The organism is Rhodococcus sp. 27YEA6 (genome assembly GCF_044908235.1).
In the GTDB taxonomy this organism is placed as follows: Bacteria; Actinomycetota; Actinomycetes; order Mycobacteriales; family Mycobacteriaceae; genus Rhodococcus_F; species Rhodococcus_F qingshengii.
Genome location: NZ_JBIYCY010000005.1, coordinates 403,701 through 460,959, shown reverse-complemented (window position 1 = coordinate 460,959; position 57,259 = coordinate 403,701). Strand labels below are relative to the sequence as shown.

Here is a 57,259-nt window from a genome sequence, read left to right as displayed (position 1 = left end):
GATCTTCAACCCTTACTACGAACTGCGCGGCGAATAGGCGCGTTTCCCGCATTTACCGTGCAACTCGGTGACTGTGGCACCCTCGACAGGTGACTGAAACACAACAGCGATCGGTAATCGACCAACTCGGCGGGCTGAGTGGTCTGATCTATTCGTCTTTGCCGATTCTGATTTTTGTCCCGGTCAACAGCATCTGGAATCTCACCGCGGCAATCTGGGCCGCATTGGGCGTCGCTGTCGCTATCGCGGCCTGGCGCCTCTTCCGCAAGGATTCCCTCCAACCCGCTATTTCCGGTTTTCTCGGAGTCGGAGTTTCCGCATTCATCGCCTACCGCACCGGCGACGCCAAAGGATATTTCCTCTTCGGTATCTACACGAGCCTCGCCTACGGTGCGGTCTTCCTGATTTCGATCCTCGTACGCTGGCCCCTCGTCGGAATCATCTGGGGCTATCTCAACGGGCACGGCAATCTCTGGCGCAAGCACAGCTCCGCCGTCCGGCTCTACGACGTCGCGACGGCAGCGTGGGCGTTGGTCTTCGGTGCGCGGTATCTCGTTCAGTCACAGCTCTACGACACCGACCACACCGGATGGCTCGCAGTCGCGCGTATCGGCATGGGTTGGCCGTTGACCGGTTTGGTGCTGCTCGTGACGGTCTGGGCTGTGCGTAAGGCCGATCGCATCGTCGAGCCTGAACCGGTTGTGGAGCCCGAAAGCAGCGAGCCCACCGCCACGGACGCAGGGTCCGAAGAGGTGGGCTCGGTGAATCTGACGAAGCCGCGCGAAGACCGAGATCTCAGCTGATCAGGTCCTGGTACTCGGGGTGCTTGTCGAGGAACTTCACGACGTACGGGCACACCGGGTGAACCTTGAGGCCGCGTGCTCGTAGGTCGTCCAGAGCCTGGCGGACGAGAACCCCGGCCAATCCGAAACCTTCGAAGGCGGGGTAGATCTCGGTGTGGTTGAACGAGACGACGTCACCGGAGGTGGTGTAGTCCTCGATCCCAGCGAGGTCGCCGTCGGCATGGATCTCGTACCGGCTCTGGGCCGGATTGTCGGTGACTACGGTGTTTTCGGGCGCTTGTGCCATGTGATTCCCTTTCGTCGTCAGTGTGTTCGTCGGTCAATTCTCCAGGCGGAGTGCAACGCGCAACTGATCCTCGGCGTCGACGGCCGCAACGAAGAGCAGTTCGTCCCCGCCTTCGATGGGATCGTCCATCTGCGGGACGATCACGCGTCCGCCACGCAGGATGGTGACCAGTGCGCAGTCTCGCGGAAGTTCGAGTTTCTTGACGGCTTTTCCGGCAAGAGGTGTGTTGTCGGGCAACGTGATCTCGACGAGGTTGGCCTGTCCCTGCCGCAGTGTCATCAGTTTGACCAGGTCACCGACCGAGACGGCCTCTTCGACGAGCGAAGCGAGCATCCGCGGTGTCGAGACGGCGACGTCCACGCCCCAGGACTCGTCGAAGAGCCACTCGTTGCGGGGATCGTTGACGCGGGCGACAACTCGGCGAACACCGAACTCGGTTTTCGCGAGCAGACTGAGGACCAGGTTTGCCTTGTCGTCTCCGGTCGCGGCAATCACGACCTCGTACGACTCCATCGACGCGTCCTCGAGTCTGCTGAGTTCGCAGGCGTCCGCGTGCACCCACTTCGCCTCGGGCACCGACTCCGGTTCGATGTGATCGAGTTTGCGTTCGATCAGCATGACGTCATGTGAGCTTCGAATCAGCTCTCGCGCAATGGAACGGCCTACGGCGCCGGCTCCGGCGATGGCGACCTTCATCGAGAACTTCCAATCACGTTGTAGTGCAACACAGTCGCAGTCTTGTTGTGGGGGGCGGCGTACGGATCAGTCATCTGCGGCCTCCCTCAGTCGTCGCTCGGCGGCGGGTTGCCGGCCAGTGCGACAGCTTCGGCGACGGTTCCCGACACGGCGGCGATGTAGACCTGATCGTCGGCCTGGATGACAGTCTTGCGGTCGGGGAGAATGCCGGTCCCGAAGCGGATGATGAAGGCGACTCTCGAACTGGTCGCGCCTTCGAGGAGCGCGATCGGCTTGCCCGCCCAATCCTCGTGCAGGGCAAGTTCGGTGATGGCGACAGTGCCCGAAGGATCGCGCCACTTCGCAGTCTGACTTTCCTTGGTCAACGTGTGCAGGAAACGATCCGTCGACCACGGCACGGTGGCGACCGTGGGAATGCCGAGTCGCTCGTAAACGGCGGCACGCTTGGCGTCGTAAATACGTGCGACGACGCGTTCGACGCCGAAAGTCTCGCGTGCGACTCGCGCTGCGATGATGTTGGAATTGTCTCCCGAGGACACCGCGGCAAAGGCGTCGGCCCGCTCGATTCCCGCCCGGACCAGCACGTCACGGTCGAACCCCATTCCCAGAACCTTGGTTCCCGGGAAGTCGAGATCGAGACGCAGAAACGCACTCTGATCGCGGTCGATGACGGCGACCTCATGTCCGATCCTGGTCAGAGACGCGGCGAGGGAAGAACCCACTCGACCGCACCCCATGATGACGACATACACGCCCTACTCCGTTCATGGACCCTCATGGCGCGATTGCACGCCGAATCGAACGGTACAGCCCCTCACGGGAAGAGCAAGTACAACGGTCGCTCGCGTGCCGGTTGTCACGACAAAAGGTGAAGTTGGGGCTCTGATGACTCCGAATCGGGCGAGACGGCTTACGCTTTGCACGTGTCTAAGCTCTCGACCGCTACCAAGCGGCTCCTGCTCGGTCGGCCGTTCCGAAGCGACAAACTCGGGCACACGCTGCTACCCAAGCGAATTGCACTACCGGTCTTCGCGTCCGACGCGATGTCGTCCGTCGCGTATGCCCCCGAAGAAATCTTCCTGGTTCTCTCCGTCGCGGGTATTTCCGCGTATGCGTACACACCCTGGATCGGATTGTCCGTCGCCATCGTCATGGCTGTGGTGGTGGCGAGCTACCGCCAGAACGTCCACGCATACCCCTCCGGTGGCGGCGACTACGAGGTCGCGACGGTCAACCTCGGCCCGACCGCCGGTCTGACCGTCGGTAGTGCGCTGATGGTCGACTACGTGCTGACGGTCGCCGTGTCGATCTCGTCGGCGGCGTCGAACATCGGCTCGGCTCTGCCGTTCGTCGCGCAGCACAAGGTGTTGTTCGCGGTTGCGGCGATCGTGTTGCTGACCGCGGTCAACCTTCGCGGTATCCGTGAATCGGGGACCGCGTTCGCAATTCCGACCTACGCATTCATCGTCGGCATGTTCCTGATGCTCGGGTGGGGATTCTTCCGGATCTACGTCCTCGGTGAGGATGTGCACGCGGAATCGTCGTCGTTCACGCTCAACGCCGAGGATTCGCATCTGTACGGAATTGCCTTCGCGTTCCTGATCGCCCGCGCATTCTCCTCGGGCTGTGCCGCACTGACCGGCGTCGAGGCCATCAGCAACGGCGTACCGGCGTTCCAGAAGCCGAAGTCGCGCAACGCTGCCACGACCTTGCTGCTGCTCGGGTCGATCGCCATCGTCCTGCTGATGGGCATCATCATCCTGGCTCAGAAGATCGGCATCGTCTACGCACACAATCCGCAGGAACAGCTGGTCGGAGCGCCGGAGGGCTACCATCAGAAGACCTTGATCGCGCAGATCGCCGAAGCCGTGTTCAGTGGTTTCCCGATCGGTTTCTTCTTCATGGCGATCGTCACGGCACTGATCCTGGTTCTGGCCGCGAACACCGCGTTCAACGGATTTCCGGTACTCGGATCGATCCTGGCGCAGGATCGGTACCTACCGCGTCAGCTGCACACGCGCGGCGACCGACTGGCATTCAGCAACGGAATCCTCTTCCTCTCCGGTGCTGCCATCGCATTCGTCGTGGTGTTCGGCGCCGAGGTCACCAAGCTCATCCAGTTGTACATCGTCGGCGTCTTCGTCTCGTTCGTGCTCAGCCAGACGGGCATGATCAAGCACTGGACTCGGCATCTGAAGTCCGAGACCGACAAGGCGCAACGGGCCCGTATGCAGCGCTCGCGAGTGATCAATTCGATCGGTCTGGCAATGACCGCCACCGTCTTGATCATCGTTCTGATCACCAAGTTCGCTGCCGGCGCATGGATCGCCATCGTCGCGATGGTCGCGATCTTCATCGTGATGAAGATGATCCGCAAGCACTACGACAGCGTCGCAGCCGAGCTCGAGGAGCAGGAGTGGGACGGCGTACTGCCCAGCCGCACGCACTCGATCGTGCTCGTCTCGAAGTTGCACATGCCGACGATGCGAGCTCTCGCCTACGCGCGAGCCACGCGACCGGACACCCTCGAAGCCATCACGGTCAACGTCGACGAGCCGGACACCCGTGCACTCGTGCGTGAGTGGGAGAAGAGCGACGTGACGGTTCCGCTCAAGGTGATCGAGTCGCCGTACCGCGAAATCACCAAGCCGGTTCTCGATTACGTCAAGCGTGTACGACGCGATGCTCCGCGTGACGTCGTCACCGTCTTCATTCCCGAGTACGTCGTCGGACACTGGTGGGAGCAGATCCTGCACAATCAGAGCGCGCTTCGTCTGAAGAGTCGTCTGCTTTTCCAGCCCGGCGTGATGGTGACCAGCGTTCCGTGGCAGCTGAGTTCGTCGGCAAAGGCGAAGCCGCTCGACATCGAGAAGACCGCAGGTGCCACGCGTCGCGGTTACGACACCGGCGAGAAATGATCACCGGCGAAAAATGATCGGCAACATCGAAATGGCAGGCGTAGTTCGTTGAGTGAGAATTGGACCGGACAGACCTTCGAGGTCGATCTGGGCAACCCCGGTCACGGCGGGTTCGTCGTCGCCCGGCACGAGGGGCGGGTCGTGTTCGTCCGTCACGGTTTGCCGGGGGAGCGTGCGCTGGTCCGGGTGACCGAGGACAAGGGCGGATCGTTTTGCCGCGCCGACGCGATCACCGTTCTCGACGCTTCTCCGCATCGGATCGATCCGACATGCCCGATCTCCGGCCCGGGCGGGGCGGGCTGCTGCGACTACTCGCATGCGGATCTGAGCGTCCAACGTGAGATGAAGACCTCGGTCGTGCGGGAGCAGCTTCTGCGACTGGCTCGTGTCGAATCGGACGTCGAGGTAGAGGAACTGCCCGGAACCGGAGGCGGAACGGGTTGGCGCACGCGAGTCCGGTTGGCGGTGGACGGGCACGGTGTCGCCGGATACCACGCGTACCGCAGCAACCGGATCGTCACAGACCTGCGGTGCACCCAGATCGATCAGAGCGCGTACGACGGTCTCGGCGGTGCGCAGTGGGCGCCAGGTAGCGAGCTGCAGGTCGTTCTCGACGCTGCGGGCGAGCGGCACGTCGTGGAAATCGCGGCACCCGCGGTGTCCAAGACGGGACGGCGGACGCCCGGGCGACGCGGCGCGATGGCACGCCGAGCGGCAAGCGGCGGCCCGCGAAAGACCCGAGTTGCCATCGGATCGGACACAGTGACCGAGCGCGTCGGCAGTCGAGAATGGGCGCTGGCCGCGACCGGTTTCTGGCAGGCCCATCGCGGCGCTGCGGCCGCGTACTCACAGGTGGTCGGGGAGTGGGCCGGAGCCGCTACCGCGGACACGGCCTGGGATCTCTACGGCGGTGTCGGCGTGTTCGCAGCTGTGCTCGCCGAGCTTGTCGGGCCGTCCGGCGTGGTGGAGTCCGTCGAATCTTCGGCGCGTGCAGTCGCGGACGGGCAGGCAGCGCTGTCCGATCTCGGTCAGGTGCGCTTCCACAGCGCCCGCGTCGAGAACATCATCGCGGATCTGGAGCGTTCGCCTGCTGTCGTCGTGCTCGACCCGCCACGTGCGGGGGCCGGCCGTCCGGTCGTGGAAGCTCTCGCCTCAACGGGCGCTGAGCGGATAGTCCACATCGGGTGCGACCCGGCGTCGTTCGGTCGCGATATCGGCCTCTACCTGGAGCAGGGCTTCAGAATCGGTGGCCTCCGGGCGTTCGACGCGTTCCCCCAGACTCACCACATGGAGTGCATCGCGCTCCTCGAACGCTGAGACGTCCCGAAATCTTTCCCTGAAACGGTGTGACGCTTCTCGCGTTCACAACAGTTGCTTGCATTACGCAACTAATCGTATAGTTTCGTTCTGCAAGTAGTTTTCCGTTTTCAAGTCACGGCTCGTTCGGGCCACTCGAATTCAGGGGTAGGCAATGTCGGTACAGCCGGAGACGGCCCAAGCGCTCGTCGACACGATCTTCATGTTCGGCAGATCGCTGCGAGCCGCGGTCACCACCGGTGCAGACAGCCTGCTGCCGCCTGCGCTGGTCAGTGTGTTGTTCATGCTGGCGGCGCGTGGGGAGTGCCGACAGAACGAATTGGCCGTCGATCTGTGTGTCAGTCAGTCGTCGCTCAGCCGACAAATGTCGGATCTGGTCGACGCTGGGTATGTCGAGAGAAATCCCGATCCGGCTGACAAGCGGGCGTTCCGCATCCGAGTATCGGAAGAGGGACACGACGTTTTACGGAGAACCACGCAGCGGCGTGCGGCGCGTTTGCGCAACATGCTCGAAGACTGGAGCCAGGAAGAGGCCATGGCCGCAGTGACATCGCTGCAACGTCTCAACGAGACGTTCGGCGCATCGAATCGGCAGGCCTCACCGGCAGTTCCGCACACGGGCGTAGAAAGTATTGGGAGATAAGGCACATGGCAGCAACAGTAGGAGAAACCCGGGCAAGTACCGGAGGTGACGGATCGGCTCGCGAAGCGGGCGCGATGACTCACCGCGAAATTCTCGAAGCACTCACCGGACTCATCGCAGCGCTGTTCACCGCGCTGCTCAGTAGCACCATCGTTTCCACAGCGCTTCCCACGATCATCGGTGAACTGCACGGAACTCAGACGCAGTACGCCTGGATCATCACGACAGCGTTGCTCGCCACCGCGGCGTCGACGCCGATCTGGGGCAAGCTTGCCGACCTCTACAACAAGAAGGTCCTGGTCCAGACCGCGATCGTCATCTTCGTGATCGGCTCGGTCATCGCCGGCGCGGCGCACAACGTTCCGTTGCTGCTCGGTGCGCGTGTCATCCAGGGCATCGGTATGGGCGGTCTGACCGCTCTCGTCGTAGCCATCATCGGCACGATCATCCCGCCGCGAGATCGCGGTCGCTACTCCGGATACATGGGTGCGGCCATGGCCGTCTCGATGTCCGGTGGACCGATCCTCGGCGGCGTCCTCGTGGACACTGCCGGCTGGCGCTGGTGCTTCTACGTATGTGTTCCGCTGGCAGTCATCGCATTGTTCCTGCTTCAGCGCACACTGCACGTCGAGACCGTGAAGAAGGACAACGTCTCCATCGACTGGATGGGCGCCACCTTGCTCACCGCCGGTGTCAGCGTCCTGCTGATCTGGGTTTCGTTTGCCGGTCAGGACGACTACTACGCCTGGTTCTCGAAGGAGTCGGCCTTCTTCGTCATCGGTGGTCTGGCCCTGCTCGGCCTGACGATGTTCGTCGAATCCAAGGTCAAGGATCCGATCCTGCCGATCAAGATCATCACCGAGCGCACAACGGCTCTCGCGATCATCGCCTCGATCGCAGTTGGTGTCGGCCTCTTCGGCGCGACGACGTTCCTGACGCAGTACTTCCAGACCGCACGCGGATTCGATCCCACCGAAGCCGGATTGCTCACCATTCCGATGGTCGCAGGCATGCTCGTCGCCTCGGTCGGCTCGGGCCAGCTGATCACCAAGTTCGGTCAGTGGAAGCCCTTCATCGTCGCCGGCGCAGTTCTGCTGCTGGTCGGTTTCGGGCTGCTGTCGACGATCGACCACGCAACCAGCCTGTGGACAATCGGAATCTTCATCGCCATCGTGGGTCTCGGTACCGGCATGCTGATGCAGAACATCGTTCTCGCCGTGCAGAACACGGTCAGCGTCGAGAACATCGGCGCGGCCAGCAGTATCGTGGCGTTCTTCCGCACCTTCGGCGGCGCGATCGGCGTGTCGGTGCTCGGTTCGATTCTTGCGACCCGCGTCAAGACACTGACAGTCGATTCGGTCTCCACCTTGCGGCCCGAGCAGCAGGCAGTAGCTGGAAAGAGCCTCCAGGACGGCCTCGACCTGAGCAATATGCCTGACTTCGTCTCGCAGATCGTTCGGTTCGCCTACGGCGACGCAACAGGACGGATCTTCCTGGTCGCAGCCGTCGTCGCCGTGGTCACGCTCGTGTCGGTCATCTTCATCCCGAACCGTCCGTTGCGCACCACCATCGACATGGCAACCCCCGACGCCGAGCAGAAGTTCGAAGAAGAACGCGAAGAGAAGAACGAGGAGAAGAACCTCACTCGCTGATCCGCAAGCCCGGCTGGTCTACTGCCGGCCGCGTCTTCTGAATTACTGTTGTCACGCCATAGCCCATCGAACGCGGACCGAGATCGATTCTTCGATCTCTCCGCGTTCGACGGCTATCGGGGCCGAATCCGCTTTCATCGCCGCGACACGTCCGCGCATCGGCACGATCTGGTCGAAGTCCTCGAGCACCTCGAGGACTTCGACCAGATCTTTGTCTGCCAGGTCTGCGAACTGTCTGGCCTTCGATTCGGCTGCCGTCCAGGCCAATTCGCGTGCTCTTGTCGCCAGATCGCTGCGGTCGTCGAGATCGAACTCCAGTCCGTCGAGCCGAATCGCGTCGCCACCCACCGATACACATGCCGCGATGACGGCAGCGGGGGAGTTCGCCGCTTCCGGCTCCAGCTCTCGCAGTACGACTCGGAAAGTTGTCGATGCCGTGAATCCTGTTGTCTCCTGGCGGCCTCCGTCGCTCCAGTGAGTCTGCGGATGGACGCTCAGCCCGGCGGTGGTGAGGTCCGCTCCGCGCACACCGCGCGCGTGCAGGGTCTCGGTCAGGGCACTGGACAGACGCGCGACGGCGTCGAACGCGTCGGAAACGGCCGTCTGTGTCACCGATACTCCGATCGTCAATCGCACGATGTCGGGAACAGCTGTTGCAGTGGCGGTTCCGGTCACCGTGACAGTGGACGGCTCCGAGGTGAAGGCGGTGGTGGGCACGTGTGGTTCCTATCCGATTCGTCCGGCGGATATGACACTCCGCAACATCAGGTCCAATTGCTCGTAGGCGCCCGCCGCCAGTCGTTCGAGAAGCGCAAGTTTCAACTCGGGTGCCTGCGCGGTCAGTTCTGCATATCGCTCCGGAGTCAGGACGGCCACGGTGACCGTGGAATCGGCGCGGATGTCGTTGAGGAACGGAGTGTCGAGGAACATCGTCATCTCGCCGAACGTCATTCCGGCGGAGAGCGTCGTGATGCGGTGCTCGACCCCGTGCGCGTCGGTGAACATGGTGCTGACCTGGCCGCTGAGAATCAGATAGAACCCCGAGGCCGCTTCGCCTCGGCGGGCGATCTTCTCGCCGCGGGCATAGGTTCGCGTCTCCAGTTCTGCGGAGAATCCCTCGATCTGCGCCGCGGACAGAGCATCGAGAACTGGGTGGTCCTCGATCGAGATCGTCGACGCCTGCCGATCGGCCTCACAATGCACCGCAAGCAGCGTGTCTTCGCACCACTGCATGGCGGAATCGAGATCGGCAAAAACCCGACCACTTCGTCTGGCGGGGTCGATGCTCGAACTTCGTTGTCCCAGCAGTCCTTGCGGATCGACGACGGCCACAGCACAAGCCTGCTCGGCCAGTTGAACCTGCAGCGCGGTGATCATGCGTACTGCGACGTCGCTGGCGTCGTCGACGCGGCGGACGTCGATGACGACAACTTCGAGGCCCTCGTCCACCGAGCCGATTTCGCGGACCGCCGATTCGGCACCGGTGAAGAGGAGATCGCCGTGCAGTTCGTAGACCCGGCTGCGCTTGCCGACGTCGTCGAGCACGGCTTGTTCGGTCGGGGTGCGTCGTACTCGCGACGGTGCTTCGATGACGCTGTATCTGGCCCGGATCGACGAGCGTGACGCCCGCGTCACGTGGAGGAAGTGCAGTTCGAGTTCCTTCGACAGCGCGCGGGCAGACGCAACTCCGCGAACACTGTTGCCGTGAACGTCGAGCCTGGGGGAGTACACGGCGATGCCGATCTGGCCCGGCAGAACCGCCAGCACTCCGCCGCCGACGCCGCTCTTGGCCGGCAATCCGACCTCCACCAGCCACTTGCCGGCGCCGTCGTACATCCCGCAGGTTGCCATGACACTGAGGACCTGTTCGACGCCTGCGGGTGCCAGCGCACGCTCGTGGGTGAGCGGATTGACGCCGTTGTTCGCCATCGTCGCAGCCATCAGACTCAGATCACGGCAGGTCACGTCGATCGAACACTGACGGAAGTACAGGTCGACGGCCTCGTCGGGATTGCCGGTGATGACGTCGAAGGATCGCAGCATGTGGCCGATCGCACGGTTGCGGTGACCGGTGCGGGCCTCGGAGGTGTAGACGGCTTCGTTGAAGGTCAGCTCGCGGCCTGCGTATCGCGAGTACGCCGAGCGGATGCGCTCGAAGCGGGCCTCGGGATTCGGTCCGGCAACCAGTGATGCAGCGGTGATCGCCCCGGCATTGATCATGGGGTTTCGTGGCCGTTCGGTGAGCGGGTCGAGGCTGATTTCGTTGAACGGCTCGCCGGATGGTTCGACGTCGATTTTCGCGGCAACCGCCTCGCTTCCTCGATCGGCGAGAGCCAAGGCGTAGGTGAAGGGCTTCGAGATCGACTGAATGGTGAACGGGATTCGCGAGTCACCGATCTCGTAGACGTAACCGTCTACGGTGGCGATGCAGATTCCGAACGAATCGGGGGCGACCGCCGCGAGTTCGGGAATGTAGTCGGCCAACTCGCCTTCGTCGAGTGATCGGACTTCGTCGAACACTCGCGTTATCAGGTCGTCGACCACAGTTCCCATACGTCGACCTTAAGCTGACATGGCGGTCGTTTTGTGGAACAAGAGTTGCCGAGTCGATCGCAACGGATCCCATTTGTCTGTGATTGCGATCACGAGCGATCCGCGGGATTTCGCTGTTACGCGAAGTCACACCGGAATCGGGCCGAGTCCGCGTGTCGGTTCGCCGGAACGCTCCGTAGACTGGCAGCACTGTCGCGAAGACAGCCGCGGCGCGCACCGGTGCAGCTGTGAAGCACGGAGGGAGCGATCTCGTTGGGTGTTCTTGCCCGCATTCAGGGTCCTGACGATCTACGTCAGTTGAGCCACGCCGAGATGACGGAGTTGGCCGACGAGATTCGTGAGTTCCTCGTGCTGAAGGTCGCTGCGACCGGTGGTCACCTCGGGCCCAACTTGGGCGTCGTGGAGTTGACCCTCGCACTGCACCGAATTTTCGACTCGCCGCAGGACGCGATCATCTTCGACACGGGCCATCAGGCCTATGTACACAAGATCCTCACCGGTCGTCAGGATCAGTTCGACACTCTGCGTAAGCAGGGCGGACTGTCCGGGTATCCGTGCCGCGCCGAGAGCGAACACGACTGGGTCGAGTCCTCTCACGCTTCCGCCGCGCTGTCCTATGCCGACGGCCTCGCGAAGGCCTTCGCGTTGACGGGTCAGAATCGCCATGTAGTTGCCGTCGTCGGTGACGGCGCGCTGACCGGCGGAATGTGTTGGGAAGCTCTCAACAACATCGCGGCAGGCAAAGACCGTTCGGTGGTGATCGTCGTCAACGACAACGGTCGCTCGTACGCACCGACCATCGGCGGACTCGCCGACCATCTCTCGGCACTGCGCACTGCGCCGAGTTACGAGCGCGCCCTCGACAGCGGCCGACGCATGGTCAAGAGACTGCCCTGGGTCGGGCGCACTGCCTACTCCGTCCTGCATGGGATGAAGGCCGGTCTCAAGGACGCGGTCAGCCCTCAGGTCATGTTCACCGATCTGGGTATCAAGTATCTCGGACCGGTGGACGGACACGACGAAGCCGCCATGGAATCGGCATTGCGCCGGGCAAAGGCCTACGGCGGACCGGTCATCGTGCATGCCGTCACGCGTAAGGGCAACGGTTACGCACACGCCGAGAACGACGTGGCCGATCAGATGCATGCCACCGGCGTCATCGATCCCGTCACCGGTCGCGGCACCAAGTCGTCCGCGCCGGACTGGACGTCGGTCTTCTCGGCCGCATTGATCGAGCAGGCTTCGCGTCGTGAGGACATCGTCGCCATCACCGCGGCCATGGCCGGGCCCACCGGCCTCGCGGCATTCGGTGAGAAGTTCCCCGACCGCATGTTCGACGTCGGTATCGCCGAGCAGCACGCGATGACCTCGGCCGCCGGTCTTGCACTGGGCGGACTTCACCCCGTCGTTGCTATCTACTCGACCTTCCTCAATCGGGCTTTCGACCAGTTGTTGATGGACGTCGCTCTGCTCAAACAACCGGTGACAGTCGTGCTCGACCGCGCCGGGGTCACCGGAGTCGATGGTGCCAGCCATAACGGGGTCTGGGATCTTTCGCTGCTCGGAATCATCCCCGGGATCCGTGTCGCGGCACCGCGCGACGCCGACACACTGCGCGAAGAACTGGACGAGGCACTTCTCGTCGACGACGGCCCAACCGTCGTTCGTTTCCCGAAGGGCGCTGTACCCGAAGCGATTCCGGCCGTGAAGCGACTCGACGGAATGGTCGACGTTCTCAAGTCCAGCGAGGGTGAGCGCGGCGACGTGCTCCTCGTCGCGGTGGGCCCGTTTGCATCCCTGGCACTCGAGATTGCCGAGCGGCTGGACAAGCAGGGCATCTCGGTTGCCGTCGTCGATCCGCGGTGGGTTCTGCCGGTCGCGGATTCGCTGGTGAAGATGGCGGACAAGTACGCCCTCGTGGTCACCATCGAAGACGGTGGTCTGCACGGCGGCATCGGTTCGACGGTCTCGGCCGCGATGCGGGCAGCCGGAGTGCACACGTCGTGCCGCGACATGGGCGTTCCCCAGCAGTTCCTCGATCACGCCAGCCGCGAAGCCATCCACAAGGAACTCGGACTCACGGCTCAGGACCTCTCCCGCAAGATCACCGGCTGGGTGGCGGGGATGGGTAGCGTCGGCGTCCACGTCCAGGAAGACGCGTCCTCGGCTTCGGCTCAGGGCGAAGTCGCGCAAGGCTGACAGCTCGTCTCACGATAATCTTCACTACGATCTCGAAAAGCGGTGGCCCACGGATCAATCCGAGGGCCACCGCTTTCGGTGAAATCGTGAGAGCTCGCTACTGGACGGATTCGAGTGTGCTGCCTCGCGTTTCCTTCACGAACCTCAGGACGACGAACAGCGACAACACTGCCATGACGGCGTAGCCGGCGTAGGTGTACGACAGATTCCAATCGGCCAGTGCCGGGAACGTCCAGGACACCAGGAAGTTCGCGACCCAGTTGGTGGCGGTCGCAATTCCTACTGCTGCAGCACGCACGCGGTTGGGGAACATCTCGGAGATCAACACCCAGACCACCGGGCCCCAGGACAGAGCGAAGAAGAATACGAATGCGTTCGCACCGATAAGTGCGATAGTCGCGTTCGCTCCGGTCAGCGTGGCCACAGATTCGCCGATCTCGTTCTTCGTCACTGTTGCCGAATGGAAACAGAACGCCGCGGTGCCCAGTGAGATGGCCATACCGGCGGAACCGACCAACAACAGCGGCTTTCGACCGACCCGGTCGATGACGGCGATGGCGACAAATGTACCGACGATGTTGACCAAGGCGCTCACGACGCTGATCAGCAGGGATCGGTCGGCGCCGAATCCGACCGCCTGCCAGAGGGTGCTCGAGTAGTAGAAGATCACGTTGATACCGACCAACTGCTGCAATGCGGCGAGTGCAATACCGACCCACACCAGATGGGAGACCCCGAGCCGCTTCGAGAAGAGTTGGCGGACTGTGGTCTTGGCTTGCTTCTCCGTCAGAGATTCGCGGATCTCGTTCATACGTTCGGTGACGGCGTCGTGATCTCCACCTTCGAGATCGGAGATGATCTTGCGAGCACGATCGTCCTTGCCCTGCGCCACGAGGAACCGTGGAGATTCGGGAATCGTGGTTGTCATGATCAGGTACAGGACTGCGGGAACCGCCTCGAGCATCAGCATCCACTGCCAGGCTTCGAGGCCTGCGATCTGATTGCGATCACCACCGGCCGCGGCCTGGAGGGCGTAATTGACCAACTGCGACACGGCGATTCCGAGAACGATCGCCAGTTGGTACATCGAGCCGAGACGTCCGCGAATCGCGGCGGGGGAGATCTCCGCGATATAGGCCGGGGCGATGACTGACGCGAAACCCACTGCCAGGCCGCCGACCACGCGCCAGAACGTGAGGTCGTAGACGCTGAACGGAATTGCGGAGCCTACGGCGCCGATGATGAACAACACCGCGGCTATCTGCATGACGCGGATGCGGCCGAGTCGGTCGGCGAGTGTGCCTGCGATCCAGGCGCCGAGTGCTGCGCCGAGCAGAGTCAGTGAGACCGTGAGCCCGGTGCCCGAGGCGCCGATGTCGTACTTGTCTCGGATCGCACCGACCGCCCCGTTGATGACGGCGGTGTCGTATCCGAACAGAAAACCGCCGAGCGCGGCGGCGCCGGCGAAGAGCACTGCATGTCCGACGTCGGCGCGAGTAGCGCCTGATCCTCCGCCGGAGGCGGTTCCGCTGAATGCCATTCCTGCCCCCTCAAAGGCCCTACGGTCGACACCCCGATGCGCCGATCCATCCGCGAGCACTCTGCACGCTACGCCCACCGGGACAGATTTGGCGGGGACTCACGCGCCGTTACCCAGCTGAGTCCATTCCCGCAGAGAATCAGCTTGACACAGTAATGTCGTATTGATTGCAGTTAGTATGCAAACAATATGGTAAGTGCAGGTGAGGGCGCTTTACTCGCCCGAGAGACGCTCGGCTTTTGCTGCGATGTCTTCGAGATCCTTCGCCATGAATTTCCGGGTCACCCGCCTCTCCGGCGAGCCGTTCGATACGGATCACGCCGGAGAGGGTTGTCGGGAAAATCTCGTTTCTAGGCGGAGGCGCGCTTTGCGGCTTCGCTCAACGTCGGTGTGATCTGGCCGAGGACCCACGGCGTGCTCAGGACGTTGACGTTGCTCAGTCCGCCGATGACCCGGGTGTCGCTGAGGAATGCGGTGGATCCACGCTTGACCGCGCCGAGTCCACCGACTGCGGGTATGCCGGACGGATCACCGGAGCCGTCGGTGAAGCCGACGATCACATCGGCGTCGATGTCGGCGATGTTCTCGTAGGAGATCGTCTTGAAGAACGATCCACCTGCATTGTCCGCGGCTAGCTTCTCGACGCCCGGTGCGTTGACGAACCCGAGTTCGGTCAGCACCTGGACCCGCGGATCAGTGGGCAGATAGACGTTGATGTTGCTCGAATCGGTGTCGAAGTTGACCACTGCCAATGTCTTTCCGGCGAACTCCGGGTGGGCTGTGGCGGTATCGGCGAGAGTCGCGTCGAGGCCGTCGACGAGCTTGTCGGCCTCTTCGCTCTTGCCGACTGCCTTGCCGACGATGCGGGTCTGGTCCTGCCAGGATGTCTGCCAGGCCGCGCCGGGGTAAGCGGCCGTCGGTGCGATCTTGCTCAGTTGGTTGTAGACGGATTCCTCGAAGCCCTCGTACGGCGCGAGGATGACGTCGGGGGTCAACGACGCGATGGACTCGATCGGCGGTTCTCCGCTGGCCGGCATGTCGAAGAGCGTTGTCTTGTCCGCGTCGAAGTAGTCCTGCGCCCACGGCATGACGCCGTTGTCGTCCGCGCCGTAGGTGTACTTGGGCTGTCCGACCGGAGTCAGATCGAGTGCGTACAGTATGTCCTGCGCGTTCCATCCGAGGGTGACGAGGCGCTCGGGCTTCGAGTCGATGGTCGTGGTGCCGAAGGTGTTCTCGATGCTGACGGGGAATCCGCCCGTACCTTGGGATGGCGTGGATGTGCCTGAATCCGAGGAGCACGAGACAAGCGCGGTGACCGCGATTGCAGCCGCACCGAGGGCAGTGAAGCCCCGAACAGAAGTTTTCATGAAGGGCAGCCTAACCTACTGAATTTCGGCAGCCAAACGAAACCGATTGTGCCGTTTATGCAGGTGGGGAGTCGGATCTGGACCGCGTTTCTCAGTGCACCGTTTCGGTGGGCAATACTTTCCTCGTGCGATCACAGCAGAAGATTCTCGGTGCCGCCCTCGGACTGATCGAAGGTGGCGGATTCGAGGCTGTGAACATTGCCGCAGTTGCCACCGCGGCCGGTGTCTCGCGCCAGACGGTGTACTCGATTTTCGGCACACGTGAAGAGGTCGTCTCCCAGGCGATGGGCGGTCTCGCTGTCGAGGTTCTCGGGGAGATCACGGCACAGGTGGAGTCGGTCGACACGGCGTGTGAATACGTCGTCGAATTCATCGTTGCCGCGCGAACTGCCGTGCGTGCTCACCCGGTGCTCGCGACTCTGCTCCTCGCCGAGCGGGGAAACCCTGTCTTCGATCTCGAAATGATGAGTCGAGCAATACCTTTCGCTGGTCAGATGCTCACCCCTATGGTCGAACGTGGCCTCGCCACCGAGGCGGAGTTGGATGAGATAGTGGAAATTGCCGTGCGACTGGGGCTTTCGGTTGTTGCATTCGACAGTGACCTCGTACATTCCGACGACTCCTTGCGGGCCTTTCTCTCGAGGTGGCTCGGGCCCGCAATCCGGTCGACCTCGTAGTTCCTTGCCTGCTCCGCCAAAACCTTGACACTCGAGCGTCAGAGTGTCTAGTTTTGGCGTGCCCGGAATTCTCTGGCGACATTCTTCGAGGGAGCACCAGTCATGTCCGGAGTGAAACGTAGATCGTTCTTGGCCGGTACGGCCGCCGTGGGAGTCGCGATGATGGCGCCACGCACTGCCAGGGCTGCAACAGGGATTCCGCTGACACGTGAAGTGCACCGTGTCGTGGTTATCGGATCGGGGTTCGGCGGCGGGGTGACGGCACTTCGCCTGGCCGAGGCGGGGGTTCCGGTCACTTTGCTGGAGAGAGGGATTCGGTGGCAGACCGGGCCGAATGCCGAAACTTTTCCGCACCCAGCCAGTCCGGACAAGCGCATCCTCTGGCATCAGTCAAACCCGACTCTGTTCGGCAGGCCGGCGATCTTCGAGCCATACGCGGGTTTGTTGGAGACGGTGACCGGTGAGAACATGACCGCGATCTGCGCAGCCGGTGTGGGCGGCGGATCGCTTGTGTACCAAGGGATGACGCTGCAACCGGAAGAAGCGGTCTTCAACACGCACTTTCCGGAGGAGCTCGATTACGCACGAATGGGCCGCGTCCATTACCCGCGGGTGGCGCGGATGCTGCAAGTGGAAACTGCACCAGACGAACTGATTTCCAGCCCGAACTACGAGGCGGCACGTGTATTCGCGCGTAACGCAGCGCGTTCCGGTCTACCCGTGTCGAAGATTCCGATGCCGATCGACTGGAACTTCGCGTTGGCCGAATTGAGGGGTGAGATGAAGCCGTCTTACACCAACGGTGACGGCGCGCTCGGTGTCAACAACGGTGGCAAGCATTCGGTGGATGTCACCTACATTGCGGCTGCGGAAGCGACCGGATTGGTGAATGTGGAGACTCTGCACCAGGTCACCGATGTCGAGCGGGCCGCCGACGGACGGTGGCGCGTGTACGTGGACCGGACCGACATTTCCGGCAAGATTCTCGAGAACAAGATCTTGACGACGGATGCGCTCGTCATGGCTGCCGGCAGCATGAACACCACCAAACTCCTGGTCCGCGCCGCGGCAACGGGGCGGATCACGGATCTGCCGGACGAGCTCGGCGCAGGGTGGGGGACCAATGCCGATCGGATCTACATCTGGTCGGATCTCGCCGAGAATTTCGGCGCGACGCAGGGCGGGCCGGTCGTCTACGGCAGCCGGAACTGGGACGACCCGCATAACGCGTTCACCGTCATTCAGGCGTCGTTCCCGCCGGTGGCGTTCGACGCTCACAGCACGGTGATGGTCGGATTCGGTGTGAGCCGCGACCGGGGTCGGTTCGTGTACGACTCAGCGCGAGGCGAGGCGGTGCTCCGTTGGCCGAGTGATGGCGACTCTGCTATCCAGCAAGGCCACATCGGACCTGCGGCCCAGCAGATCGCGGCAGGAGGACTGCTCACCGATACGAACGCGATACTGCCGTCCACGTGGCATCCCCTCGGCGGTGCCTGCATGAACTCGGTGTGCGATCTCGATGGGCGGATTCTGGGCCAGCGGGGGTTGTACGTGCTCGACGGCGCTCTGCTGCCGGGAAACTCCGCTGCGTGCAATCCGTCGATGACCATCGCCGCCGTCGCGGAGCGTGCGCTCGAGAACATCGTGAAAGACGATGTGGGAACCCTATTCTGAACCTGCGCAAACGCCACGGACGGCGTACCCGAAGGCGCGCCGTCCGTGACGGGTCGATCGACTGACTCAGACGCTGGCAACACCAGGCGCGAGGAAGCGCTTGCCGTTGACGGCCTCGGAGGTGCCGGTGCGGTCCAGGTACGGCGTGATGCCGCCGTTCCAGAATCCGAATCCGCCGCCGAGCAGCAGGCAGAGGTCGATGTCCTCGGCTGCCGCCACGACGCCCTCGTCGAGCATGATCTGAATTTCCTCGGCAAATGCACGACGTGTGCGCTCGAGGACCTCTTCCGAGGTGGACACCTTGTCACCCTGCGGCCACAGTGCGGCGACCTCGGGGTCGACGGCCTGACCGTTCTCGCCCCAGGTCCACACGCCGGGCTTGCGGGCCTCGACGAGTGCTTCGAGTCCGGGTGAGCTCTTGAACCGGTCCGGGTACGACTCCTGCAGGGTCTCACCGGTGTGCAGTGCCACTGCGGGTCCGACGAGGGCCAGCAAGGTGAACGGCGACATGGGCATGCCGAGTTCGGCGATGGCATTGTCTGCGACGTCGAAGGGGGTGCCTTCGTCGACGGCGGACATGACCTCACCCAAGGTGCGGGTGACGAGGCGGTTGAAGACGAAGCCGGCCTTGTCGCCGCAGAGGACGGCGGACTTCTTCAGCGACTTCGCGGTGGCGAAAGCCGTTGCCAGAGTGGCATCATCGGTTTTGCTGCCCTTGATGATCTCGAGGAGGGGAAGAACGGCCACCGGGTTGAAGAAGTGGAAGCCGACCACACGCTCGGGATGTTCGAGGCCGGACGCCATCTCCGTGATGGAGAGCGAAGACGTGTTGGTGGCGAGGATGGTTTCGGGGGCGATGAACTGCTCGAGTTCCGCGAAGACCTTCTTCTTGACGTCCATGTTCTCGAAGACGGCTTCGATGACGAAGTCGGTCTTGGCGAACGCGGCCTTGTCGAGGGAGCCGGAGACGAGCGCCTTGAGGCGGTTCGCAGCGTCGGGGGACAGGCGTCCCTTGCCCTGGAGCTTCTCGATCTCGGTGTGGACGTAGCCGACACCCTTGTCGATGCGTTCCTGGTCGATGTCGGTCAGGATGACCGGCACCTTGAGCTGGCGGACGAAGAGCAGCGCGAGCTGGCTGGCCATGAGGCCGGCGCCGACGATGCCGACGCCGCTGACCTTACGAGCGAGCGAGCGGTCGGGTGCTCCGGCGGGACGCTTGGCGCGCTTGTTCACCAGATCGAAGGCGTACAGACCAGCCCGGAGTTCGTCCGTCAGGAGGAGGTCGGCAAGAGCCTCGTCCTCGGCCGCGAAGCCCTTGTCGAGCGAGGCGGCATCGGTGATGTCGGTGCTGCGAGCCAGTTCGAGCAACTCGACGGCCTTGACGGCGCCGGGAGCGTTGCCCTTGGTCTTGCCGTCGACGATCGCCTTCGCACGAGCGATCGCGTCGTCCCAGCCCTGGCCACGATCGATCTCGGGGCGAGCGGGGGTCACTGTGCCGGCGAGGACCTGCGACGCCCAGGCGAGGGACTGCTCGATGAAGTCGGCGGAATCGAGAACGACGTCGACGACGCCGAGTTCGAGTGCCTTCTTGGGGGAGAGCACCTTGTTCTGGTTCAGCGAGTTCTCGATAACCACGGTGACGGCGTTCGACGGGCCGACGAGGTTGGGGAGCAACTGCGTTCCGCCCCAACCGGGGACCAGACCGAGGAATGCTTCCGGAAGACCCAGTGCGCCCGCATTGGCGGCAACCGTGCGGTAGTGGCTGTGCAGTCCGACCTCGAGGCCGCCGCCCAGAGCGACACCGTTGATGAAGGCGAACGTGGGAACGGACGACTCACGCAGGCGTCGGAACACCTTGTGACCCAAGCGGCCCAGCTCGAGTCCCTGCTCACGAGAGGTGATCGCGGGAACACCCTTGAGATCCGCGCCGGCGGCGAAGATGAACGGCTTGCCGGTGACGGCGATGGCAACCGGGTTGGCGGCAAAGGCTTCGTCGAGGGCGGCGTCGAATGCTGCGAGTCCGCCGGGACCGAAGGACGACGGCTTGGTGTGGTCGAAGCCGTTGTCGAGGGTGATCAGTGCAAAAGGGCCCTCGATGCCGGGGACCGAGATGATCTTCGTGTAGGCGTTCGTCACGACCTCGTCGGCGAATGCTGTTGCAATATCAGACATTTAGTTGACTCCTGCCTGGTAGTCAGCGTGGTTCGGGTTCTCCCAGATGACGGTGCCGCCCATGCCGAGGCCGATGCACATGGTGGTCAAGCCGTAGCGCACGTCGGGACGCGTCGCGAACTGGCGGGAGAGCTGCGTCATCAGGCGAACGCCCGAGGAAGCGAGGGGGTGGCCACACGCGATGGCGCCGCCCCACTGGTTGACGCGCGGGTCGTCGTCGGCGATTCCGTAGTGCTCGAGGAACGCGAGGACCTGAACGGCGAACGCCTCGTTGATCTCGAAGAGTCCGATGTCCTCGATCTTGAGGCCGGTGCGTGCCAGCAGCTTCTCAGTGGCGGGAACCGGGCCGATGCCCATGACGGCGGGGTCGACGCCCTGGTAGGCGAAGCCCACCATGCGCATGCCGACCGGCAGGCCGAGCTCGGCTGCGGTGTCCTCACCGGCGAGCAGTGCTGCGGTGGCACCGTCGTTGAGTCCGGCTGCGTTACCGGCGGTGATGCGTCCGGCCGGTCGGAACGGCGTCTTGAGCTTCGCGAGATCTTCGACGGTGGTTCCGGGGCGCGGCGGCTCGTCTTCGGTGGCCAGACCCCAGCCCGCGGAACTGCGGGTGGCGACGGGGACCAGGGTGTCGGCGATGAAGCCGGCCTTCTTGGCAGCGTCGTACTTGTTCTGGCTGTTGACGGCGTAGGCGTCCGTGCGGTCCTTGGTGATGGTCGGGAACCGGTCGTGCAGGTTCTCGGCGGTGTTACCCATCACGAGGGCGCTCGGGTCGACCAGGCGGTCGGCGAGGAAACGCGGGTTGGGGTCTGCGCCCTCACCCATCGGGTGGTGACCCATGTGCTCGACGCCACCGGCGATCACGACGTCGTACTGGCCGAAGCCGATGCCCGACGCGGTCGTGGTGACGGCGGTCATCGCGCCGGCACACATGCGGTCGATGGCGAATCCTGGAACGGTTTCGGGGAGACCGGCGAGGATCGCAGCGGTGCGGCCGATGGTCAGGCCCTGGTCACCGGTCTGCGTGGTGGCTGCGACAGCAACTTCGTCGATCCGTGCGGGATCGAGCTGCGGGTTACGGCGAAGCAGCTCACGAATCGCCTTGACGACGAGATCGTCTGCGCGCGTGTCGGCGTACATGCCTTTCGGGCCGGCCTTGCCGAACGGGGTGCGAATGCCGTCGACGAAGACGACGTTGCGTTGGTTGTTTGTGGATGGAGCCACGCGAATTCCTCCTGATGGAGCTGCCCACCGCACCGAAGGGCGGTGAGACGTTGGTTCGGCGATCACGGCCAGGCGTCCGGCCTCGTGTCGAGCGTACTACTGCCCATTACTGACCGGTAACTTAACGTGCCGAATTGCTCCAACCTCACACCGGGGTCAGGTCAGGATTCCGGCTCTTCCACTTCGGGCTCGGCCGGGACCACGGAGTTCAGTGCCTCGGCGAGGACGGGAACGGTCAAAGTGCGTTGCCAGCCACGTGCGCCACCGGAAGTGAGCTTGGTCTCGATCGCACTCTCGACTTCGGCGATGTCCGAGTCGGGTTCCAGTTTCCAGTCCCAGCACAGGCGCCTGACCAGGTCGGGTTGGAGCAAATTCTCCACGGGCACCGAAACCTCTTTGCTCAGGTCCGACAGTGCTGCGCGCGCCGCGGTCAACCGATCAGCCGCCGCTGGATCCTGGCGGGCCCAGCGACCGGCAGCGGGCGGCCCGACGATGGGCGGGGTTTTCGGCGGAAGCTCGCTGTCGGGGAGCCTGCGCGCGGCTTCCAGTGCATCCATCCAGATACGCGAATACCGGCGTTGACGTGGTCCGCCGAAGACGGGAAGCGAGCGGAGCGCATCCAGCGACCGAGGATCTTTGAGAGCGGCATCGATGATCGCGGAGTCAGGAAGAACCCGACTCGGAGACACGTCGCGCTTGCGTGCGAGATCCTCGCGCGCCTGCCACAGCGCCCGTACTGCCGCCAACTGACGGGTGGTCTTGAGTGAGGTGATGTGCGACGTACGACGCCAGCGGTCCGGTTTGGGCTTGGGCGGGCCGGCCAGACGGATGTACTCGAACTCTTCCTTCGCCCACTCGAGCTTGCCTTGGGATTCGAGTTCGGCTTCCATTGCGTCGCGCAGTTCGAGAAGCACTTCGACGTCGAGGGCAGCGTAGTTCAACCAGGCGTCCGGCAGCGGACGTGTCGACCAGTCCGCAGCCCCGTGACCCTTGCGAAGTTCCACTCGCAGGGTTCGTTCCACGATCGCGGCGAGTCCGACTCGCTCGAACCCGGCCAGTCGTCCGGCCAGTTCGGTGTCGAACAGCTCGGCCGGCGTCAGGCTCAGTTCGGCGAGGCCGGGGAGATCCTGATCGGCAGAGTGCAGCACCCATTGCAACGGGTTGATCACCTCGGCCAACGGCTGCAGGTCTTGCGCTGTCGGAATCGGGTCGAGCAGGAACGATCCTGCTCCTTCGCGTCGAAGCTGGATCAGGTACGCCCGTGCCGAATAGCGGAATCCGGATGCGCGCTCGGCGTCCACGGCGAGCGGGCCGTGGCCGGAGGCCAGCGCGGCCGCGGCGTCGGCGACACCGGCGGCAGTGGTGATGACGTCCGGAACTCCGTCACGCGGAACGAGCAGCGGAACTACGTCGGAGGTGGGCTCGGTTGCATCATCGGTGACTTCGGACATGGTCACTGACTCTACGTCGCAGTCGGGGCCGGGGTTGTCACCTCAGCGTCGAACAGTTCGTCGAGTGCGGCTCCGAAACCTTGCGCGAGCTGGTCCAATTCGGGTGCCAGATCGGAGCAACTGACGATGCCGACGTCGAGTTTTCCGTCGAGAGACATCACAGTCACGTTGAGACCTGCTCCGTGAAAGATCGGGCCGAGCGGGAACATTCCCTTGATCTGGGCACCGAGGAAGTAGAGCGGCACCGGCGGTCCAGGCACATTCGACACGACCAGGTTGGACACGACGGGGTGACGCTCGGCGAGTTTGAGCGACGAGTACACGCGCATGGCGGCGCCGAACACCGCCGGCGAAGCGAACTGCGACCAGTCCTGGAGCATGTTCGCGCCCAGAGCCTCGTTGTGGTTCTTCGAGGTGGCGTTGTAATCGCTGATTGCGTGCAGGCGTTCGACCGGATCGGCGATCTGGGTGCCGAGTTGCGTGAACATGCCCGAGATCTGGTTCGTGCCCGGACGATCGGATTTGCCGTGGACCGACACCGGCACCATGGCGACGAGGGAGTCCTCCGGCAGTTCGTCCCGGTCCTCCAGATACTTACGCAGTGCCCCGGCGCAGAGCGCGAGAACCACGTCGTTGACCTTGACGCCGTGACGGTCCTTGACGGCTTTGACCTTCGCGAGATCGAGTTGGCTGAACGCGACGTTGCGGTGACCGGTGATCGCGCCGTTGAACGAGGTCCGCGGCGCGGTGAACGGAGCAGGCATCGCTTCACCCTTTCGCGCACGCGTCACCCACTTCGGGAGCATGGCGATTCCGCCCGGGACCAGACGGGCAATTCTTGCGGGCCGGGCGATGACGGCCATGAGTCCGCCGATCGCGATGTCCAGCGTTCCCGCGTCGCCCGCACCCTGTGCTGTGGGATCCACGAGCGCCGGTGAATCCGGTTCGAGACTGCACAGCTGAGCCAGGATGTTCGCGCCGGTGACACCGTCGGCAGCGCTGTGATGGATCTTCGACATGACGGCGATCTGTCCGTCGGCAAGTCCCTCGATGACCCACATCTCCCACAGCGGTCGGGAACGATCCAGCGGTTGGCTCGCGATGTGTCCGGCGAGCTCTGCCAGTTCCGCGTGTGTGCCGGGAGCAGGTACCGCGGTCCGATGGCAGTGCCGCTCGATGTCGAAATCGTGATCGTCGACCCACACGGGGTAGTCGAGATTGAGACGGGAATCTTTGAGTTTGCGCCGGAAGGTCGGCATGGTGGCCATTCGCGAGTCCAACTCGCGAAGCAGCTTCCGGTAGTCGTAGCCGCCCGGGATGGTCGTGGGGTCGAGCAGGACAAGTCCACAAACGTGCAATAGCTGGGTCGGTGTTTCCAAGTAGAGGAAGGTCGCGTCGAGTCCGCTGAGACGTTGCATGACTCATTCTAGAACAGGTTCTAGTATTTTTCCGGGGGAATGCTCAAACGAGTGAAAGAGTCAGTCGTTCTGCCGCGACAGCGTGGTTATCCCGGCAGGCGGAAGCCCCGCCGCGTACGCGAGAACCTCGCAGAAAGCCTCGACGTGGTGAGCCAATTCGGACGAAGTTGCAGTCCAGGACGCTCGCAACTCCAGTTGATGGGCTCGCGGAGGCCCGGCGATGTCGCCGTACCGCACGGAAGTTGTAGCTGTGACCGTACCGCCCAGGGCCACAAAAGGTTCCGGTCCGGCCTCCAAAGCGTCCACCAGCCAACTCCAGGCTACTTCGGGAAGTAGTGGATCCGCGGCGACGGCTTCGTCGAGATCGGCCTGGATGTACGCCACCAACCGCATGGTGCCGTTCCACGCCTCGTCGCCGTCCGGATCGAACAACAGGATCAGGCGGCCGAAAGCGTCACCTTCGGACTGCTCGGCCACGACGTCGGAGTCCGGGTGGAGAACCTCGGCCCCCACCGCGTGGCTGTACGGAGCGAGGCGCTGCGGCGGGCGGATGGGACCGACCTCTATCTCGGGCCGAACCCGCGCAGCGGTCATCGCCTCCACGGCGGCACGGAACTCGGCCGGGTCGGCTGTCGATCCGGATGTCGTCACAGGTCAGGACGTTAGTCGGGGATGCGGGCGGGGAGGTGGAGGCGCGCCGACCGAGTGTGGCTCGGGTGTGTGGCCGCTCACGAACCGCTCGGGTGTCCGATCCCGAGTGTGGGACGTGGCAGCATTGAGTCGATCGAAGACACACGTTGGCGGAGAGCGCGAGGACTGATGAGCGGGTTGGACAACATGAATTCAGGCATTACCGGGTCGGCGGAATACAGCGCTCGGCGAGTCTTGCCCGACGCACCGTTGCTTGCCGCGGCGACCGGACGCACTCCGAGTCGACGGCCGGTGTGGTTCATGCGTCAGGCCGGGCGTTCGTTGCCGGAGTACCGCGAGATCCGCGCCGGGATCGGCATGTTGGAATCTTGTTTCGATCCGGCGCTGGTCTGTGAGATCACGATGCAGCCGGTGCGCCGTCACGACGTGGACGCGGCAATCCTGTTCTCGGACATCGTCGTTCCACTCAAAGCCGCGGGAATTGATCTCGACATCGTTGCCGGCGTCGGACCGGTGGTCGCCAATCCGATTCGCTCCATCGCCGACGTTGCAGCACTCCCGCGACTGGTTCCCGAAGAGGTAGGCGCAATCGCGCAGGCCGTTCGGCTTCTCACCACCGAGTTGGGCTCCACGCCGCTGATCGGCTTTGCCGGAGCGCCGTTCACTCTGGCGTCGTATCTGGTCGAAGGTGGTCCGAGCCGGAACCACGAGAAGACCAAAGCGCTCATGCACTCCGATCCGAAGACCTGGCACGCGTTGCTCGGAAGTTTGGCCGACACCACGATCTGCTTCCTGCAGGCGCAGCTCAAGGCGGGCGTCGACGCGGTCCAGCTGTTCGACTCGTGGGCCGGCGCGCTCTCGCTGGCCGATTATCGGGAATTTGTCCTGCCGCATTCCGAGCGAGTGTTCGCCGAGGTTGCCGCTGCCGGCGTCCCGCGTATCCACTTCGGTGTCGGCACCGGTGAACTTCTCGGCGCGATGGGGGAGGCAGGCGCCGACGTCGTGGGTGTCGACTGGCGGATTCCGCTCGACGTCGCGGCTGGTCGTGTCGGTCCGGGTAAGGCGCTGCAGGGCAACCTCGATCCCGCCGTACTGTTCGCGGGCCCCGAGGTGATCGATCGTGAGGTGCGCCGGATCGCCGCCGAAGGGGACCGCGCGATCGAGGCCGGTGCCATCGGCCACATCTTCAACCTCGGCCACGGAGTTCTTCCCGACACCGATCCCACGGCGATCACCGCGGCGGTGGAGCTGGTGCACTCGCTGTGACGACCAATCGGCCGTCGGTCGCGGTGATCGGAGGAGGAATCTCCGGTCTGGTTGCCGCGTACCGGCTTCGGCGCAGTCTGGGCTCCGAAGCGGACATCACGATCGTCGACGACTCACCGCGACTGGGCGGGAAGCTGCGAACGATTGATCTGGGCGGTGGCCCGATCGACATCGGTGCCGAGGCTTTCATCGCCCGTCGGCCGGAAGTTCCTGCGCTTCTCGCCGAGCTGGGTCTGACCGATCAGATCGTCTACCCTGCGGGGCTGAGCCCGTTGATCTGGTCTCAGGGATCACTGAGTCGGTTGCCCACCGGAACCCTGATGGGAATCCCGGCATCGGCGGAGTCGGTGAGAGATCTTGTCGACGAGCAGACCCTGGCTCGCATCGCCGCCGAGGCCGGCGTCCCGCTGGAGTGGACCCGCGGTTCCGATTGCAGTGTTGCCGAACTGGTTTCGCAGCGATTCGGTGATCAGGTGGTCAGCCGATCGGTGGATCCGCTTCTCGGTGGGGTGTATTCGGGGCTGGCGGAGACCATCGGCGTGCGTGCAGCTTTGCCGACACTCGCTGCGGCCCTCGATGCGGGCTCTCGGAGCCTCACGGATGCAGTCGCAGCCGCATTGCCGACGCCTGCACCGGGGCCGGTGTTCGGAGCGCTCAGAGACGGGTACGGCATCCTGCTCGATGCGCTGCAGCAGGCCGCCGACGCGACCTTCGTCCGCGGCGAGGCTTCTGGGTTGCGCAGCGACGGGGCTGGTTGGAACGTCGATCCGCTCGGAAGCGTCGACGCGGTGATTCTGGCCGTCCCGGCGCCGCGCGCAGCGGCGCTGTTGGCCGGAGTCGATGCGGATGTTGCGAGTACCGTCGCTCGGATCGAACTGGCGTCGTCCGCGGTGGTGGCGCTCCGGTTGTCCGGGCAGGTCGAACTTCCGCAGAATTCAGGGATCCTGGTAGCCACCGACGCCGACCTGACCGCCAAGGCGTTCACGCTGTCGAGTCGAAAGTGGACACACCTCGCTGATCGCGGTGAGCACCTCGTTCGGGTGTCGTTCGGTCGATTCGGTGCATCGGAGATCGTCGACCGGTCGGATGGCGAGTTGATCGACTTCGCGCGCGCCGATCTCGAGACCGTGACCGGAATCACCGAGGAGCCAGGCGCGACCTTCGTACAGCGGTGGCACGGAGGTCTTCCCCAATACGCCCCAGGTCACACGGAAATCGTGGCTGAAATCGAGTCCGGGATGACGCAGTTCGACGGCCTCGCCCTGGCCGGGTCGTGGCTGCACGGCGTCGGGGTTCCGGCGTGTGTCGCAGTCGGCACGACGGCGGCTACACGGATATTCGAGCGAGTGGCACGATAGACCCATGGCACGCCTTGATTTCGACAAACTGAACTCTGAAATCCGTTACCTCATGTTCTCCGTGTTCCAGGTGGAACCCGGTGTGCTGGGCGATGATCGGGAAGCTGCGGTCAAGGACGCCCGCTTGTTCTTCGAGGGTCTCGAAGACAAGGGCGTCGTGGTTCGCGGGATCTACGACGTCGCCGGCCTGCGCGCCGACGCGGACTTCATGATCTGGACCCACGCGGCCACCATCGAGGAACTGCAGGCCGCGTACGCGGATTTCCGTCGCACCACCGTCCTCGGACAGGCCAGTGCTCCCATCTGGAGCAACTCGGCGGTGCACCGCCCCGCGGAGTTCAACAAGAGCCACGTGCCCTCGTTCATCGCGGGTGAGGATCCGGGCGACTACATCTGCGTCTACCCGTTCGTCCGCTCGTACGAGTGGTACCTGCTCCCCGACGAGGAGCGTCGCAAGATGCTCGCCGATCACGGTATGGCTGCTCGTTCGTACAAGGACGTTCGCGCCAACACGGTCCCGGCCTTCGCCCTGGGGGACTACGAGTGGATTCTCGCGTTCGAAGCACCCGAGCTCATTCGTATCGTCGATCTGATGCGCGATCTACGTGCCACCGAAGCTCGCTTGCACGTTCGCGAAGAGGTGCCGTTCTTCACCGGCCCGCGCGTGGACATCGAGAAGCTGGTCCTTTCCCTTCCCTGATCTGCTTCGAAAGTAGTTCCTGTGACAACTGCACCGAACCGGCGTCGTCAACACATGTCCCATTGGGGAATGTTCACCGCCGAATCGGTCGCCGGCGAGGTGACCGCCGTGCATCCGTACGAGGGTGATGCGAATCCTTCGCCGATGCTCGGGAACCTCGCCGGTTCGGTGCGCAGTCGGGCTCGTGTTTCGGGCCCGGCGGTGCGTCGGGGTTGGCTCGAGAACGGGCCGGGTCCCAGCGACCGACGTGGAGCCGACGAATTCGTCTCGGTCTCCTGGGACGAACTGACCGAACTCCTCTCGCGTGAACTACGTCGCGTGGTCGACGCGCACGGAAACAAGGCGATCTTCGGCGGCTCGTACGGCTGGGCCAGCGCCGGCCGATTCCATCACGCGCAGAGCCAAGTTCACCGATTTCTGAATCAGCTGGGTGGATACACCAAGTCAGTTCACAGCTACTCGCTCGGTGCCACCGGTGTCATCATGCCGCGTGTGGTCGGAACGCACTGGAAGTTGTTCGCGCGCTCCACGTCGTGGGACGTCATCGCGAAGCACTCCGAACTCCTCGTCTCGTTCGGAGGAGTGCCGATCAAGAACACCGGAGTCAATGCCGGTGGTACGAGCGATCATCCGACGCGCGGGGCGCTCGACGCGTTTCGTGCCCGCGGCGGAAAGATCGTCTCCTTCAGTCCGTTGCGTGACGACGTCGAGGGTGACTGTGAGTGGATCGCACCCGTTCCGGGAACCGACGTTGCAATCATGCTTGCCCTGGCCTTTGTCCTGGCGTCGGAGGACCTGCACGATCGCGATTTCCTGGGCCGTTTCTGCCTCGGTTACGAACGCTTCGAGGATTACCTGCTCGGACGTTCCGACGGTGTACCGAAGGATCCGCGCTGGGCGCAGAAGATCTCCGGTGTGTCGGCGGAGTTCATCACCGACCTGGCTCGGAGAATGGCGTCTGGCCGGACGCTGGTGACCGTCACGTGGTCGTTGCAACGCATCAAACACGGTGAACAGGCACCGTGGATGGGCGTGACACTCGCAGCGATGCTCGGCCAATTCGGGCTTCCGGGTGGAGGTTTCGGGCACGGCTACGGTTCGATGAACGAGCCGGGTCTGGCTCCGGTGCCGTATCCCTTGCCGACCTTCTCGCAAGGTGTGAATCCGGTGTCGGATTTCATTCCGGTAGCCGCGATTTCCGACCTGCTGCTTTCGCCCGGGGAGGAGTTCGATTACGACGGCCGACGCTTGACCTATCCCGACATCCGGTTGGTCTACTGGGCCGGTGGCAATCCGTTTCACCACCATCAGGATCTCCCGAGGCTGCGACGGGCATTTGCGCGTCCGGACACGATCGTCGTTCACGATCCGTACTGGACGCCGATGGCCCGCAACGCCGACATCGTTGTCCCGTCGACCACCTCGCTCGAACGAAATGACCTGAGCTGCACTCGAAACGACCCGCTTCTGGTCGCGATGCAGCAGGTCGTTCCACCTTTCGAGAACTCGCGTGACGACTACGACACGTTTGCCGCTCTCGCTTCTGCGCTCGGATTCGGGGAACAGTTCACCGAGGGGCGATCCTCACAGGAGTGGATCGAGCATCTCTACGGTCAATGGCGGCCGTTCGTCGATGCAGACGGCGGCAACACACCGACGTTCGAGGACTTCTGGGCAGAAGGGCACTACCGGATGCGAACCGAAGACAACCTCGTGCTCTTCGGTGACTTCCGTGAGAATCCCGAGAAATATCCGCTCTCGACTCCGAGTGGGAAGATCGAGATCTTCTCCGAGACCATCGAGTCCTTCGGCTACGACGACTGCGCCGGCCATCCGCGCTGGTACGAGCCCGACGAGTGGCTGGGTGGACCGCGAGCCTCGCAATTCCCGCTTCACTTGATCGCCAATCAGCCCAAGACGCGTCTGCACAGCCAACTCGATCACGGCGCTGCGAGCCAGGCGTCGAAGATTCAGGGACGCGAGCCGATTCGTATGCACCCCGATGCAGCGGCCGCGCGCGGCGTCTCGGCAGGAGACGTGGTGCGGGTGTTCAACGATCGCGGAGCGTGCCTTGCTGGTGTGATCGTCGACTCGGACTTGCGGAGCGACGTCGTCCAACTTTCCACCGGTGCCTGGTACGACCCGCTCGATCCTGCCGATCCCGACTCTCTGTGCGTGCACGGCAATCCCAACGTTCTGACACCGGACATCGGTACGTCGTCACTCTCGCACGGGTGCACCGGCCAGCACGTTCTGGTGCAGATCGAGAAATTCGACGGGGCCCTGCCGCCGGTCAAGGCGTTCGATCCGCCCGTGCTTCGTTCACGCTGACGGAACCGATCGGCCACCTCTCGCGTCGAACCTCGTGAGCGCCTGAATCAGGTGTCACGATCTATCGAAGGTGGGGGCCATCGTGAGTGCAGCGGATGTTGGTTCGATGCGGGGGCAAGTCGAAGTACTTCGGGCTCAGATCGATTCGATGCAGCACGTTCTGTTGGAGCGGACTCGATCGCTGGCGGACTTGCAGGAGAGGATCGCTCGAGCGACGGCGAGCGCGCGTTCGAGTGACGGCAGCGTGGAAATCGTCGTCGACGCCTCGGGGGCGGTGGTGGGAGTCGATCTCTCGGGGAGTTCTTACGCCAAGCATTCGCCGGCAGCGTTGGGGAATCTGATCCTGGCTACGGCCGCGTCTGCGGCAGAAGACATACGCCGACAGGTTGCCGAGATGACGAAGCCGCTCACGGAGGCGGCCGGAATCGACTTGCCGGACCTGGTTCCGGGCGTGCTCGGATTGCGCGAGATTCTCGAACCTCGTCCGAGCTCCACACCGGCTTCCTGCGACGAGAACTGGGACCGCACCGTTCTGAGGAGCTCCGGCAATGTCTGAGCTGGGCGTGAATGTGGCCGCGATGAAAAGTGCTGCACCAGCCTTCGCGGTGGTCGCTGCCGATCTCGACGAGGCGCGGAGCGCTCTCGACGCAGTGGTCGCCGCCGAAGAGGGTTGCTGGGGCACTGACCAGTTCGGATCCGCATTCTCAGGCGCATATGTTCCCGGTGCTGAGTCAGCAGTCGGTGGGATGACGCTGGTCACGGGCGCGCTGCGCGAATTGACCGCCACGCTGATCGAGATCACCGATCGTTTCGAATCGATCGACACCTCGCTTGCCGACGACATGGCGGGTGGGCTCTGATGGGACTCGAGATTCCAGGCTGGTTACAGGCGGTTGCGTCGGTCGCGGTGGGCAGTGACTGGCCGCAAGGAGACGAAACGGCACTGTGGAGGTTGGGTGATGCCTGGTCAGGCGCGGCTGATCGGATCGAGGCTTCGGCCGCTGCCGGTGGTTACGGATTGCAGGCAGTACTGGCATCGATCGACGGTCGAGCCGGCGACTCGTTGTCTCGGTATTGGTCCGAGGCCGGGGGAGTTGCGGAGGTCTTCGAGCGGTTGTCCTCTGCCGCGGCCGAACTGGGTCAGTCATGCACCGATACCGGCACGGACATCGAGTACACCAAACTGTCGATCCTCGCGGCGCTGGGCGCACTGGCGCTCGAGATTGCCGCCATGGTGGCGGCTGCTGTCCCGACACTGGGTGTCAGTACCGCCGGGGTCGTGGCGGCTGAGGTCGCAACAACACTCACGGTCCGAATGTTGTTGCAGCAATTGTTGATACGAGTGATCGAGGCTGCGGCAGTGGAAGCTGCCGCTGCCGTCTTCTCCGGCCTCGCCATTCAACTCGGGCAGATGACGATGGATCATCGCCAGTCGATCGACGGTGGCAAGGTCGTGACCGAGGGGCGCGACGGTTTCATCAAGGGACTTGCGAACGGAGGGTTGAAGACGACGCCGGATCGTGTCGGCCCTGACCCGAACCCGCTCCCGACCGGTTCGAGAGTGCAGGAGATCGCGCGGGGCGCCTTCGACGACGCGGTGTCGGGAGCGTCCGCTGCGATCGTGACGAAGGAAGTCACGGGCGGCGACGCCTCGTTGACTGACATCACTTCCGGCGCGATCGGTGGCGGGATCGGTTCCGTCAAAGACGGACTTGTCGCTCGCAACGAGGACCTGAATGCGGCCGGTCTGAGCCCGACTGCGCTGAACTGGGACTTCTGAGTGGAAAGTCTCGAATCGTGGGCTACCAGTGACACGGGGTAGCCCACGACCTGGCTACTGAGCGGGCTTGAGAACCAGCGAGATCGAGTTGATGCAGTACCGCTGATCGGTCGGCGTCGGGTATCCCTCGCCCTCGAAGACGTGACCGAGGTGGCTGTGGCACTTCTTGCAGATGACCTCGACCCGGCGCATTCCGAGTGAGCTGTCTTCTTTCAGGATCACGGCATCCGAATCCGCCGGATCGAAGAAGGACGGCCACCCGCAGTGCGATTCGAACTTCTCGGTGCTGCGGAACAGTTCGGCTCCGCAGGCCCGGCAGGAGTAGACACCTTCCGTGGTGGTGTCGGTGTACTCGCCGACGAAGGGGCGTTCGGTGCCGGCTTGGCGCAGGACGGCGAACTCCTCCGGCGTCAGTTTTTCGCGCCACTCGCTCTCGGTGTACGTGACCTCAGGTGTGCTGTCGATGCCATCGTGTGAAGAACTCATGCCTCCACGCTAATGCTTTGTCGCCGTTTCGGCTTCGTGGGCAGGTGAGACGGTATCGAGTGGGGGATCGAGGAGGTACGCGGGATCGATTCCCCGATCCAAGCGGCCCTCTCGACGCGCGACCAGATACCGGTATCCGAGGACACAGAAGATCACGATCAGCAGAAGGCTCCAGCCGAGGGTGCTCTTGGTGTATTCGGCCGCCCGGCCGAAGGTCGGCCAGCGGTTCGACCACCAGCTGTCGAACGTCATGAAGCCGTAGACGGCGAGCCAGGCCGGCCAGTTCCGCATGACCGAGTTCTTGAGCACCACGGACATCAGGAGCGGGAGCAGCATCATCGAGTAGTACATCTGGCCGAGCGAGGGCAGCAGGAACGACGCGGTCATGATCACACCGGTCGCGGTGGTGAGGAAGAACAGTTCGTCGTTGCGGTAGTAGCGGTACAGAAGCCACAGCGAGACGACGACCATGGCGGCCAACACGACGCGCAAGAGCAGGATCAACCATTCGGGCAGACCGAAGTAAGCGCCGTTTCCGACAATCGAACTGTTGAAGTAGTCACGAGATTCGAGCAGGTACGGCACGGTGCGGCGGACGAAGTCCATCGGATCCGACGCCAGCGGCCATGCCACGACCGTGAGAATGAACGGGATGCCCAGGGCGGTGACGAACACCTTCCACTGACCGCGAACGAGTGGCAGCAGGAGCAGCGGCGCGAGAGTGGGTTTCACTGCGATGGTGAGACCGATCGCGGCGCCGGCCCACAGATCCTTCTTGCGCATCAGCAACAGGAGGAAGGCAACTTCGCCCAGCAGGACGAGGCCGTTGATGTTGGTGAACACCAACGTGTTGGTGACCGTCTCCGACATGAACGCGCCGAGCACCAGAATCGGCGCCGCGATGGAACTGATCGTCAGGTCGAACAAGCGCAACAGCAGGTAGAGAGCCACGAGAATGGCGACGGCATTGACACCGATGAACAGCCACCGTGAGCGCTCGGGATCGAGGATCGCCAGGGGTGCCATCAACAAGGAACCCGATGGTGGGTACAGGTAATGGGGGTCTACGGAGTTGAAATCTGCGGTGTAGACGTCGCGCCCGTTCCAGAACGCCAGCGCGGCGTTGTAGACCGGTCGGAAGTCATCGGTGATGGCGCCGTTGACTGCTGTGACGATGACACGATTGAGCACTGTCATCACGGCGATCGGCCACAAAACGAAGTTGACGACTTGTTGGGTTGTCCGCCCGGTACGCGGCTCGAGCTGTCGAAGGAACACTTCGGCACGGTACACCGGAGCAGGGTGTGATCGGGGGATGCACCCCTTTTCGGTCGTGGTGGACGAGCGCCCGAGTCAGGCCGGGCACACGCTTCCGTTACTGGGAAGGGAGGCGTCGCTGAGGTAGAGGCGCATCGCCTGTTGAGCGCAGGTGGATTGTGCCGCGGGGTGACCCGCACCTTGCCAGTCCAGAGTTGCGAAGCGCGATCCTGCATTGGTCACGACGCCGGTGACGGTCGAGAGTCCGGAGTTCCCGACGGCCGGGTCACCCTGACCGCTCAGCACGAGGACTGGGGGCTTCAACTGATTCGGCAGGGGGGAGTTGGCGGTCGACGGCCAGCTGGCGCACGCCAGCAACCCGAGCGCGGCTTCTCGCCCGAACACCGGATAGTTGGTGCCCCAGGTGTCCGCAAGCTCGCGCGCACGCCCGATGCCCGGCCATTGCATGCCGTCGGTGCACCGTCCGATGAACTGGCCGTCGCCGTCCACCTCGTTCTCCGCCCGGGCGGCGCGCTCTCGAATCGGCGAAGCGTTGCCGGTACCGAGCGCGGACAGAGCGTCGGACAGTGAGCGGGTCTCCTGCTCACGGTTGGTTCCGGCAGTCCACAGGCTGGCCGAAATCGCGTTCGACACCGCAGCGGCGGACAGCGGCTGGAATTCATCGGCTCGAGCGCGCTCCATCAAGTCCGTGACCGATTTCTTCGGATCAGGTCCGAGCGAGCACCTCAGCGCCACACATCGCTGAGCGAACGCGGTCAACGCGGCTTCCTCGCCCTGCACGCGACTCTCTGCCTCGGTGGCAGCGTCGGTGGCCACCGGAGCGGGAGAATCGAGGATCAACCTCGCGAGGTTGTTCGGGTGGGCCGCCGCATAGCTCAGCGCGATGTCCGAGCCGGACCCTGCCGACCACAGAGCGATGGTCTCGACGCCCCACCGTGTACGTAGAGCGTCGATGTCCTCGGCAGCGGAGTCCGCGCCGAACTTCAGTTCTTGAGGGTCGAGGTAGTCGGTGCAGGCAATGGTGGCGTCGTGACCGAGAGCGGCGACCGCATCGGCGGCGTCACCGGTGGAATCCGCGTCGAACTGGCCCAGATCGTGAAGGCCGCGCCGAATTTCCGGCGTCATGCAGTCGATTGCGGTGGACCTGTCGATTCCGCGTCGATCGAGGGCAACCACGGGATGTTCGGCGAGAACCGTGTTCAAGCCGGATGCGGCGAGCATGGCCAGAGAGTTTCCCGACGAACGATCGGTGCCCGATGTGAACACGATCGGATACGCGTCGGCAGGCGTCGACGAGGTCCGAGCGCGGGTCAAGCCGGCAGTGAAGTTGCCGTCGATGGCGCCGGTCACGTCGATGGGGGCATTGAATTCCGCGCATTCGAGAATGACACCGGCGCTCGACGCCGCGAGAGCCTGGTCGGCGAGTGACGTGCCGGTGCAGTCTCGCCACGGTATGTCATCGGTCGGGACGCCAGGGTCAACCGGCGGCGCATCGGGCGACGGTCCCTCGCTCTGGGCAGGGCTGCCGTCGGTGCGGCCTTCGACCGCGACGGCGGGCCGAAGCGACGGACCGGCGCCGCACGCACAACACGTCGCGAGGACGACGGCCATCAAAGCAACTCTGCGCATGCCGACCAGAGTGCCAGGTTCACCGACGTGGCTGCTGACGAACCCATCGAGTGAGGATCGTGCCGTCCGTATCACCGAGAATGTGCGCGGGACGCATGGCTGTGGGCATTGCGTTGGGGGAGAGTGAGATTCGGCCGACTTTGCTCCCCACCAGTTGAGGTGACGTGGTGATGCAGAGTTCGTCGACGGCATTGTCCTCGATCAACTGCCCGAAAAGTGACGGTCCGCCCTCGCACAGCACGCGACGGAGCTTGCGAGCCGACAAGGCCCTGTCGATGTCGCCGCTGGTGACGTTCGGTGAGTCCGTCACCTCCACCTGCGCTCCGGCAGATCTCAGCGCCGAAATTGCCGCGGAGTCCGCGTCGCGACCGACAACAAGGATCGGTGGAACTTCGGTATCGCGAAGGAGTCGGCTTTCGGGGTCGATCGACGCGTGCGCCGAGACGACGAGGATCGGTGGGACCGGAGCGAGGCCGTCGGCAGTGCGACGCGCCCGGGCTTCGTCCGAGACCTGCACACCCCCGTAGTTCTCGGCTCGCGCTGTGCCTGCGCCGACCACGACGACGTCACAAAGTTCGCGCAAGATCCCGAATACCGACTTGTCTGCCGGTGTGCCCAGTCCACCGCTCACTCCGTCGACGGCGACGCACCCGTCGATGCTGGAAACGAAGTTCACGCGCATCCAGGGTTGCGAGAGGTTCTCCGGATAGGCGTACAAGCCGCGGAGTTCGTCGTCGTGGCCTGGTGTGAAGTAGGTCGCAATATCCATACGGTGCACATGAGAGATCACATCACGTAGATACCCTTGACGGATGCATGAACGTCTTGTCGATCGAAGCCCGGTGGTACCCGCCGATCAACTGGTAGCTCAAATGGTGCCTCCCGCAATGTTCGACGAGGTGAGTTTTGCGTCCTACATTCCTGATCCGAAGGAACCGAGCCAGGCAGCTGCTGTCGCCAAGGCCGAGGAATTCTCCAAGCGCGTCACCAAGATCCGTAGTGGTGGACGCCGCGGACTGTTCGGCAAGAAGACCCAGGCGACCGGCGCCGGCCTGTACCTCGACGGCGGGTTCGGTGTCGGTAAGACTCACTTGCTGGCGTCGATCTTCCACAGCGTTCCGTCGCCGAAGGCTTTCGGAACCTTCGTCGAGCTGACACACGTCGTCGGCGCTCTCGGCTTCAACAAGGCGGTCGAAGCGCTCGCCGACCACAGCGTTCTCTGCATCGACGAGTTCGAGCTCGACGATCCGGGCGACACCATGCTCGTATCCCGCCTCCTTTCGGAGCTTTCCGCGCGCGGCGTGTCCATCGTCGCGACGTCGAACACGCTTCCCGGCCAGCTCGGGGAGGGTCGCTTCGCCGCCCAGGACTTCCTGCGCGAGATCAAGAAGCTCGGCTCGATCTTCGAGACGATTCGCGTCGACGGCCCCGACTACCGTCACCGCGATCTCCCGCCCGCACCCGAGCCCATCTCCTCGGAGGAGTTGGTCTCTCGGGCCGACGCCATCGACGGCGCCACGCTCGACAACTTCGACGAGCTGTGCAAGCACCTCAGCACCCTGCACCCGTCGCGGTACAACAAGCTGGTCGAGGGTGTGAAGGCCGTGTTCATCGACGGTGTCCACCCGGCAACGGATCAGTCCGTTGCACTGCGCATCGTGGTTCTCGCCGACCGCCTGTACGATGCGAGCATCCCGGTCACCGTTTCCGGCGCACGCCTTGACGAGATCTTCACCCCCGAGATGCTCGCCGGTGGGTACAAGAAGAAGTACTTGCGCGCGACCTCGCGCCTGCTCGCACTTTCTCGTTTCGAGGTCGCGGCCGGCTAGTCTGCACGCCTGTCAGCTGACGGGGCGCTCCATCACGAAATCGTGGTGGAGTTGTGCGCCCACGAGGAAAGTCTTCGTGCCGACCTGTGTGAAACCGTGCTTTGCGTAGAACTTCTGGGCGCGCAGGTTCTCCTGATTGACGCCCAGCCAGATCCCGGCACTTCCGCTGCGTCGTGCGTGGTCGACAACCGCGTCCATCAAGGATGCTGCCGCGCCGGTTCCGTGGTTACCCGGAAGCACGTACAACTTGCTGAGTTCTGTTGTCGGGCGAAGTGTCACAGCAGCTTTGACGTCCGGGTCGGCGGGCTCGTCGTCGACAAGCATCGCGTAGCCGACGATCGAACCGTCGCGAATGACCTTGAGAACGGTTCGCGTCGGATCGGTCAGGTACTCGGAGAACTTGTCGACGGAGAGAACGTTGTCGATGAAGGCACTGATGTCGTCGTCGGATGCGTCCGGCGGACACGCCAGTGGAAATGTCACCGCTGCCACGTCGGCGATTGCTTCGGAATCCCAGATCCCGGCCCGGTCAACGGTGATCGTCACGTCAGTTTCTGCCTCTCGCGCACACAATTCGGTCGATCAAGTACACCACTTTCCTCGGGCGCAATGCTCAAGCGGCGTTCTCGGCGACCGGAGTTGTGGCTCGTTTCGGTGCGAACGCGGGAGCAAGAGCTATCAAGATCGCGCAGAACGCCAGCGGAATCAGGAACCCGATTCGAAGGTCACTGAAGGCAGCGACCGCGCCGACGATGCCGCCGCCGACGACTGTGCCGACGTAGTTGAAGAGGTTGATGCGTGCGATCACCGCATCGACCTGATCCGGGGGAGCCATCCTGCCGGCAGCGCTGAAGCAGATCGGAGCGATCACCGGTACCCCGAGCCCGACGATGAGGAACCCGGCGATGGCAACGGCGGGAGATTGCGCGAGGACGACAACTGTCATACCGACTACGCCGATGAGAGAGCCGATCCGCACGACGGTGGTCTCACCGAATTTCCCGACCCAGTAGTCCCCGGTCAGTCGTGCGACAAGTGCCGCGATCTGATACGCCGCCACGGAAAGGGCAGCGGTCCCGGCGTCGGCGAGCAGTTCGTCCTTGACGTACAGAGTCGACCAGTTTCCGACGCTGAAGTCGACCGCGTAGAACAATGCCATCGCGACGCCGAGGAGGACGAAGGCGCGGGTGGGTACCGCGAATTTTGCGGTGCTCGTGATGTTTGCCTCGGCAACCGGAGACTCGGACCGATCGAGCAGTTGCGGGCCGAAGGCCAGAAGCATCAGTCCGACAACAACTCCCGCGATCACCTGCGTGACGCGGATCGAAATGTCGAGGCCTGCGGTAGCAGAGATGAACAGGGCGCCGACAATCGCTCCGACGCTCCAGGAAGCATGGAACGAGGAGAGGATGAAGCGGCCCTTGGCGTGTTGGATCGAGACTGCCTGCATGTTGGCGGCCGCGTCGACCATGCCGAGTCCGATGCCGTAGATCGCCAGGAAGACGAAGAACATCGCTGCGTTGGGCGCAATTCCGGTTGCCCCGCCGAAGACTGCGATGACGGCGAGCCCAGTTCGCAGGGTCATCTTGCTCGACGTTCTCACGGCCAGCATCTCGGCGAGCACGCTGCCGAGCCCGGCGATGACGGACACGGTGACAACCGCAACCACAACCAGTGTCTCGCTCAGCTCGAACAAGTCCTTGTACTGCGGCAGCTGCGTCAGAATGGCGGCGAGCAGAAATCCTTGAAGTCCGAAGGCCACCGAAGTGGCGATCCGAGCCCTCGTCAGGGTGCGGGTGTTATCCGTCATCAAGCAGGGCCTTTGTCTCGTTCGTTCGGTTAGGCCGAACGGTACTGGATCTTGATACTGGTCGAGTGTCCAACAAAGCTGCGTGTTTTGCACGGTTCTTTGATTAACTGACCGACATGACTCGGCAGCCGACACCAGAATTTCCGACTTCCTTCGTCTGGGGAACCGCCACTGCGGCCTATCAAATCGAAGGAGGTGTGGCCGAAGACGGTCGCGGACCGTCGATCTGGGACGAGTTCTGTGACCGTCCCGGTGTTGTCGTCGGGGGCGACACCGGGACGGTCGCTGCCGATCATTATCACCGCTGGGAGTCGGACATCGAGCTGATGAATCAGCTCGGGCTCGACGCTTATCGGCTGTCTCTGTCGTGGTCGCGCATTCTGCCCACCGGATCGGGGGCCGTGAATGCGAAGGGGCTCGACTTCTACGACCGCCTGATCGACCGACTGTGTTCGGTGGGAATTACTCCTGCCGTCACGCTCTTTCACTGGGATCTGCCCATTGCCTTGCAGGAGCAGGGCGGCTGGATGAACCGCGACACCTCGTATCGGCTGGGGGAGTATGCGCAGGTCGTCGGCGAGCGACTGTCGGATCGGGTCGGAATGTGGATGCCGCTCAACGAACCAGTTGTGCACACGCTTTACGGGCATGCCCTCGGAGTTCACGCCCCCGGACTGGCCTTGGGGTTCGAGGCTTTCCAAGCCGCACATCACCAGCTGCTCGGGCATGGCCTCGCTGTCGAAGCGCTTCGGGCAACCGGATGCACGAACATCGGAATCGCCTCGAACCATGCTCCGGTGCGTGCCGCTTCGGATTCGCCGGAAGACGTGATGGCTGCCGACATCTACGACCACGTCGTCAATTGGATGTTCGCCGACCCGGTTCTGGTCGGGAAGTACCCGGCCGACGAATTCGCTCAGCTGCTCAGCGGTCCTGTCGACGAGGACTTGAAAATCATCGGGGCGCCGCTCGACTGGTACGGGATCAACTACTACGAGCCGACGATGATTGCTGCTCCGGTGGAAGGCCAGGGGACCGAAGGTGTGCTCGAAGTCGACCTGCCCCCGGGCCTGCCCTTTGCCCCTGTCGCGATTACCGGTTATCCCACAACCGATTTCGGTTGGCCGATCGTTCCCGAGGGGCTGGGCGAGATCTTGCGGACGTTCCACGCCCGCTTCGGTGACGCACTGCCGCCGATCTACATCACCGAAAGCGGATGTTCATTCCACGACGCCCCGGATGCCGCAGGCGTCGTCGACGACGAAGCACGAATCGACTACCACGATGCGCACCTTCGCGCCCTCCGATCGGCAATGGACGACGGTGTCGACGTCCGCGGTTATTTTGTGTGGTCACTTCTCGACAACTTCGAATGGGCTGCGGGATACAAAGAGCGATTCGGCCTGGTGCACGTCGATTTCGACACCCAGAAGCGCACTCCGAAGACCTCGTTCGAGTGGTATCGCGCCCTCATCGCCGAGCACAAAGCGGCTCAGGTCTGACCTGTGCGGAGTCGGTCTGGGTTGCATTCTCGAACCGGGCCGCCTACCCTCGTCTCTCATGAAGCGAATTCTCGTAGTAAGCCGCCGTAGCGGGGTCTGAATCGGACCGACCCCTCGCTGCGGGTCGTCTTGCTACCAGTTGGTCCTCCACTTCATTCCAGGAAGACCACGATCATGACTTACAACTTCGCTTTCGCTTCTGATTCTTCTGCTGCTGATCCCTTCGCGGCGCGTCACGGCAAATCTCTGCCCGCCGGCTTGCGTGCCGAATGCTCAGCGATGTCGTGGACCGAGTTCGAGTCCACGTATGCGGCTATGAGCGGCCCGATCCGTCTGGGTGCGTGGTCCTCCGAGAAGATTGCGCCGGGTCGTTGGACCTTCGAAGCGACTCTCGGTCTGGGGGAGCGTATCCAGAAAGTGTCCGCCACCTCGACCGGCGCGATCTCGGCCATGACGTCGATGCTGCACGACGCGGGAATCTCGCTCGAGATCCTGTCTTTCCATCAGCACCAGATCGGCCACCGCACTGCGACGTTCATCTTCACCGAGTGCGACGGCCGTCGGAGCTGGGCGATGGGTATTGCGGAGTCGTCGACGGAGTCCTCGCTGCGCGCGATGACTTCGGCAGCGAACCGCTTCTCTCACTGAGCAGTTACAACAATCTGATCAGCTACATCAACCGCAGTACTGACGTGGATTCCCGAGGGGCTTGCGTCAGTACTGCGGCCCGTGTGTTCGGCGCTCGAACGCAAAAGGCCGGAACCCTGAGGTTCCGGCTTCTTGCATTCTCAAATGGTGCGCGATACTGGGATTGAACCAGTGACCTCTTCCGTGTCAGGGAAGCGCTCTCCCGCTGAGCTAATCGCGCGGGTTCTGGAGAAAAATGGAGCGGACGACGGGATTCGAACCCGCGACCCCAACCTTGGCAAGGTTGTGCGCTACCAGCTGCGCCACGTCCGCATGAGCAATGAACTCCGTTACCGGAACTCAGTACTTTTCTAACTTATCAGACCTGCAAGCAGGTCTTGACCATCAGGCCCTAGGGCCTGACGTGGTGCGCGATACTGGGATTGAACCAGTGACCTCTTCCGTGTCAGGGAAGCGCTCTCCCGCTGAGCTAATCGCGCGAGGTGGAGACGGGAATCGAACCCGTGTGCACGGCTTTGCAGGCCGTTGCCTCACCACTCGGCCACTCCACCGTAAAAGGTTGAGTCACACCTCTCGAGCGGACGACGGGATTCGAACCCGCGACCCCAACCTTGGCAAGGTTGTGCGCTACCAGCTGCGCCACGTCCGCATCGCACCGTGTTGCTTGGGGAGCTGCTCGCTCTCCTCGGTGCGTTGGAAACATTAGCCGACCGTGTCGGATACACACAAATCCCCAGCTCAGTGGCGTGTTCGGAGTCGAATCGGCCCGTCGCGCGCGTTGCAACTGTCCGTCTTGGCGATGAATACGGTCTGAAATCAGTTCGAATTCGTAGATTTCGGAGCGGCCTGGATGCAAAACGAATGCCAACCTGGTGATTCGTATTCATCGCGCAGCCGTGTTAATGTTCCAACTCGTTCGAGCGCATGCGTTCGTATGACTTACGGTCCCGTGGCTCAGTGGGAGAGCGTCCGCTTCACACGCGGAAGGTCGCTGGTTCGATCCCAGCCGGGACCACAGAAAAACACTGAAGGCGTTCCCGATCATCGGGGACGCCTTCAGTCGTTCGAGAGCACAGCTGTTCGAGGGCACGGTTATTTCGGCATGCAGACCGTCGTCGCAGGTCGCCGGGCGACGATTTCGGTAGCCTGGTCGAAGAGACATTTCGCGACCGAAAAGGTGACTGCTTTGAGTACCGAAAAGGTCGATTCTTCCGTCGACGATTCAGACCTGTCCGTCTTCCAGGACGCAGAGTCCCGCTGGGAGCGGTGGCGCGCGGGAATCGCCGCGCGGCCCACCCTCAATCTTGCGTACCGCATCGGCGTCGGAGTCGTGGGCACGATCGTGTTCGCCGCCGGCATCGTGGCTATTCCGTACCCCGGGCCCGGTTGGCTCATCGTTTTCGCCGGCCTCGGCATCCTGGCGTCGGAGTTCGCGTGGGCACATCGACTCCTTCATTTCGCGAAGGCTCGATACGACCGGTTCATGGAATGGTTCGGCAAGCAGTCGCTGTTCGTCAAAGGGTTGGGCGTTCTGTTCACCACAGTGATCGTCCTGGCGACTTTGTGGGTGCTCGGCACTTTCGGCCTGATCGGGACATGGGTGGGCCTGGACTACTCGTGGCTCGAGTCGCCGCTGTGAGTTGAACGCGGCCCGGTTTCCTTCACTCGGTTGTCTCACCATGTCGGTAGGGCCGATAACATGATCGTGCGCGTGCTCGCAGTGGGTACGACGCCTGTCTAACTTGTCGCAATACCTTTAGGAGCACATCGCCGTGACCAGTCCCGCGCCAGAGCACTCAGCCGCCCCACTTCGGGTGCCCGCGGGGACGACCGCCGGGACTGCAGTGCGCGAAGCCGGATACCCCACGAAGGGGCCCGACGTGATCGTCGTTGTCCGCGATGGCGAGGGAACGCTCAAGGATCTGTCGTGGACACCTGATGTCGATGTCGACGTCGAGCCGGTGGCAGCATCCACCGAAGACGGCCGCAGCGTCATCCGGCACTCCGCGGCCCACGTCCTCGCGCAGGCGGTTCAGAAAGAATTCCCCGACGCGAAGCTCGGCATCGGTCCGCCGATCAAGGACGGCTTCTACTACGACTTCGCGGTGGACCGCCCGTTCACTCCGGAGGATCTGGCCAAGCTCGAAAAGCGTATGAAGCAGATCATCAAGGGATCACAGCGCTTTTCGCGTCGAGTCGTCGATTCGATCGAGGACGCTCGGGTCGAGTTGGCCGACGAGCCCTTCAAGCTCGAATTGATCGACGACAAGTCCGGTATCGACGATCCCGAGATCATGGAGGTGGGCGGCAACGAGCTGACCATCTACGACAATCTCGATCCTCGTACCGGCGACAAGATCTGGTCCGATCTGTGCCGCGGCCCGCACATTCCGACCACCAAGCACATCCCGGCCTTCAAGTTGACCCGAAGCTCCGCCGCCTACTGGCGTGGCAACCAGGACAACGCCGATCTTCAGCGTGTCTACGGCACCGCGTGGGAGTCCACCGAGGCTCAGGACGAATACCTCGAACTGCTCGCCGAGGCCGAGCGTCGTGATCACCGCAAGCTCGGTACCGAACTGGACCTCTTCAGCTTCCCCGACGAGCTCGGTTCGGGTCTGCCGGTGTTTCATCCCAAGGGCGGCATCATCCGCACCGAGATGGAGAACTACTCGCGCAGCCGCCACATCGAGGCGGGCTACGAGTTCGTCAACACTCCGCACATCACCAAGGGGCATCTGTACGAGGTTTCCGGTCACCTCGACTGGTACCGCGACGGCATGTTCCCGGCGATGCACGTCGACGAGGAACTGAACGAGGACGGCACCGTGCGCAAGCCGGGCCAGGACTACTACCTCAAGCCGATGAACTGCCCGATGCACAACCTGATCTTCCGTGCTCGCGGACGCTCGTACCGTGAATTGCCGTTGCGGCTCTTCGAATTCGGCTCGGTCTACCGCTACGAGAAGTCCGGCGTCATCCACGGCCTGACCCGCGTGCGCGGCATGACCCAGGACGACGCTCACATCTACTGCACCCGTGAGCAGATGCGCGACGAGCTGACCACCACGCTGCAGTTCGTGCTGAACCTGCTCAAGGACTACGGCCTCGACGACTTCTACCTCGAGCTGTCCACCAAGAACCCGGACAAATTCGTCGGTAGCGACGACGTCTGGGAAGAGGCAACTGCAACCCTCGCCGAGGTCGGCGAAGCTTCCGGCCTGACTCTGGTGCCGGATCCGGGCGGAGCCGCCTTCTACGGTCCCAAGATTTCCGTCCAGGTCAAGGACGCCCTCGGCCGCACCTGGCAGATGTCGACCATCCAGCTCGACTTCAACCTGCCCGAGCGGTTCGAGCTCGAATACACCGGCAACGACGGCGTCAAGACTCGTCCGGTCATGATCCACCGTGCGCTGTTCGGCTCGATCGAGCGGTTCTTCGGTGTCCTGACCGAGCACTACGCGGGCGCGTTCCCGGCGTGGCTGGCGCCGGTGCAGGTTGTCGGAATCCCGGTGGCCGAGGCGTTCGCCGATCACCTGTTCGACGTCACGAAGAAGCTCAAGGCTGCCGGTGTGCGCGCCGAGGTCGACTTCAGTGACGACCGTATGCAGAAGAAGATCCGTAACCACACCACGCAGAAGGTCCCGTTCATGCTCCTCGCGGGCGAGCGTGACGTGGAGGCCGGCGCGGTCAGCTTCCGTTTCCGTGACGGCACGCAGATCAACGGCATTCCCGTCGACGACGCCGTCCGGATCATCACCGAGTGGATCGGCCGCCGCGAGAACGCCTCGCCGACAGCCGAACTGGTGCAGCCAAGCGTGGCGCAGTGAGCGCCCCCGGTGACGACGGTCCGGGTTCGCTGATCGACCACGGCGTCGGTGACCCTGACCATTTGCAGCGCATTTGGTCGCCGCATCGGATGTCGTACATCACCGAGGCGCCCAACACCCCGGGCACGACAGGTGAACCGTTCATCGACATTCCGAAGATGTCGGACGAAGAAGGACTGATCGTTGCCCGCGGTGAGCATGTCTATGCGGTTCTGAACCTGTATCCGTACAACCCGGGGCACCTGATGGTGGTTCCGTACCGCAAGGTCGCGGCACTCGAAGACCTGACGCCGGAGGAGAGCGCCGAGTTGATGGCGTTCACCCAGCAGGCGTTGCGGGTGATCAAGAGCGTGTCGAATCCTCACGGATTCAACGTCGGCCTGAATCTCGGTGCCGCTGCGGGCGGTTCGCTGTCCGAGCACCTTCACCAACACGTAGTGCCACGTTGGGGCGGCGACGCCAACTTCATCACCGTGCTCGGTGGGGTCAAGGTGATGCCGCAATTGCTGCGGGAGACCAGGGGACTACTCGCCGGTGCCTGGCAACAATAGGTTGACGCATCCGGCTTCATGGCAGGATGCATTGCTGCAACGAGTTCCGAACCGGAACTCACGACGGGGAGGGTTCCTGCGGTGTTGAGCTTCTTCGGGCGCGCATCGGTGTCCAAGGTGACGGCACCTATGGGGAAGGCGCTGGTCAAGACCGGTCTGACGCCGGACTCGGTGACGGTGATCGGCACGGTGGCAAGCGTCGCCGGTGCGGTGACGCTGTTTCCGTCCGGACATCTGTTCTGGGGAACCATGTTCATCTGGTTCTTCGTCATGTTCGACATGCTCGACGGCGCAATGGCTCGTGCTCGCGGCGGCGGAACGCGGTACGGGGCGGTACTGGACGCGACCTGCGACCGCGTAGCCGACGGCGCGATTTTTGCCGGCCTGGCCTGGTGGGCGGTCTACCACGAGAACAGCAAGTGGCTGCTCGTCGCGACGCTCATCTGCCTCGTCACCTCGCAGGTCATCTCGTACGCGAAGGCGCGTGCGGAGGCGAGCGGGCTGACTGCGGACGGCGGGTGGATCGAGCGCCCGGACCGACTGATCATCGTGTTGGTCGGATCCGGCCTGACGGGTATGGGTCTTCCGTGGGCAATCCACATCGCGATGTGGGTACTTGCCGCCGGAAGCATCGTGACGGTCTTCCAGCGAGTGCTCGCGGTGCGCAATTCCCCTGGCGCTCGGGAACTTCTGCCGATCGCCCCGGCCGCATCGACGGTCGAAGGTGCGCCGGACACGGACGGCGAGGCAGAGAAATGAGCTTTGCCGAGCGTGCAACCGACCTGGGATACGCCGCGGGTTGGCGGCTGGTGAGAAGCCTGCCGGAATCGGTGGCGGTCAAGCTGTTCGACGCCGGAGCGGATTTCGCGGTACGCAAGGGCGGACCCGAACAACTCAGGAAGAACCTCGCGAGAGTTCTGGGCACGACGCCGGAGCAAGTTCCGGATCAGTTGATCAAGGATTCGATGCGCTCGTACGCCCGGTATTGGCGTGAGGCGTTTCGTCTTCCGTCGATGGACCTGGTCGCGACAGGTAAGGCGCTGCATGCGCTGGTCGAGGGCCAGGAGCATCTGGAAAAGGCAATGGCTGCAGGTCATGGCGCGGTATTGGCGCTGCCTCACAGCGGTAATTGGGACATGGCCGGCGTGTGGTGCGTTCAGCAGTGGGGCGGGTTGACCTCCGTTGCCGAGCGGCTCAAGCCCGAATCCCTGTACGAACGGTTCGTCGACTATCGCGAGAGTCTCGGCTTCGAGATCTTCCCGCTCAGCGGCGGGGAGCATCCACCGTTCGTCGAACTCTCCAAGCATCTGCGTGAGAACAAGATCGTGTGCCTGTTGGGGGAGCGCGATCTGGCGAAGAAGGGTGTGCCCGTCACCTTCTTCGGCGAACCTACTCGGATGCCCGCGGGCCCGGCGAAGCTCGCGATCGACACCGGCGCGCCGCTACTTCCGGTCCACTGCTGGTTCACACCCGACGGATGGGGTTTCAAGATCGACCCACCGATCGACGTATCCGGCGGAGTCGGCCCGGCCACGCAAGCACTTGCCGACCGTTTCGCGGTCAACATCGCAGCGCACCCCGCTGACTGGCACATGCTTCAACCGCTGTGGCGCTCGGACCTTTCCGAATCGCGGCTCGCCCGCATGGAGGGTGAATGAAAATCGGCATGATCTGCCCGTACTCCTTCGACGTCCCCGGCGGCGTCCAGGCGCACGTGGTGGATCTGGCCGAGGTGCTGATCGAACGTGGTCACAAAGTGAGTGTGCTTGCGCCGTCGTCCGATGACGACGAGTTGCCGGATTTTGTGGTTTCCGCAGGTAAAGCCGTCGCGATTCCCTACAACGGTTCTGTTGCGCGGTTGTCTTTCGGCCCGACGGCGAACAACCGCCTCCGCAAGTTCATCGCGGAAGGTGACTTCGACGTTCTACATATCCACGAACCCAATGCGCCGAGTCTGTCCATGCTCGCGTTGCGCATCGCGGAAGGCCCGATCGTCGCCACCTTCCACACGTCGACCACGAAGTCGTTGGTGCTGAGCACGTTTCAGGGTGTCTTGGCTCCGTATCTCGAGAAGATCAGCGGCCGGATCGCAGTCTCGGAGTTGGCGCGTCGTTGGCAGGTCGAGTCTCTCGGATCCGACGCGGTCGAGATCCCCAACGGCGTCGATGTCGCAGCGTTTGCCGAGGCCGATCTGTTGCCCGGCTACCCGCGCGAAGGTGGAACCATTCTGTTCCTCGGTCGCTACGACGAACCGCGCAAGGGGATGGCCGTCCTCCTCGGCGCACTGCCGGAGTTGGTCGAGCGTCACCCGGATCTCGAAGTGATCGTGGTCGGACGCGGCGACGAGGAGAAACTCCGCAAAGAGGCGGGCAAGTACTTCAAGCATCTCCGCCTGCTCGGGCAGGTCAGTGACGAGGAGAAAGCGTCGGCGCTTCGCAGTGCGGACGTCTACTGCGCGCCCAATCTCGGCGGTGAGAGCTTCGGGATCGTGCTGGTCGAGGCCATGGCGGCTGGCACTGCCGTCGTGGCCAGTGAGTTGGACGCTTTTCGCCGTGTTCTTCGCGACGGTCAGGCCGGCTTGCTGGTCCCCATCGGGAACTCCGATGCCTTGGCCGAGGCAATCGATTCCGTTCTCGGTGACCCGGATCGACGACGCGCGCTGGTCAACACCGCGACAAGTGTTGTTGCCGAATACGACTGGCCGGTGGTGGCCGAACAGATCCTGCGTGTCTACGAGACCGTCACGGTTGGCGGCACCGGCGTACGCGTGGTGGGTTCATGACCTTCTCCGCTCTGACGATCTTCATTCTCGGGCTCGTCGCTGCCGTCGTCCTGGTCGTCGGACTGTGGGCGTACGGGACGGCGAACCGACTCGATCGACTGCATGTGCGTTCGGATCAGTCGTGGTTGGCGCTCGATGCGGCTCTGTCCCGTCGTGCCGCGGTTGTCCGCGCGGCGGCTGTGGACATGAGCGCCGACGACGCCCGCAGATTCGTCACCTTGGCGGACGCCGCCGAACGTGCGGATCGTCAGGATCGCGAGCTTGCCGAGAACCGGCTGTCCAATGCTCTCGCTGCCTACGGCACGACGTCGCTGCGACCTCAACTGGTGGCCGAGTTGGCCGATGCCGAGGCGAGGGTCCTGATCGCTCGGCGGTTCCACAACGACGCGGTGCGCGACACTCTCGCGTTGCGTACGCGTCGACTTGTTCGCTGGCTGCACCTCGGGGGAACGGCACCGCTACCTCATTACTTCGAGATATCGGAGCGCACGACCGCGGCGGCGGTGCCCGAGGGCATCACCGTGGATACGTCACGGACCTCTGCCCGCGTGGTGATGCTGGACGAGGACGATCGGGTGCTGCTGTTGCGCGGCCACGATCCCAAGATCCCGAACACTTACTTCTGGTTCACCGTCGGCGGAGGGCTCGAACGGGGCGAACACCTACGGGCGGCTGCCGTTCGTGAGATCGAGGAGGAGACCGGATTCGTCGTGGCTCCGGAGAATCTGCGAGGTCCGCTCTGGCGTCGTGTGGCGATTTTCCCGTTCGACGGTGAGCTGATCCGTTCGGAAGAGCTGTTCTTTGCTACGCGCACTCACGGCTTCGAGCCGGTCTTCCAAGGCCACACGGAATTGGAACAGCGTGCCATCACCGGCCATCGCTGGTGCAGCGCCGACGAGATCCGCCGACTGGCCAAGTCCGGTGAGCCCGTCTACCCGTTGGATCTGGCAAACCTCCTGGTGGAGGCCGCGACGATTGCGGACGGTTCCGAGGATCCGGAAGTGCGTTCCATCCGCTGATCGTTCGGTCGTTCAGTGCTCGCGGGCAGTTTAAGGCCAGCAATGGCAAATTGGATACGGAATCGAAGGCCGGTTCGTCCTAGAGTTCTGGCCAGAGGCCTCCGCGCGAATGAACTCGTGTGTTCGCCGTGCCTTGTTTCTTTCGTCACGCCACTACTGCAGGAGTTTGCTGTGAGCACCCCCGACTCTGCCCCCACCACCGCCATCGGCACCGCCCGCGTCAAGCGCGGCATGGCTGAAATGCTCAAGGGCGGTGTGATCATGGACGTGGTCACCGCTGAGCAGGCCAAGATCGCCGAAGACGCCGGCGCCGTCGCCGTCATGGCACTCGAGCGGGTCCCCGCAGACATTCGCGCACAGGGCGGCGTCTCGCGCATGAGTGACCCGGACATGATCGACAGCATCATCTCCACCGTCAGCATCCCCGTCATGGCGAAGGCACGCATCGGTCACTTCGTCGAAGCGCAGATCCTGCAGAGCCTCGGCGTCGACTACATCGACGAGTCCGAGGTCCTGACCCCGGCCGACTACGCCAACCACATCGACAAGTGGAAGTTCACCGCTCCCTTCGTCTGTGGCGCCACCAACCTCGGCGAAGCGCTCCGTCGCATCAACGAAGGCGCGGCCATGATTCGCTCGAAGGGTGAAGCAGGCACCGGAGACGTCTCCAACGCCACCACCCATATGCGCACCATCCGCGGCGAGATCCGCCGGTTGACCTCGCTGAGCGAGGACGAACTGTACGTAGCCGCCAAGGAACTGCAGGCCCCGTACGAACTGGTCGTCGAGGTCGCCAAGGCCGGCAAGCTGCCGGTCACCATGTTCACCGCCGGCGGCATCGCCACCCCGGCAGACGCTGCCATGATGATGCAGCTCGGCGCCGAGGGCGTGTTCGTCGGATCGGGCATCTTCAAGTCCGGCAACCCGAAGCAGCGCGCCGAGGCCATCGTCAAGGCCACCACGTTCTACGACGACCCGGACGTGCTCGCCAAGGTCTCGCGCGGACTCGGCGAGGCAATGGTCGGTATCAACGTCGACGACCTGCCCGTCGGACACCGCCTCGCAGAGCGCGGTTGGTGACAGCAGGTTCGACGACCGGGCTCAGTGCCTGAAAGTCCTCACAGACGAAGGGGCGGCGGTTGCGTTGGCAACCGCCGCCCCTTCGGGGTGTGGCAGACCGATCAGATGCTGTCCGATACCTCGAACACGAACTCGACCTCGACGGCACTGTTTCGGGGTAGTTCGGCGACGCCGATCGCAGAGCGGGCGTGTTGTCCAGCCGAACCGAAGATCTCGGCCAGCAGGTCGGACGCACCGTTGATCACCTGGGGTTGCTGCGAAAATCCGGATCCGGAAGCAACAAATCCAACGACCTTGACGACCCGAACGATGCGATCGAGCCCGACTAAGGCATCGACTGCCGCGAGTCCGTTGAGAGTGCACAACCGCGCCGCCTGGGCGGCGTCTTCGACGGAGACGCCCTCGCCCAACTTGCCGATGCACGTCGTAGTGCCGTCGACGAGCGGCAATTGCCCCGACGTGTAGACGTATGACCCCGTTTGAACGGCGGGGAGGTATGAGCCTGCGGGGGTGGCAACAGGCGGGAGCGTCAGGTCGAGTGCGGCGAGTCGTGCGGTCCAGGTACTTGCGTCGTTCATCGGTTCCTCAATGGGTTCTTTTGTCCGGGAATGGTGTTCGAGTCTGTCATCGGGAGTCTCGGCAAGTCCAAGTCGTATTTGCGCCCACCCCATCACTTTTGGTGATATTCGCCGTCGTCGGATTCAAAATGGTGTTCGAGTTGGCCACCTAAACTGTGTCGTATGTCGTCAATTCGTAACATCTCACTGGGGATACCTGTCCGTTCCGGTCACATACTCATAATCGACGGCACGGACTCTGTCACGGGGGAGAACTTTCATCGATTGATCGGTGGCGGTATCGAGTTCGGTGAGACGGCCGAGGCAGCGCTGCGGCGCGAGTTCGCGGAGGAACTCGGCGTCACGTTGGGAAGCGTCGAGTTGCTCGAGGTCGTAGAGAACATCTTCGAGTTCGAGGGGCGACCTGGGCATGAGATTGTCCATGTCTTTGGAGTCGACTCGGCTGACATCGATGCGTTTCCGCTCGACGTGCAACTCCGAGTCCTAGACGAAGGTAGTCCAGTCCACTGGGTATTGAGTGGTGGGTCCGACCGCCCTATCTACCCGGCCGAAGCTGCCCGCATTATCAACGCCCTGGTTCAGTAGGGGAATCCGTTGCCGGAACACGAGTGGCCGCAAAGGTTGCTCCGCAACAATTTTCGGTCAATCAGGATTGTTCGGACTGATTCCTGGAAATCATGGATATCGAACGTATATTCGAATAATGTTGAGGAATGTTCGATGACGGAGTAGGAAGTTCGGGTACCGCAGCGCAGCTGTCCGGTGCTGAATCCGACTGCGCCCTCATCGATCTCATCGCCGATCTGCATGCGCGCGAATCGATGCTCGTGGAACGGAAACTGGCTGCCATTGCCGAGTTTTTCGAGCGTCGCAGCGCTGACCACACTGATAACGGTGCTTGGTCGTCTACCGCTCACGAACTGGCTGAGGCCGAGCTCGGCGCGGCATTGACCATGGGCCGTGCCGCAGCGGGAAAGTTGATCGGTCTCGGCTTTTCTCTCAAGACTCGCCTCCATCGCACGCGTGCCGCCATGGCGCGCGGAGAACTGGATCTGTATCGAGTCGGATTGATCGACTCCGCTACGGCCAACGTAGCCGACGATTTGATCGACGAGGTGGAACGGCAACTCCTCGAGAAGATCTCGGCGCCACCGATGCCTGGCGGTACCGGCTTGACGGGTCGCCGATTGACAGCGGCTATCGACCGGATCGTCGCCGTGGTGGATCCCGAGGGGATACGCGAACGTCGACGCCGCGCCCTGGCTGATCGGTTCGTGGGTGTGAGCGCTGCCGAGGACGGAATGGCGCGGATATTGGGGAGTATTCCGGCGGAGGAAGCACGGGCTTTCGACCGTCGGTTGCGGGAGTTGGCAATGTCGGTGTGTCGACACGATTCCCGTAAGTACGAGCAACGACGAGCTGACGCATTGGGAGCGTTGGTATCCGGGTCGACGATTCTGCCGTGCGATTGCGGCCGGGACGAGTGCCCACAAGATCGAAGCGGGATTGTGGTGGTGCGTCGGCCGTTGGTTCACGTGGTCATGCTGGAATCAACGCTTCAGGGCGGTGACGCACCAGGTGCAGACGAACCCGCTCACCTCGACGGTTATGGAGTGATCAGTGCAGAGCATGCGCGTGACATCGCCGCGGGTGCGCTGATTCGGAAGGTGAAGGTACCAGCCGATGCCGCGCTCGAGTCTTCCGGTGAGGGCGAGCCAGTACCTCCGCCCGTTGTTCCTTCGGCGTCGGTCTACCGCCCCGGCGCTGTCCTCGACACCTGGGTGCGGGTGATCGCAGGAAGCTGCCAGTGGTTGCACTGCGATGTCGCTGCATGGAATTCAGATCTTGATCACACTGAGCCCTTTGATCATCGCGATCCCACTTGTGGTGGAAAGACCGTGGCGTCGAATCTGAGTGCGTATTGTCGAAACCATCACCGCCTCAAGCATTCCGGTCAGTGGTTGCATATCTCGAACCCGGACCGGAGTGTCATGCTGACCTCGCCGACCGGACATTGCTACCGAACTAGGCCGTCAGGTCTGCTGGCGGGAATGCTCGAGCCTGTACTGCCCGAGGGTGGTCGGCGTCGGCGCACACGTCTGGAAAACAAAGCCGCTCGTGTGCGGGGTGAACGCCGGCGGCAGCGGTTACGAATGCACCTCCGAATGAAGAAGAAGGCCCGGAGGAGGACCTTCGACGGCGGAGGCGATCCACCCCCATTCTGAGTAGGGCGGCATGCAACTCCATGATTTTGTATGCCCACTTTGGTGGCCGGCGGTGCGTCAGGCATTGTGTGAAGGTCGGTAGACGTCGGTACACGGGAAGATGCGGAGCATCGATGGCGAGGATCGAAGAAATTCTGGAGTTGGAACGCCTCGAGCGGGACATCTTTCGAGGAATCATCGCGGAGACCACCCTGACCCGCACTTTCGGCGGCCAGGTCGCCGGACAGGCATTGGTGTCGGCGGTACGCACGGTCGATCCGGCCTACTCGGTTCATTCGTTGCACGGATATTTCCTGCGTCCGGGAAATCCGATGGAGCCGACGGTTTTTCTGGTTGATCGTGTTCGGGACGGTCGATCGTTCGCGACCCGCTTGGTCACCGGAATTCAAGACGGGCAAGCCATTTTCACGATGTCGGCGTCCTTCCACGTCCAAGACGAAGGCATCGAGCACCAGGACGAGATGCCACCCGTTCCTGACCCCGAGACCTTGGCCATCGCCCAGGATTCGGAGGATCCCGAGACTGCGTGGCTGGCGCGTGAGTGGTCCGATTGGGACCTTCGAATGGTGCCGAAGGCCGACATCGACAAACGTCCGGGCGCTGCCGCGCAGCAGCAAGTGTGGTTCCGTTCCCGCGAGGCACTCCCGGACGACCCGGTATTTCACGTGTGCACGCTTGCCTACATGAGCGACATGACGCTGCTCGGATCTTCTCGCGGCCCCCACATGGACGTCGCCATGCAAAGCGCTTCGCTCGATCACGCCATGTGGTTCCTGCGGCCGTTCCGCGCCGACGAGTGGCTGTTGTACGACCAGACGTCGCCGTCAGCGGGCTTCGGTCGCGCACTGACGCAGGGACGAATCTTCGACAGCCGAGGAAATATGGTTGCTGCAGTCGTCCAGGAGGGTCTGACCAGGCTGTATCGCCCGAAGTGAGGTCGGCCGACGTGAGATCAATCGCAGTGAGACCTTCACTGGCGAGACCGCACCGCAGGCCGGGCCGGATGGTCATATCTGACCTCGAAATCGACCTCCTCGGACACTTCTGATCGGTGTTCGAGGAGTGCCTCGACGGTCCACAGATCTGCCTCCGGTGTGTGCCGCCGCATGGCAGGTTCGCTCATGTCCAGGCGGACGCTGACGTCGAACTCCAGCCCGCGCCCGAGCAACATCGGACCGGCGATCACGATGACCGCGCGCTCATGGACGGGGATACGGGTCGACCGAGCCGATCGATCGGTGGGTTCGTCCCAGAGTTTCGGCAAGAACGCCCGTTTTGTGCGGGCTGCGGTGATCACTTCACGATCGAGTGCCGGATAGTCGAACCAGATAGTGCGGTAACTCAGCGCATCCTCGTGGCCGAACTCGTATCGCAGCGAAGCCGGCCGCACGTAGTCGTGCAGTGACACAACAGCACTCGGCCTGCTGCGCGACTCGACGGCGGTGCCGACCAGTTCCGCGAGCCGAGACGGCTGTGCACAATCAGGTCCGTCGATCGCTACTACCGCCACCGACGGAAACGATCCGCTCAGCGTTGCAATCTGCTCGGCCAAGGCGAGGGGACTGGACGGGATGAATGTACTCACGCCCACCATGGTGCCGTGCCCGCTCGCCGAGGCGATATTGTGAACCGTCATCGCGCCCAGTGCGGCGGTCTATGTTTTCGGAGGACTCATGGTTGGTATCGAGGAGATCCTCGCGCTCGAACACCTGGAGAAGGACATCTTCCGTGGTGCGGTCCATCCCACCGCACTTCAACGGACGTTCGGCGGGCAGGTTGCCGGGCAGTCGTTGGTTTCTGCCGTGAGCACCGTTGACGAGAGCTACCACGTGCACTCGTTGCACGGATATTTCCTGCGCCCGGGCAATCCGAAGATTCCGACGGTCTACCTGGTGGACCGCATCCGCGACGGGCGCTCGTTCTGCACCCGCCGGGTGAATGCAGTTCAGGACGGCAAGACGATCTTCACGATGTCGGCCTCGTTCCACGTCGACGACGAAGGTATCGAGCACCAGGACCGGATGCCCTCCGTTCCGGCGCCGGAGGACTTGCCGGACGCGCAGACCGTTCCGAAGTTGGCTGAATCGCAGTTCTATCAGGAGTGGAAGAACTGGGACATCAGAATTGTGCCCGCTGAGCAGAGCGCGTCAGCGCCGGATCTCGCCGCGCAACAACGCGTGTGGATGCGCTACCGCGAGGCTCTGCCGGATCGTCCGCTGCTGCACATCTGCACCCTCGCGTACCTCAGTGACATGACCCTGCTCGGAACTTCCAAAGTCCCGCACCGCGGCGTGAAGACGCAGACTGCTTCGCTCGATCACGCGATGTGGTTCCTGCGTCCGTTCCGGGCCGACGAGTGGTTGCTCTACGACCAGACGTCGCCGTCGGCAGGTTTTGGTCGCGCGCTCACTCAGGGGCGTATCTACGATCGCGATGGCAACATGGTGGCAGCGGTGGTTCAGGAGGGTTTGACGCGTCTCGAACGCGAACCCGACAGCCATGAGAGCAAGAACAGCCGTGAGAACAAGACAGGAACTGTGTGATGACGCGTCCGTTGATCGGTGTACTCGCCCTCCAAGGTGATGTTCGCGAACACCTTGCCGCACTCGATGATTCGGGAGCGGATGCGGTGGGTATCCGGCGCCCGGAGGAACTCGACAAGGTCGACGGCATCGTGATCCCCGGTGGCGAATCCACCACGATGAGCCGGCTTCTGCAGGTATTCGAGCTGCTGGAACCGCTTCGTGAGCGACTCCGCGGCGGGCTGCCGGCTTACGGATCGTGTGCGGGCATGATTCTGCTCGCCAGCGAGGTACTAGACACCCGGCCGGACGCCGAGCATCTCGGCGCCATCGACATGACGGTGCGCCGCAACGCTTTCGGTCGGCAGGTCGATTCTTTCGAGTCCGACCTGGAGTTCGAGGGCATCATCGGTGATCCCATTCGCGCTGTCTTCATCCGCGCGCCGTGGGTGGAGCGAGTTGGGCCGGGCGTTGAGGTCCTTGCGCAGGTTCCCGCCGCCGCGGGGGAGGCCGCGGGCCGGATCGTCGCGGTTCGGCAGGGCTCGGTGATCGCCACTTCTTTCCATCCCGAGGTTACCGGGGACCGTCGAGTGCACGAGATGTTCGTCGATCTGGTTCGCGGATAACTGGAGTAGTCAGCCTCGGCCGAACCTACAGCTCCAGTTCGCGGGCAAGGATCGCCGCCTGGACGCGTGAGGTGAGGTGCAACTTCGACAGAACTCGCGACACGTGCGACTTCACCGTCGGAGCACCGACTCCGAGTTCACGCGACAGTTCGGCGTTGGACATACCCGTCCCCAACAGCGCGAGGACCTCG

General features: G+C 63.2%; 53 protein-coding genes and 6 tRNA genes (2 of these 59 only partly in view). 33 read left to right on the top strand and 26 right to left on the bottom strand.

Features of this window, described 5'->3' with window-relative positions:
* Positions 1–37, top strand: the 3' portion of a protein-coding gene (locus ABH939_RS17010; RefSeq protein ID WP_003942613.1) for an OB-fold nucleic acid binding domain-containing protein. It extends 338 nt beyond the left edge of the window; the window shows 37 of its 375 coding nt (coding positions 339–375); the start codon falls outside the window, past its left edge; the stop codon is at positions 35–37.
* A gap of 52 nt (positions 38–89) precedes the next feature.
* Complete coding sequence (locus ABH939_RS17005; RefSeq protein WP_003942611.1) at positions 90–803, top strand: DUF3159 domain-containing protein; 714 nt, start codon at positions 90–92, stop codon at positions 801–803.
* On the opposite strand, the gene ABH939_RS17000 is transcribed toward ABH939_RS17005, so the two are convergent.
* The 3 genes from ABH939_RS17000 to ABH939_RS16990 form a co-directional block, all read right to left on the bottom strand.
* A complete protein-coding gene (locus ABH939_RS17000; RefSeq protein ID WP_003942641.1) occupies positions 796–1,089 on the bottom strand; it encodes a GNAT family N-acetyltransferase in 294 nt (97 codons plus the stop codon). The two genes, ABH939_RS17005 and ABH939_RS17000, sit on opposite strands and share 8 nt — an antisense overlap.
* Before the next feature lie 33 nt (positions 1,090–1,122).
* Entirely contained in the window at positions 1,123–1,785 is a 663-nt protein-coding gene (locus ABH939_RS16995) for a TrkA family potassium uptake protein (protein WP_003942632.1), read from the bottom strand.
* A gap of 86 nt (positions 1,786–1,871) precedes the next feature.
* Positions 1,872–2,537 carry a TrkA family potassium uptake protein gene (locus ABH939_RS16990; protein WP_003942587.1) on the bottom strand — a complete coding sequence of 222 codons (666 nt, stop codon included), beginning with the start codon at positions 2,535–2,537 and terminating at the stop codon, positions 1,872–1,874.
* Positions 2,538–2,708: 171 nt separating this feature from the next.
* Between ABH939_RS16990 and ABH939_RS16985 the strand changes: the two genes are divergently transcribed.
* The 4 genes from ABH939_RS16985 (at position 2,709) to ABH939_RS16970 (ending at position 8,315) form a co-directional block, all read left to right on the top strand.
* On the top strand, positions 2,709–4,703 hold the full coding sequence (locus ABH939_RS16985; RefSeq protein ID WP_007732857.1) for an APC family permease: 1,995 nt from the start codon (positions 2,709–2,711) through the stop codon (positions 4,701–4,703).
* A gap of 48 nt (positions 4,704–4,751) precedes the next feature.
* Positions 4,752–6,020, top strand: a complete 1,269-nt coding sequence (locus ABH939_RS16980; RefSeq protein ID WP_050656625.1) for a class I SAM-dependent RNA methyltransferase — start codon at positions 4,752–4,754, stop codon at positions 6,018–6,020.
* A 154-nt stretch (positions 6,021–6,174) separates the two neighbouring features.
* Positions 6,175–6,663 carry a MarR family winged helix-turn-helix transcriptional regulator gene (locus ABH939_RS16975; RefSeq protein WP_003942624.1) on the top strand — a complete coding sequence of 163 codons (489 nt, stop codon included), beginning with the start codon at positions 6,175–6,177 and terminating at the stop codon, positions 6,661–6,663.
* Positions 6,664–6,668: 5 nt separating this feature from the next.
* Positions 6,669–8,315, top strand: a complete 1,647-nt coding sequence (locus ABH939_RS16970) for an MDR family MFS transporter (RefSeq protein WP_404649852.1) — start codon at positions 6,669–6,671, stop codon at positions 8,313–8,315.
* A gap of 51 nt (positions 8,316–8,366) precedes the next feature.
* Here the strand turns inward: ABH939_RS16970 and ABH939_RS16965 are convergent, their stop codons facing one another.
* Positions 8,367–9,032, bottom strand: coding sequence for an SIMPL domain-containing protein (locus tag ABH939_RS16965; protein ID WP_404649851.1), 666 nt, complete (start codon positions 9,030–9,032; stop codon positions 8,367–8,369).
* A 9-nt stretch (positions 9,033–9,041) separates the two neighbouring features.
* Positions 9,042–10,868, bottom strand: coding sequence for a glutaminase A (gene glsA / locus ABH939_RS16960; RefSeq protein ID WP_054188510.1), 1,827 nt, complete (start codon positions 10,866–10,868; stop codon positions 9,042–9,044).
* A 252-nt stretch (positions 10,869–11,120) separates the two neighbouring features.
* On the opposite strand from glsA, the gene dxs reads away from it, so the two are divergent.
* On the top strand, positions 11,121–13,067 hold the full coding sequence (dxs, locus tag ABH939_RS16955) for a 1-deoxy-D-xylulose-5-phosphate synthase (protein WP_042449918.1): 1,947 nt from the start codon (positions 11,121–11,123) through the stop codon (positions 13,065–13,067).
* 97 nt (positions 13,068–13,164) lie between these two features.
* Here the strand turns inward: dxs and ABH939_RS16950 are convergent, their stop codons facing one another.
* Entirely contained in the window at positions 13,165–14,607 is a 1,443-nt protein-coding gene (locus ABH939_RS16950; RefSeq protein ID WP_007732869.1) for a sugar porter family MFS transporter, read from the bottom strand.
* Positions 14,608–14,957: 350 nt separating this feature from the next.
* A complete protein-coding gene (locus ABH939_RS16945) occupies positions 14,958–15,974 on the bottom strand; it encodes an iron-siderophore ABC transporter substrate-binding protein (RefSeq protein WP_054828247.1) in 1,017 nt (338 codons plus the stop codon).
* Positions 15,975–16,099: 125 nt separating this feature from the next.
* On the opposite strand from ABH939_RS16945, the gene ABH939_RS16940 reads away from it, so the two are divergent.
* A complete protein-coding gene (locus ABH939_RS16940) occupies positions 16,100–16,651 on the top strand; it encodes a TetR/AcrR family transcriptional regulator (protein ID WP_042920005.1) in 552 nt (183 codons plus the stop codon).
* A gap of 102 nt (positions 16,652–16,753) precedes the next feature.
* Complete coding sequence (locus ABH939_RS16935) at positions 16,754–18,325, top strand: GMC oxidoreductase (RefSeq protein ID WP_404649850.1); 1,572 nt, start codon at positions 16,754–16,756, stop codon at positions 18,323–18,325.
* 66 nt (positions 18,326–18,391) lie between these two features.
* Here the strand turns inward: ABH939_RS16935 and ABH939_RS16930 are convergent, their stop codons facing one another.
* From ABH939_RS16930 to ABH939_RS16910, 5 genes are all read right to left on the bottom strand, one after another.
* Positions 18,392–20,497 (bottom strand): 3-hydroxyacyl-CoA dehydrogenase NAD-binding domain-containing protein, encoded by a 2,106-nt coding sequence (locus ABH939_RS16930; protein ID WP_007732875.1) that lies wholly within the window; start codon positions 20,495–20,497, stop codon positions 18,392–18,394.
* Entirely contained in the window at positions 20,498–21,718 is a 1,221-nt protein-coding gene (locus ABH939_RS16925) for a thiolase family protein (RefSeq protein WP_003942598.1), read from the bottom strand.
* Positions 21,719–21,879: 161 nt separating this feature from the next.
* A complete protein-coding gene (locus ABH939_RS16920) occupies positions 21,880–23,169 on the bottom strand; it encodes a ribonuclease D (RefSeq protein ID WP_063316501.1) in 1,290 nt (429 codons plus the stop codon).
* 11 nt (positions 23,170–23,180) lie between these two features.
* Positions 23,181–24,587 (bottom strand): wax ester/triacylglycerol synthase family O-acyltransferase, encoded by a 1,407-nt coding sequence (locus tag ABH939_RS16915; RefSeq protein ID WP_003942594.1) that lies wholly within the window; start codon positions 24,585–24,587, stop codon positions 23,181–23,183.
* Positions 24,588–24,647: 60 nt separating this feature from the next.
* Complete coding sequence (locus ABH939_RS16910; RefSeq protein ID WP_003942604.1) at positions 24,648–25,238, bottom strand: DUF3000 domain-containing protein; 591 nt, start codon at positions 25,236–25,238, stop codon at positions 24,648–24,650.
* A gap of 168 nt (positions 25,239–25,406) precedes the next feature.
* Here ABH939_RS16910 and hemE point away from each other — a divergent pair, with 168 nt between their 5' ends.
* From hemE to ABH939_RS16875, 7 genes are all read left to right on the top strand, one after another.
* The gene (gene hemE / locus ABH939_RS16905; protein WP_003942625.1) at positions 25,407–26,504 is read left to right on the top strand and encodes a uroporphyrinogen decarboxylase; all 1,098 of its coding nucleotides are present in this window, start codon (positions 25,407–25,409) and stop codon (positions 26,502–26,504) included.
* Positions 26,501–27,862 (top strand): protoporphyrinogen oxidase, encoded by a 1,362-nt coding sequence (locus ABH939_RS16900; RefSeq protein ID WP_058038721.1) that lies wholly within the window; start codon positions 26,501–26,503, stop codon positions 27,860–27,862. Before hemE ends, ABH939_RS16900 begins: the two co-directional genes overlap by 4 nt.
* 4 nt (positions 27,863–27,866) lie before the next feature.
* Positions 27,867–28,562: a hydrogen peroxide-dependent heme synthase gene (gene hemQ / locus ABH939_RS16895; RefSeq protein WP_003942644.1), complete on the top strand. Its 696-nt coding sequence runs from the start codon at positions 27,867–27,869 to the stop codon at positions 28,560–28,562.
* 54 nt (positions 28,563–28,616) lie between these two features.
* A complete protein-coding gene (locus tag ABH939_RS16890; protein WP_404649875.1) occupies positions 28,617–30,893 on the top strand; it encodes a molybdopterin guanine dinucleotide-containing S/N-oxide reductase in 2,277 nt (758 codons plus the stop codon).
* Between the two features lie 82 nt (positions 30,894–30,975).
* Positions 30,976–31,449, top strand: a complete 474-nt coding sequence (locus tag ABH939_RS16885) for a YbaB/EbfC family nucleoid-associated protein (RefSeq protein WP_223304570.1) — start codon at positions 30,976–30,978, stop codon at positions 31,447–31,449.
* Positions 31,442–31,753 (top strand): hypothetical protein, encoded by a 312-nt coding sequence (locus ABH939_RS16880; RefSeq protein WP_404649848.1) that lies wholly within the window; start codon positions 31,442–31,444, stop codon positions 31,751–31,753. Before ABH939_RS16885 ends, ABH939_RS16880 begins: the two co-directional genes overlap by 8 nt.
* A complete protein-coding gene (locus tag ABH939_RS16875; RefSeq protein ID WP_003942627.1) occupies positions 31,753–32,673 on the top strand; it encodes a hypothetical protein in 921 nt (306 codons plus the stop codon). The genes ABH939_RS16880 and ABH939_RS16875 overlap by 1 nt, the downstream gene beginning before the upstream one ends.
* A gap of 54 nt (positions 32,674–32,727) precedes the next feature.
* Here the strand turns inward: ABH939_RS16875 and msrB are convergent, their stop codons facing one another.
* The 4 genes from msrB to ABH939_RS16855 are packed head-to-tail and all read right to left on the bottom strand — an operon-like array spanning position 32,728 to position 36,835.
* Positions 32,728–33,159, bottom strand: a complete 432-nt coding sequence (msrB, locus tag ABH939_RS16870; RefSeq protein WP_003942631.1) for a peptide-methionine (R)-S-oxide reductase MsrB — start codon at positions 33,157–33,159, stop codon at positions 32,728–32,730.
* 9 nt (positions 33,160–33,168) lie between these two features.
* Positions 33,169–34,452, bottom strand: coding sequence for a glycosyltransferase family 87 protein (locus ABH939_RS16865; RefSeq protein WP_042449935.1), 1,284 nt, complete (start codon positions 34,450–34,452; stop codon positions 33,169–33,171).
* A 60-nt stretch (positions 34,453–34,512) separates the two neighbouring features.
* The gene (locus tag ABH939_RS16860) at positions 34,513–36,066 is read right to left on the bottom strand and encodes an alpha/beta fold hydrolase (RefSeq protein WP_042919915.1); all 1,554 of its coding nucleotides are present in this window, start codon (positions 36,064–36,066) and stop codon (positions 34,513–34,515) included.
* A gap of 19 nt (positions 36,067–36,085) precedes the next feature.
* The gene (locus ABH939_RS16855; RefSeq protein WP_042919913.1) at positions 36,086–36,835 is read right to left on the bottom strand and encodes a pyrimidine reductase family protein; all 750 of its coding nucleotides are present in this window, start codon (positions 36,833–36,835) and stop codon (positions 36,086–36,088) included.
* A gap of 43 nt (positions 36,836–36,878) precedes the next feature.
* Here ABH939_RS16855 and zapE point away from each other — a divergent pair, with 43 nt between their 5' ends.
* Positions 36,879–37,895, top strand: coding sequence for a cell division protein ZapE (gene zapE, locus ABH939_RS16850; RefSeq protein ID WP_003942629.1), 1,017 nt, complete (start codon positions 36,879–36,881; stop codon positions 37,893–37,895).
* A 12-nt stretch (positions 37,896–37,907) separates the two neighbouring features.
* Here the strand turns inward: zapE and ABH939_RS16845 are convergent, their stop codons facing one another.
* On the bottom strand, positions 37,908–38,441 hold the full coding sequence (locus ABH939_RS16845) for an N-acetyltransferase (RefSeq protein ID WP_003942603.1): 534 nt from the start codon (positions 38,439–38,441) through the stop codon (positions 37,908–37,910).
* Between the two features lie 67 nt (positions 38,442–38,508).
* Positions 38,509–39,705, bottom strand: coding sequence for an MFS transporter (locus tag ABH939_RS16840; protein ID WP_058038725.1), 1,197 nt, complete (start codon positions 39,703–39,705; stop codon positions 38,509–38,511).
* Between the two features lie 116 nt (positions 39,706–39,821).
* Between ABH939_RS16840 and ABH939_RS16835 the strand changes: the two genes are divergently transcribed.
* On the top strand, positions 39,822–41,207 hold the full coding sequence (locus tag ABH939_RS16835) for a GH1 family beta-glucosidase (RefSeq protein WP_064075372.1): 1,386 nt from the start codon (positions 39,822–39,824) through the stop codon (positions 41,205–41,207).
* 174 nt (positions 41,208–41,381) lie between these two features.
* Positions 41,382–41,855: an alpha-isopropylmalate synthase regulatory domain-containing protein gene (locus tag ABH939_RS16830; protein ID WP_404649847.1), complete on the top strand. Its 474-nt coding sequence runs from the start codon at positions 41,382–41,384 to the stop codon at positions 41,853–41,855.
* A 145-nt stretch (positions 41,856–42,000) separates the two neighbouring features.
* Here the strand turns inward: ABH939_RS16830 and ABH939_RS16825 are convergent.
* From ABH939_RS16825 to ABH939_RS16805, 5 genes are all read right to left on the bottom strand, one after another.
* Positions 42,001–42,075: transfer RNA gene (locus ABH939_RS16825), tRNA-Val, on the bottom strand.
* 16 nt (positions 42,076–42,091) lie between these two features.
* A tRNA-Gly gene (locus tag ABH939_RS16820) sits at positions 42,092–42,167 on the bottom strand.
* 92 nt (positions 42,168–42,259) lie between these two features.
* Positions 42,260–42,334: transfer RNA gene (locus ABH939_RS16815), tRNA-Val, on the bottom strand.
* A 1-nt stretch (position 42,335) separates the two neighbouring features.
* Positions 42,336–42,406: transfer RNA gene (locus ABH939_RS16810), tRNA-Cys, on the bottom strand.
* Between the two features lie 25 nt (positions 42,407–42,431).
* Positions 42,432–42,504: transfer RNA gene (locus ABH939_RS16805), tRNA-Gly, on the bottom strand.
* Positions 42,505–42,798: 294 nt separating this feature from the next.
* Here ABH939_RS16805 and ABH939_RS16800 point away from each other — a divergent pair.
* From ABH939_RS16800 to pdxS, 9 genes are all read left to right on the top strand, one after another.
* Positions 42,799–42,870, top strand: a tRNA-Val gene (locus ABH939_RS16800).
* A gap of 213 nt (positions 42,871–43,083) precedes the next feature.
* On the top strand, positions 43,084–43,494 hold the full coding sequence (locus ABH939_RS16795; RefSeq protein ID WP_085989954.1) for a TIGR02611 family protein: 411 nt from the start codon (positions 43,084–43,086) through the stop codon (positions 43,492–43,494).
* Between the two features lie 133 nt (positions 43,495–43,627).
* The gene (gene thrS, locus ABH939_RS16790) at positions 43,628–45,685 is read left to right on the top strand and encodes a threonine--tRNA ligase (protein ID WP_063316453.1); all 2,058 of its coding nucleotides are present in this window, start codon (positions 43,628–43,630) and stop codon (positions 45,683–45,685) included.
* A complete protein-coding gene (locus ABH939_RS16785; RefSeq protein ID WP_003943307.1) occupies positions 45,682–46,236 on the top strand; it encodes an HIT domain-containing protein in 555 nt (184 codons plus the stop codon). Before thrS ends, ABH939_RS16785 begins: the two co-directional genes overlap by 4 nt.
* Positions 46,237–46,317: 81 nt before the next feature.
* Positions 46,318–46,995, top strand: coding sequence for a phosphatidylinositol phosphate synthase (pgsA, locus tag ABH939_RS16780; protein ID WP_007732918.1), 678 nt, complete (start codon positions 46,318–46,320; stop codon positions 46,993–46,995).
* Positions 46,992–47,894 (top strand): phosphatidylinositol mannoside acyltransferase, encoded by a 903-nt coding sequence (locus ABH939_RS16775; RefSeq protein WP_030536867.1) that lies wholly within the window; start codon positions 46,992–46,994, stop codon positions 47,892–47,894. Before pgsA ends, ABH939_RS16775 begins: the two co-directional genes overlap by 4 nt.
* Positions 47,891–49,018 carry a glycosyltransferase family 4 protein gene (locus ABH939_RS16770; RefSeq protein WP_003943332.1) on the top strand — a complete coding sequence of 376 codons (1,128 nt, stop codon included), beginning with the start codon at positions 47,891–47,893 and terminating at the stop codon, positions 49,016–49,018. Before ABH939_RS16775 ends, ABH939_RS16770 begins: the two co-directional genes overlap by 4 nt.
* Positions 49,015–50,037, top strand: a complete 1,023-nt coding sequence (locus tag ABH939_RS16765) for an NUDIX domain-containing protein (RefSeq protein WP_118607066.1) — start codon at positions 49,015–49,017, stop codon at positions 50,035–50,037. Before ABH939_RS16770 ends, ABH939_RS16765 begins: the two co-directional genes overlap by 4 nt.
* A 171-nt stretch (positions 50,038–50,208) precedes the next feature.
* On the top strand, positions 50,209–51,117 hold the full coding sequence (pdxS, locus tag ABH939_RS16760; RefSeq protein WP_003943338.1) for a pyridoxal 5'-phosphate synthase lyase subunit PdxS: 909 nt from the start codon (positions 50,209–50,211) through the stop codon (positions 51,115–51,117).
* A 101-nt stretch (positions 51,118–51,218) separates the two neighbouring features.
* Here pdxS and ABH939_RS16755 read toward each other — a convergent pair whose 3' ends face one another.
* On the bottom strand, positions 51,219–51,695 hold the full coding sequence (locus ABH939_RS16755) for a RidA family protein (RefSeq protein WP_050656607.1): 477 nt from the start codon (positions 51,693–51,695) through the stop codon (positions 51,219–51,221).
* 162 nt (positions 51,696–51,857) lie between these two features.
* Between ABH939_RS16755 and ABH939_RS16750 the strand changes: the two genes are divergently transcribed.
* The 3 genes from ABH939_RS16750 to ABH939_RS16740 all read left to right on the top strand — a co-directional run bounded on the left by ABH939_RS16750 (position 51,858) and on the right by ABH939_RS16740 (position 54,855).
* Positions 51,858–52,280, top strand: a complete 423-nt coding sequence (locus ABH939_RS16750; protein WP_064444550.1) for an NUDIX domain-containing protein — start codon at positions 51,858–51,860, stop codon at positions 52,278–52,280.
* 128 nt (positions 52,281–52,408) lie between these two features.
* Positions 52,409–53,920 carry a DUF222 domain-containing protein gene (locus tag ABH939_RS16745; RefSeq protein ID WP_404649845.1) on the top strand — a complete coding sequence of 504 codons (1,512 nt, stop codon included), beginning with the start codon at positions 52,409–52,411 and terminating at the stop codon, positions 53,918–53,920.
* A gap of 113 nt (positions 53,921–54,033) precedes the next feature.
* Positions 54,034–54,855 (top strand): acyl-CoA thioesterase II, encoded by an 822-nt coding sequence (locus ABH939_RS16740; protein ID WP_003943337.1) that lies wholly within the window; start codon positions 54,034–54,036, stop codon positions 54,853–54,855.
* A gap of 35 nt (positions 54,856–54,890) precedes the next feature.
* Here the strand turns inward: ABH939_RS16740 and ABH939_RS16735 are convergent, their stop codons facing one another.
* Positions 54,891–55,514, bottom strand: a complete 624-nt coding sequence (locus ABH939_RS16735) for a hypothetical protein (protein WP_204855878.1) — start codon at positions 55,512–55,514, stop codon at positions 54,891–54,893.
* Between the two features lie 79 nt (positions 55,515–55,593).
* On the opposite strand from ABH939_RS16735, the gene tesB reads away from it, so the two are divergent.
* Together tesB and pdxT are read left to right on the top strand one after the other, a co-directional pair.
* A complete protein-coding gene (gene tesB, locus ABH939_RS16730) occupies positions 55,594–56,463 on the top strand; it encodes an acyl-CoA thioesterase II (protein ID WP_007732935.1) in 870 nt (289 codons plus the stop codon).
* On the top strand, positions 56,463–57,068 hold the full coding sequence (pdxT, locus tag ABH939_RS16725; protein WP_007732937.1) for a pyridoxal 5'-phosphate synthase glutaminase subunit PdxT: 606 nt from the start codon (positions 56,463–56,465) through the stop codon (positions 57,066–57,068). Before tesB ends, pdxT begins: the two co-directional genes overlap by 1 nt.
* 25 nt (positions 57,069–57,093) lie before the next feature.
* Here pdxT and ABH939_RS16720 read toward each other — a convergent pair whose 3' ends face one another.
* A protein-coding gene (locus tag ABH939_RS16720) for a response regulator transcription factor (RefSeq protein WP_165638352.1) crosses the window boundary here: on the bottom strand, positions 57,094–57,259 show its 3' portion. Its footprint extends 512 nt past the window's final position; 166 of the gene's 678 nt are visible here — the last part of the coding sequence; its start codon lies off the right edge, out of view; the stop codon is at positions 57,094–57,096.

Bases quoted from the DNA above. Each gene is read 5' to 3' on its own strand.
- msrB (WP_003942631.1), bottom strand. From the start codon at position 33,159: ATGAGTTCTTCACACGATGGCATCGACAGCACACCTGAGGTCACGTAC.
- ABH939_RS16920 (WP_063316501.1), bottom strand. From the start codon at position 23,169: ATGTCCGAAGTCACCGATGATGCAACCGAGCCCACCTCCGACGTAGTT.
- zapE (WP_003942629.1), top strand. From the start codon at position 36,879: ATGCATGAACGTCTTGTCGATCGAAGCCCGGTGGTACCCGCCGATCAA.
- ABH939_RS16735 (WP_204855878.1), bottom strand. From the start codon at position 55,514: ATGGTGGGCGTGAGTACATTCATCCCGTCCAGTCCCCTCGCCTTGGCC.
- ABH939_RS16860 (WP_042919915.1), bottom strand. From the start codon at position 36,066: ATGCGCAGAGTTGCTTTGATGGCCGTCGTCCTCGCGACGTGTTGTGCG.
- ABH939_RS16880 (WP_404649848.1), top strand. From the start codon at position 31,442: ATGTCTGAGCTGGGCGTGAATGTGGCCGCGATGAAAAGTGCTGCACCA.
- ABH939_RS17000 (WP_003942641.1), bottom strand. From the start codon at position 1,089: ATGGCACAAGCGCCCGAAAACACCGTAGTCACCGACAATCCGGCCCAG.
- ABH939_RS16930 (WP_007732875.1), bottom strand. From the start codon at position 20,497: ATGTCTGATATTGCAACAGCATTCGCCGACGAGGTCGTGACGAACGCC.
- hemQ (WP_003942644.1), top strand. From the start codon at position 27,867: ATGGCACGCCTTGATTTCGACAAACTGAACTCTGAAATCCGTTACCTC.
- ABH939_RS16745 (WP_404649845.1), top strand. From the start codon at position 52,409: ATGTTCGATGACGGAGTAGGAAGTTCGGGTACCGCAGCGCAGCTGTCC.
- ABH939_RS16855 (WP_042919913.1), bottom strand. From the start codon at position 36,835: ATGGATATTGCGACCTACTTCACACCAGGCCACGACGACGAACTCCGC.
- ABH939_RS16775 (WP_030536867.1), top strand. From the start codon at position 46,992: ATGAGCTTTGCCGAGCGTGCAACCGACCTGGGATACGCCGCGGGTTGG.
- ABH939_RS16840 (WP_058038725.1), bottom strand. From the start codon at position 39,705: ATGACGGATAACACCCGCACCCTGACGAGGGCTCGGATCGCCACTTCG.
- ABH939_RS16890 (WP_404649875.1), top strand. From the start codon at position 28,617: ATGTCCCATTGGGGAATGTTCACCGCCGAATCGGTCGCCGGCGAGGTG.
- hemE (WP_003942625.1), top strand. From the start codon at position 25,407: ATGAGCGGGTTGGACAACATGAATTCAGGCATTACCGGGTCGGCGGAA.
- ABH939_RS16740 (WP_003943337.1), top strand. From the start codon at position 54,034: ATGGCGAGGATCGAAGAAATTCTGGAGTTGGAACGCCTCGAGCGGGAC.
- ABH939_RS16975 (WP_003942624.1), top strand. From the start codon at position 6,175: ATGTCGGTACAGCCGGAGACGGCCCAAGCGCTCGTCGACACGATCTTC.
- ABH939_RS16755 (WP_050656607.1), bottom strand. From the start codon at position 51,695: ATGAACGACGCAAGTACCTGGACCGCACGACTCGCCGCACTCGACCTG.
- tesB (WP_007732935.1), top strand. From the start codon at position 55,594: ATGGTTGGTATCGAGGAGATCCTCGCGCTCGAACACCTGGAGAAGGAC.
- ABH939_RS16830 (WP_404649847.1), top strand. From the start codon at position 41,382: ATGACTTACAACTTCGCTTTCGCTTCTGATTCTTCTGCTGCTGATCCC.
- ABH939_RS16970 (WP_404649852.1), top strand. From the start codon at position 6,669: ATGGCAGCAACAGTAGGAGAAACCCGGGCAAGTACCGGAGGTGACGGA.
- ABH939_RS16765 (WP_118607066.1), top strand. From the start codon at position 49,015: ATGACCTTCTCCGCTCTGACGATCTTCATTCTCGGGCTCGTCGCTGCC.
- ABH939_RS16875 (WP_003942627.1), top strand. From the start codon at position 31,753: ATGGGACTCGAGATTCCAGGCTGGTTACAGGCGGTTGCGTCGGTCGCG.
- ABH939_RS16935 (WP_404649850.1), top strand. From the start codon at position 16,754: ATGTCCGGAGTGAAACGTAGATCGTTCTTGGCCGGTACGGCCGCCGTG.
- glsA (WP_054188510.1), bottom strand. From the start codon at position 10,868: ATGGGAACTGTGGTCGACGACCTGATAACGCGAGTGTTCGACGAAGTC.
- ABH939_RS16835 (WP_064075372.1), top strand. From the start codon at position 39,822: ATGACTCGGCAGCCGACACCAGAATTTCCGACTTCCTTCGTCTGGGGA.
- ABH939_RS16770 (WP_003943332.1), top strand. From the start codon at position 47,891: ATGAAAATCGGCATGATCTGCCCGTACTCCTTCGACGTCCCCGGCGGC.
- pdxT (WP_007732937.1), top strand. From the start codon at position 56,463: ATGACGCGTCCGTTGATCGGTGTACTCGCCCTCCAAGGTGATGTTCGC.
- ABH939_RS16950 (WP_007732869.1), bottom strand. From the start codon at position 14,607: ATGGCATTCAGCGGAACCGCCTCCGGCGGAGGATCAGGCGCTACTCGC.
- ABH939_RS16750 (WP_064444550.1), top strand. From the start codon at position 51,858: ATGTCGTCAATTCGTAACATCTCACTGGGGATACCTGTCCGTTCCGGT.
- ABH939_RS16945 (WP_054828247.1), bottom strand. From the start codon at position 15,974: ATGAAAACTTCTGTTCGGGGCTTCACTGCCCTCGGTGCGGCTGCAATC.
- ABH939_RS16915 (WP_003942594.1), bottom strand. From the start codon at position 24,587: ATGCAACGTCTCAGCGGACTCGACGCGACCTTCCTCTACTTGGAAACA.
- ABH939_RS16995 (WP_003942632.1), bottom strand. From the start codon at position 1,785: ATGAAGGTCGCCATCGCCGGAGCCGGCGCCGTAGGCCGTTCCATTGCG.